This window comes from Streptomyces sp. LUP47B (assembly GCF_001746295.1).
Classification (GTDB): domain Bacteria; phylum Actinomycetota; class Actinomycetes; order Streptomycetales; family Streptomycetaceae; genus Streptomyces.
In genome coordinates, this window is sequence record NZ_MJAH01000013.1 from 112,672 (window position 1) to 168,900 (window position 56,229).

The following is a 56,229-nucleotide window of genomic DNA, read 5'->3' on the forward strand; positions in this document are numbered from 1 at the left end:
CTGCCGAAGTGGCTGGACCGCGCGCTGCCCAACGTCGACGTCGAGGGCGAGGGACTGCGCACCCGGGCGGAGAAGGACACGGATCCGGACGAGGACCGGGAGTTGGTACGCGTCTGACGCACGCCGCGTGAGAGAGGAAGGCCGGTGAGGGAGGTGCCCTCACCGGCCTTCCTCTGCCGTGGGCCGGCCGAGATAGGTGACGGGCCCCGGATCCGGTACCGCGATCTCGTGAAAGCCGAGACGGTCGTAGAAGGCACGCGCGGGCGTGTTGGCGGACACCATCGACAGGTGTACGGCGGCCACGCCCCGCTCGTGCAGCGCGCGCAGGAAGCTCTCCATGAGCGCGCGCCCGTATCCGCGCCCCTGCCACCCGGGGAGCAGATCGATGTGCAAGTGGGCGGGATAGGCGGCGACTTCGGGCACGAGCATCCGCTCGGGGCGGTGCAGGAGCGCGACGATCTCCTCGTCGGCGGTCTGCGGCTCGTGGCGGGGCTCCGGGTAGCGGTCGGCCACGAGAGGCAGCCACGTCGTGCGGTAGTCCGCCACGAACCGGGGCGTGTCGGCGGTCCCGACGATGTACCCGACCGCCTGTCCCTCCCCGTCGTCCAGCACGAAGGCCAGCTCCGGTTCGAGATGGACGTACGGCGCCGCGAAGGCCGCCGGGAAGACGCCGGGGTCCTTGTAGTGCGGGCGGCTGTCCCGGCCCGCGTGGGCGGTACGGACGCAGATGTCCTCGACGGCGTCGCGGTCCTGGGGGCGGTAGGGGCGTACGGCGGGAGACGGGGTCATCGCAGCATCCTGCCGCTTCTGCACGGCAGGACGCCACAACAAGCCCGGTCCCCGCTGTCCGACGGGGAATTCGGTCGTGACCTTTGTATCCGGCAGCTAACCTGCCGGGCATGACGCCTTCGGACTCTGGAGCCCACCGTTCCTCTGGACCGAGCAGGAGTAAGTCCGCTCAGCCGCACGCCCCGAACGGTCTTGGGCGCACTGGTCCCCGGCGTACTCAACCCCGGGGCAGCGACACGCATCCTGTACGTGGTCCGATCCCGGGAGGCCAGCTCCCTGTGCGATCTGGCCGGATGAGCACGGCCAGAGGCGACGGGGAGGCCCTGAACCATCACTCCGGTGGAGCAGGGGCCCCGCACGCTGGCACCGCACCAAGCGTCCCAGATCGCAGGATCACCGTAGCCCGAACGGCCCACGGCGCCGCAAGCCAGGGCGCCGATCATCACACGATCGAGCTAACTCGACCTCGCGCCGATCGTTCGCTGCTCGGACACGAGTTGGTCTGGGCCGCCGCCGGCAATCCGCACGCCGTGTTCCCGATCGCGCCCAAGGACCTGGTCGCCCGGGCCGGTGCCACTCTCGTGGACGTCCGCGAGCCCACCGCGTGACCCCGCTCGTCACCGCGGCCGTGCTCCTCGCCGCGGTCACGCACGCCAGCTGGAACGCCATCGCGCACCAGATCACCGACAAGCTGGTCGGGTTCACGCTGATCTCGGGCGGGGGGATGCTCATCGGGCTGGCGATCATCCCGCTCGCGGCGGTCCCGGCGGCGGGCGCGTGGCCGTATCTCCTCGCCTCGTCCTGTATCCACATCGCCTACTACGCGCTGCTGATGAAGTCCTTCCGACTCGGGGACTTCGGGCAGGCCTATCCGATCGCGCGCGGCACCGCGCCCCTGGTCGTGACCGTGCTGGCCGCCCTCTTCGCGCACGAGGTGCCGGACGGGTGGGCCGCCGCCGGAATCGCCCTCTCCTGCGCCGGACTGACCGGCGTCGCGCTGTGGGGGCTGCGCGGCCGTCGGCCGAACTGGGCGGCGATCGGCGCCGCGTTGGCGACCGGGCTGACCATCGCCGCGTACACCGTCGTCGACGGGCTCGGCGTGCGCGCCTCCGGTTCCTCGCTCGGGTACATCGCCTGGCTGATGGCGGTGCAGGGGGTCGTGATCCCGGCGTACGCCCTCACGCGGTGGCGTGGCCGATCCGTCGCCGTACTGCGGCCGTTCGCAGGCGTCGGGCTCGTCGGTGCCGCCCTCTCCGTGGCCGCCTACGGGTTCGTCCTGTGGGCCCAGACCAAGGCCGAACTCGCCCCCGTCGCCGCTCTGCGCGAATCCTCGATCATCGTCGGCGCGGCCATCGGCGCCGTGTTCTTCAAGGAGCGGTTCGGGGCGCCGAGGATCGTCGCGGCGGGGCTGCTGGTCGCGGGCATCGGGCTGATGCTGCACGCCGGTTAGCCGTCCGTCCCGGGGGCTTTGTCCCAAGCGCTGTCCAATTCCGGCCCAACGTCGGCTATTCGTTTGCCGACTTGCCTATGCCTTGACGGTCCGTTCCCTGTGCGTTCAGGCAGAGGTCCGTGGCTGGGTCGTGTGGCGTCCCTAAGGTCCCAGCGGACCGCGAAAGAAGGGACGCAAGGGACTCATGGACGCACTCCACGCAGTCCGGGCCCGAGGGGTCACCAAGTGCTTCGGTGACGTCGTGGCGCTCGACGGTGTCGACCTGGATGTGACGCGGGGACAGATCCACGGTCTGGTCGGGCCGAACGGCGCCGGCAAGACCACCCTGCTCGGGCTCCTGCTGGGCCTCGCCGTCGCCGACGGCGGGCAACTGGAGATCCTTGGTGTGCCGGTCGGGCGGGCCTTCGCCGCTCCCGACGGAGTCGCCGGATTCGTGGACGGGCCCGGTCTCTACCCCTCGCTCACCGCCCGGCAGAACCTCACCGCGCTCGCCGAACTCCGGGGCCGGCAGGCCCGTACGGCAGGCATCGACGACGTGCTCGACCAGGTCGGGCTCACCGATGTCGCCGACGACAAGGCCCGCGGCTTCTCCCTCGGCATGCGCCAGCGGCTCGGGCTCGCCGCCGCACTGCTGACCCGGCCACGGCTGCTGGTGCTCGACGAGCCGTCCAACGGCCTGGACCCGGCCGGTAAACGGCATGTGCACGGAGTCCTGAACCGGCTCGCCGCGGACGGCACGAGCGTCGTGCTCTCCAGCCACCGTATGGACGACCTGGAGGCCCTGTGCTCCGAGGTCACCATCCTCGCGTCCGGGCGGGTCGTGTTCTCGGGGCCGCTCGGCAAACTGGCCGCCGAGAGCCGTGAACTCGACTACCGGGTAAGGACGTCCGACCCGGAAGCGGCGCGACGGCTGGCCGACGGCACGGACGGCGTCCGGATCGCCGATGACACCGGACGGCAGACGCGGGACGTCGACGTGCTCGTCGTACGCGCGCTGGTGCCCGCTCTCGACGAACTGGTGGCGCGGCTCGTGACGTCGGGCGTCGCGGTGCGCGAACTCGCGCCCGTCGTCTCGCCCTTGGAGGCCGCGTTCCTGGCCCTGACCGAGGACCAGGAGGCCGGCAGATGACCACCACCCTCACCGCGTCCCCCACCCCCGTGCGGCCCGTCTCAGTGCCGCGGAGCTACCGCTTCGAACTCGTCAAGCTCGTCTCGCAGTGGCGGATCCGCCTCCTCGTGCTCGCCTGCTGGATCGCGCCGGGGCTCTTCGTCGCCGGGGTGAGCGAGCAGAGCACGCTGCCCACCGACACCCTCTTCGGCCGCTGGATGCACGCCACCGGGTGGGCCGGACCGTTGGTGATGCTCGGATTCGCGGGCACCTGGGCGCTTCCACTGCTGACGTCGGTGGTCGCCGGTGACGTGTTCGCCGCCGAGGACCGGCTCGGCACCTGGCGGCACCTGCTGGTGGCGGTCCGCTCACCGCGGCGGATCTTCGTGGCGAAAGTGCTGGCCAGTGGCACCGTCATCCTGCTGCTCGTGACCGGGCTGGCCTGCTCCAGCGCCGTGGGCGGGCTCGCCTCCGTCGGCAACCAGCCGCTCGTCGGCCTCGACGGCCATCTGTTGAGCCCCTCCGATGCCGCCGGCAGGGTCCTGCTCGCCTGGCTCGCCGCCCTCGCTCCGACCCTGGCACTCGCCGCGATCGGCCTGCTCGGGTCGGTCGCCCTCGGACGGTCCCCTATGGGGCTGCTGCTGCCCCCGCTGGTCGCGCTCGGCATGCAGGTCGCCCAGATGCTGCCGCTGCCCGTCGCCGTACGCCTGGCCCTGCCCGGCTACGCCTTCCTCTCCTGGAACGGCCTGTTCACCGCCCCGGCCCAGCTCGCCCCGCTGCTGATCGGCGTCGCCGTCAGCCTGGCGTGGGCCGTGCTCGCGACCGTACTGGCCCATCTGCTGTTCCTCCGGCGGGACTTCACCAACCTCGCCTACGACGGTGCCGGGCGCCGGGCGTTCACCGTGGGCGTGCTGCCCCTGGCCGCGCTGACCGCTCTCACCGTCGCGGTGATCGCCACCGCGACCGACTCCTCGGGCATCACCCAGGCCAAGGTCCAGCGCTCCCTCGCCACGGCCTTCGCCCACCTCTACCGCCTGCAGACCGAACAACTCCACCGCCCCGCCGTCACCGAGGCGCAGCTCAAAGCCTCGGCGGCGTGCACCAAGAGCGACGGCCAGGCCGCTCAGCAGGGGGCGGGCAATGACTGGCGGTGTGTCGTGACCTGGCACCTGCCCGGCGTACCGGTGGCGGGGACGGCTGTCTATCAGCTGGACGTCGGATCGGACGGGCGGTTCGTCGCTGACGGCGACGGACCGAAGGAAGTGAACGGCTACTTCCTGGTGCGGACCTCCACCGGGGACGCACCGAACCCGTTGTGGCAGTTCGACGGCAACGTCGAGCTGCTGGACACCACCTCGAAGGGATAGTCCCATGCAGGTAACTCGGCAGCGCCGGAGCAGCGAGAAGGTCAGACGTCTCAGCCGTCGGACCACGCTGGTGACGGCCGGTATCGCCGTCGCCCTCGGTGTCACCGGCACCGCGGTCGCCTCCACCTATCAGTTCGGCACCCAGCAGGTCGCACAGAACACCGCCAAGGGGCAGGTGATCTCCAGCGACCAGTACCTCAAGCCGTACGGCAGCCGGACCGTCATCAACGACGGCAAGATCATGTCGTCCACGGTCAGCCCGGACGGCACCCACCTCGCGGCCGCGGTCGCCGACGGTGACGCGGCACTGGTGATCATGGACCTCGCGACCGGGCAGGTGAAGCAGAAGATCGGCGCCAACGCCGCGGACGACCTGCGCATCAGCAGCGGCGCGGTCGGCCAGGAGGGCCCCGCCTACTCGCCCGACGGCAAGCAGCTGTGGCTCGGACAGGCGAACGGCTACACGAAGTTCACCGTGAACGCGGACGGCACCCTCTCCACCCCGACGGCCGTCCCCATCCCGGCCGTCGGCACCCAGCAGGCCCTGGTGGGCGCCGCGGTGTTCTCGGCGGACGGCTCCACCGTGTACTCCGCGGTCAACGGCCAGAACCGGGTCGTGGCCCTCGACGCCGCCACCGGGACGATCCAGCAGAGCTGGGCCGTCGGCAACGCCCCGCGCGGCCTCGCCCTGGTCGGCGGCAAGCTGTACGTCAGCAACGAGGGCGGACGTCCGGCCAGGCCCGGCGAGACCACCATGAACTCCTACGGCACCCAGGTGCCCGCCGACCCCGACACCGGCGCCGCGACCACCGGCACGGTCAGCGTCATCGACACCGGCGCGGGCAAGGTCGTCCGGACCATCGACGTGGGTCTGCACCCGACCGCCGTGTACGCGAAGAACGGCACGGTGTTCGTCACCAACACCGCCGACAACAACGTGTCGGTCATCGACACCCGCAAGGACAAGGTCGTCCAGACCATCGCCACCCAGCCGTGGCCCGAGGCGAAGGTCGGCTACGAGCCCGACGCGGTCACCCTCACCGACGACGGCCACCTGCTGGTGACGCTGGGCCGCGCGAACGCGGTCGCCGTCTACCGGTACAAGTCCGCGCAGGAGCCCGCCAGTTACGTCGGCATGCTGCCCACCGACTACTTCCCCGCCGAGATCACCACGGTCGGCAAGACGGTCGTCGTCTCCAACACCCGTGGCATAGACGCCCGCCGCCCCACCACCGCCACCGGCCACGGCACCCACGACACCACGTCCAGCCTCACCCAGTTCACGCTGCCGAGCGACCTCGTCATCAGGTCCCAGACGGCCAAGGTCTTCCAGCAGAACGGCTGGACGCCCGGCTCGGTCACGACGGCCAAGGGGACGAGCCACGCCAAGCCGGTCCCGGTCCCGGCACGACTCGGCGACCCCTCGACGATCAAGCACGTCTTCCTGCTCGTCAAGGAGAACCGCACCTACGACCAGGTCTACGGCGACCTCCCGCAGGGCGACGGCGACCCGGCGCTCACCACCTTCGGCGCGAACGTGACGCCCAACCAGCACGCGCTGGCCCAGCAGTTCGGCCTCTACGACAACTTCTACGACATCGGCACCAACTCCGCCGAGGGCCACAACTGGCTGATGCAGTCGGACAACCCGGAGTACACCGAGTCCTCCGCCGGTGAGTACACGCGCAGTTACGACACCGAGAACGACGTCCTCGGCCACCAGAAGTCCGGCTTCATCTGGACCGGCGCGCAGGCGGCCGGCAAGTCGGTCAAGGACTTCGGCGAGTTCCAGTCGACCGAGTCCAAGCCGGCCGGGGCCAACTGGCAGAACCTGTACTGCGACAGCAAGAACATGGCCGCGACCGGGGCGCAGACCCAGTACCCCATCCAGACCGGCTCGGCGATCCCCTCGCTCAACAAGGTGTCCGTGCAGGGCTTCCCGATGTTCGACCTCGACGTCCCGGACATCTACAAGGAACAGATCTGGCAGCAGGACTTCGAGAAGAACGGCCCGGCGAACCTGAACATGTTCTGGTTCTCCAACGACCACACCGGAGGGCCGGCGAACGCGTCCGCCGAGGTCGCCGACAACGACCTCGCGGTCGGCCGGATGGTCGACAAGATCTCCCACAGCAAGTACTGGAAGGACTCGGCGATCTTCGTCGTCGAGGACGACTCCCAGAACGGCCTCGACCACGTCGACGGCCACCGCGCCCCCGTCCAGGTCATCAGCCCGTACGCCCAGCACGGCACCGTGGACAGCCGCTACTACACGCAGATCACGATGATCCGCACCGTCGAGCAGATCCTCGGGATCCACCCGATGAACCAGAAGGACAGCGCGGCCACACCGATGTACGGGGCCTTCACGGGCAAGCCGGACACCACCCCGTTCACGGCGGTCCCCAACCGCACTTCGCTGACCCTCGGAGTGAGCCCCACGCCCTCCTGCGGCGCGGACACCCCGGCCGCCCAGGACGCCGACGCGGCCCCCGCTCCGACGTCCGCCGCGGTGCCGCAGGCCAAGCAGGAGCTCGCGGCGCAATGGAAGACCTGGGCCTCGCACCAGCGGCTGACCGGCGCGCACGCCGTGCCGGACTACGCGAACGCCGAGCAGATGAACCGTTACACCTGGTACCAGACGCACGCCTGGACCAAGCCGTACCCGGGCGACAGCAAGGTCTTCGCGCCGAACGACGTACCCGGCGCCTACCTGCCGTCGGCGGAGTCCGACGGCTGACACCCTCTTCCGGCCGGGGCGCACCGCCCCGGCCGGAAGCCGGAACACGACCGGGGGACCGGGTCTCGTGCGTCGGGGCCCGGGGAGGAGCACTCTGGAAGCAGAGGTTTTCCGGAGGTGACCCCATGACGCACACCGCAGTCGGATGGCACGTCGAGCTGGAGTTCCGGGAGGACGAACGGCACACGGAGGCCGCCGCGCTGGTCCGCCTGCCCGACGGGACCGAGATACGGGCGCACGGACACGCCAGCCGGCACCGCAGCGACTCCAATCAGCCGCGGATCGGCGAGGAGGTCGCGGGGGCGCGGGCGCTGAACGAACTCGCGATGCAGTTGCTGACCAAGGCGCACGACGAGATCGACGAGGCGTCCGGCCGGACGTCCCACTCGATCAACGTGTAGCCGTCACAGGGCCGCCCGCACCGCCCTGACCAGAGCCTGGGCCCGGGGATCCGCCGTGACCGTCTTGCGGAACCCGTTGGTGACATAGCCGAAGGCGATGCCCGCCTCCGGGTCGGCGAACCCGAGTGAGCCACCGCGGCCGGGGTGCCCGAAGGAGCCGGCGCCGAGGAACGGCGACGCGCTGCCGTGCAGCATGTAGCCCAGTCCGAAACGGGTGTTCACGACGAGCACCCGGTCCGGACCCGCCGACTCCTCGGTGCGGGCGAGGTCGACCGTGGCCGGGTCGAGGAGCCGCACCCCGTCGACCTCGCCGATCAGCGCCGCGTAGATCCTCGCCAGCCCGTCGGCCGTCGCGATCCCGTTGGTCGCGGGCAGGGCGCTCGCCCGGTACTCCGGTGCGTTCTGGTCGGGGAAGGGGGTGATCGCGGCGAAGGCGCGGCGGGTGAGGGAGCCGGGATCCTCGTAGGCCTCGGTGACGGACCGCTTGGGACGCGCGCGCAGGCCGCCGGTCGGCTCGGGACCTTCGACCCGTCCGACCCGTCCCGTCCGCCCGGCCGCCTCCTCCTGCTTCGGCAGCCCGAGCCAGAACTCGGCCCCCAGCGGCCCGGCGATCTCCCGCGCGATCCACTCACCGGCCCCGAACCCGGTCACCCTGCGCACCAGTTCGTCCAGCAGCCAGCCGTACGTCAGCGCGTGATACCCGTGGTCCGTGCCCGGCTCCCAGGCGGGTGCCTGCGCGGCGACCGCCTCGGGGCCCTTCAGCGGGTCCAGGGCCTCCTCCGGGGTGAGCGGCCGGTCGATCACCGGCAGCCCGGCCCGGTGGTTCAGCACGTGCCGGACCAGCACCCGCTCCTTGCCGCGCGCCTTGAACCCGGGCCAGTACTCGGCCACCGGCGCGTCCAGGTCCAGCTCCCCGCGCTGGTGCAGCATCAGGGGTACGGCGGCGGCGACGCCCTTGGTCGCCGAGCGCACGAGCTGCGCGGTGCCGTGCCGCCACGGCTCGGTGCCGTCGATGTCCCTGGTGCCGGCCCACAGGTCGACCACCTTGCGCCCGTCCCGGTACACGGCGACCGCCGCGCCCCGGTCCCCGAGCGCCTCGAAGTTCCGCGCGAACACATCCCTGACCGGCTCGAAGCCCTCGGCGACTGTGCCGTTCACGTCCACGCCCGTACTCCCTCTACTGCCGCCCGGTGCCTGCCTCAGCCAAGCAGAATCGTCACGTCGATGTTCCCGCGGGTCGCGTTCGAGTACGGGCACACCTCGTGGGCCGCGTCCACCAGCTTCGCCGCGAGACCCGCGTCCAGGATCGGCAACGAGACGCTCAGGGCGACCGCGAGGCCGTAGCCGCGGTGCTTGTTGGGGCCGATGCCGACCTTCGCGGCGACCGTGGAGCCGGTCAGGTCGTAGCCCTCGCGGTTGCCGACGAGGATCAGCGCGTTGTGGAAGCAGGCGCTGTACCCGGCGGCGAACAACTGCTCCGGGTTGGTGCCGTTGCCGTCCCCGCCGAGCGCCGGCGGCATCGCCACCTTCAGCTCGATCTGCCCGTCCTGGCTGGTGACATAGCCGTCCCGGCCGCCGTGTGCCGTGGCCTCGGCGACATACATGATCTTCGTCGGCCGGGTGTCGACGGCGGTTTCCTCAGGCATGGCTGGTCTCCCCCCCGGAGAAGTGCGCGCAAGTACATCGTGCACAAGGTACCGGCCGGTAGGTCGGCCCAGGGCTACCAGGGGGTGGCAACCTCGGGTAACAGGAGGTCAGCGGGGGCGCTCGGTAGCTCCGTGCGCTCTTTCCGCGAGCCCCCACAACTCCTCGCGCAGTCTCGCGGCCCCCGTGGTGTCGAGCCCGGTCGCGGAGAGGAGGGCGCCGGGGACGGCTGCCGCACGCTCCCTGAGTTCCTCCGCGCGCCCCGTGCACGCCACCAGCACCGAGCGCTCGTCGCTCGCCGCGCGCTCCCGGCGTACGAACCCCGCGCTCTCCAGCCGCTTGAGCAACGGCGAGACCGTGCCGTAGTCGAGGCGCAACGCGGTCGCCAGCTCCTTCATGCTCGTCTCCCCGCGCTCCCACAGCACCAGCAGCACGAGGTACTGCGGGTAGGTGAGCCCGAGCTCGTCGAGGAGCGGCCGGTACGCGGCCGTCACCGCGCGCTGAGCGGCGTACAGCGCGAAGCACAACTGGTCGTCGAGCAGCAGCGATCCGGCGTCCTCTTCGTTCGTCACGCGCCCATTGTCACGGACCGCGGATCGAATCCGAAGGGCAACTCCAGCCGGTGGGCCCGCATCAGCTCGTCGTCGGCGAGGAGTTCGGCCGTCTTCCCGTCCGCGGCGATGGTGCCCTCGCTCAGGATCAGCGAGCGCGGGCACAGCTCCAGCGCGTACGGCAGGTCGTGCGTCACCATCAGGACCGTCACGTCCAGCGAGCGCAGGATGTCGGCGAGTTCGCGGCGGGAGGCCGGGTCGAGGTTGGAGGACGGCTCGTCCAGGACGAGGATCTCCGGCTCCATCGCCAGCACGGTGGCCACCGCCACCCGGCGCCGCTGGCCGAAGGAGAGGTGGTGCGGGGGCCGGTCCTTGAACTCCGCCATGCCGACTTGCGTCAGCGCCCGGTCGACGCGCTCCTCCAGCTCGGGCCCCCTGAGCCCGGCCGCCGCCGGTCCGAACGCCACGTCCTCGCGCACGGTCGGCATGAAGAGCTGGTCGTCGGGGTCCTGGAAGACGATGCCGACCTTGCGCCGGATCTCGGCCATGTGCTTCTTGTCCACGGGCAGTCCGGCGACCGTCACCGTGCCCACGCCGCCGCTCAGGATGCCGTTGAGGTGCAGCACCAGCGTCGTCTTGCCGGCGCCGTTCGGACCGAGCAGCGCGACCCGCTCACCGCGTGCGATCGAGAAGTCCACGCCGAACAGGGCCTGGTGGCCGTCCGGGTAGGCGAAGGCGAGGCCGGAGACCTCCAGGGAAGCAGTGCTCACAGGGCCCATCCCAACACACAGACGACAAGGGCGGCGACGGGGAGCGCGAGGGCGTACGACCACTGCCCCCGGGACGCGGTCACCTCGTCGATGACCGGCATCGAACCGGCGTACCCCCGGCTGACCATGGCCAGGTGCACGCGCTCGCCGCGTTCGTAGGAGCGGATGAACAGCGCGCCGGCCGACTTCGCGAGGACTCCCCAGTGCTTGACGCCGCTCGCCTCGAACCCCCGCGACTCCCGCGCGATCCGCATCCGCCGCATCTCGTCGGTGATGACGTCGCCGTAGCGGATCATGAAGGACGCGATCTGGACCAGCAGCGGCGGGAGTCTGAGCCGTTGCAGTCCGAGCAGCACCGAGCGCAGTTCGGTGGTGGACGCGAGCAGCACCGAGGCGGCGACCCCCAGCGTGCCCTTGGCGAGCACGTTCCAGGCGCCCCACAGGCCGCTCACGCTCAGGGAGACCCCGAGCACCTCGACCCGCTCGCCCTCCGCGACGAACGGCATCAGCACCGCGAACGCCACGAACGGCACCTCGATCAGCAGCCGCTTCAGCAGGAAGCCGGCCGGCACGCGCGCGGCGTACGCGACGACACCCAGGAGGACGGCGTACAGGCCGAACGCCCACATCGCCTCGCGCGGGGTCGAGACGACGACCACCACGAAGCCGAAGGCCGCCGCGAGCTTCGTGTGCGGCGGCAGGGCGTGCACCGGCGAGTGGCCGTGCCGGTAGAGCCGGTGCGCGTGTCCGGCGCCCATCTCAGACGCCCGTCCCGACGGGACCGGTGTCGGCCGTGCGGCGCCTGCGCACCACCCAGAACACCGTGCTGCCCGCGACGACGGTGACGCCGACGCCGATCACGCCCGCCAGCCCCCCGGACAGGCGGGCGTCCTCGACGTCCTTCACGCCGTAGTCGGCGAGCGGCGAGTCCGCCGTGGCGTGCTTCTCGGTCCTGGCGTCGATGCCCTTGTCGGCGGCGACCTTCTCCAGCCCGTCCGGGTCGGCGGACGCGTAGAAGCTGACGAATCCGGCGAGCACCAGGGAGGTGACCAGGCCGGTGATCCACACCTTGCGGTGCGAGCGGGCGGCGGCCGGGGCGGGCTCGGCGGGCACGTCGACGAGTTGACCGTCCACCCGCAGCTTCAGCTTCTGCCGGAGGCCGCGGGCGCCGTACACCAGGTCGGGGCGTACGGCGACGACGGCGCCGACCGTCAGCGCGGTGATGGCCGCCTCGCCGATGCCGATGAGGACATGGACGCCGATCATCGCGGTGGCGACCTTGCCGATGGAGACGTCGGTGGTGCCGCCGACGGCGTAGATCAGGGTGAAGGCGACGGCCGCGGCGGGGACGGAGAGCACGGCGGCCACGAAGGAGGCGGCGGTGATGGACCCGCGCCGGCGCGGGAGCACCTTCACCAGCCCGCGGAACACGGCGTACGCCACGATCGTCGTGACGACGGCCATGTCGGTGATGTTCACGCCGAGCGCGGTCAGGCCGCCGTCCGCGAAGAGGATGCCCTGCATCAGCAGGACGACCGAGACGCACAGGACCCCGGTGTACGGGCCGACGAGGATCGCGGCCAGTGCCCCGCCGAGCAGATGTCCGCTGGTCCCCGCGGCGACGGGGAAGTTCAGCATCTGCACGGCGAAGATGAACGCCGCGACCAGGCCGGCCAGCGGCGCGGTGCGTTCGTCCAGCTCGCGGCGGGCGCCGCGCAGGCTCACCGCGACGGCGGCCGCGGCGACGACTCCGGTAGCTGCCGAGATGGGGGCGTCTATGAATCCGTCAGGCACATGCACCGTTCGATGATAGTGGCTTGTTGCGAACTCTTTGCAAGAGGGCCTCGCCGCGAACAGCAACTCGCAGGCTTTCGGTCCAGGGCGCGGAACACGGGAAATGTGCGACGCTGGGAGGAGAGTGGACGCACAGCTTCCGCACAGGTTACGCAGCGTGAGAGGCCCGTCACGATGTCTGTAGTCGAACAGTACGCACGAGCCCACATCGTTTCGGACGTGGACATCGCCGAGGACGAGGCGATCCCGGTGGTCCTGCGCTACGACCCGGAGACCGACCCGCGCTCGGTACGGATCCGCTTGCCGGGCACCCCCGAATGGACCTTCTCGCGGGCGCTGCTGGAACAGGGACTCAGAGCGCCGGTCGGCAGCGGCGACGTGCGGGTGTGGCCGTGCGGGCGGGTGCAGGCCGTGGTGGAGTTCCACTCCCCGCACGGGGTGTCGGTGGTGCAGTTCGAGCAGAAGGCCCTGCTCAGGTTCCTGCGGCGAACGTACACGGCCACGGCACCCGTGCGGGGCTGAGCGCCATAGGGCTCAGCCGCCCATCTTCAGCAGGGTCGCCACGATCGGCCCCGCCGTGTCGCCGCCGTGGCCGCCCGCCTGGACGACGCCCGCGGCCGCGAGGTCGCCCCGGTACGCGGTGAACCAGCCGTTCGGCTTCTTCTGGCCGTCGACCTCCGCGGAGCCGGTCTTCGCGCCGACGTTGCCGTAGACCCCGGACATCGCCTCGGCCGCCGTCCCGTAGCCCGCCGTGTACGCCATCAGCTCACGCAGCTGCGACAGCGTGCCCGAGGACATCGTGCGCGAGGCGGTGGCCAGCGTGCGGTTGTCGACCGAGGGGGAGACCAGGTAGGGCTGCTTGAAGGTGCCCGACTCGACGGTGGCGGAGACGGACGCCATGTTCAGCGGGTTCATCCGGACGGCGCCCTGGCCGATGAGCGAGGCCGCCTTCTGGGCCGCGCTCTGCACCGGCACCGAGCCGTCGAAGGACGGGACGCCGATCGCCCAGTTGTCCATGGACAGGCCGAAGACCTGCTGGGCCTGCTTGGTGAGGCTGTCGTTGTCCAGCTTGCCCGCCTGGCTGATGAAGGCGGTGTTGCAGGAGCGGGCGAAGCTCGCCTTGAAGGTGCCGCCCTTGATCTCGAACTTGTCGTCGTTCTGGAACTTCCAGCCGCCGTACGTGAAGTACTTCGGGCAGGGGTGCGCCTTGTCCGCCGACGCGAGGTCCTTGTCGATCAGCAGCGACGAGGTGATGACCTTCATCGTGGAGCCCGGGGCGAGGGAACCCTGGAAGGCGGTGTTGAAGCCGTGGCTCGCGTTCGCCACCGCGAGGATCTCGCCGGTCGACGGACGGAGTACGACGACGGAGGACCGCGCCTGCTTGGCGACCTGCGCCTCGGCCGCCGCCTGGAGCGTCGGGTTCAGGGTCGTCCTCACGGTGCCGGGGGTGCCCTTGCTGAGCTCCACCAGCGTCTTGTCGGAGGACTTGGAGCCCTTCCCGCGGACCACCCGCAGCTCGATGCCCGCCTTGCCGCCGGCCTTCTTGCCGTACTTCTCGCGCAGGCCGTCCAGCACCGTGCCGAGCGACGGGTACTCGGCCTCGGTGATCTCGCCGCCGTTCCGGTCGACCGCCTTGATCGGCGGGGTCCCGGACTCGCCGGTGACCAGGGTGTCGCCGTCCTTCAGATCGGGGTGGACGACCGAGGCGGTCCAGCCGACCTGGGGCTTGCCGGTGGCGGTGTCGCGGACAACGGTCAGCGAGCTGCCGTACGTCAGCGGCTTGCTGATGCCCTTGTACGTCACCGTGGCCTTCACGGAGAAGGGCACCTTGTCACCGGTGCGGGTGCCCGGGGTGAGGGCGACGCCGGTGAGGTGGGCGTCCTTGGTGTAGCCGGTGAGGAGGGCGGTGGCGGCCGCGCTGTCGCTCGTCGCGGCGGCGGCCGCGCTCACCCTGCCCTGCTGCCAGGAGGTCAGGAAGGTGGTCGCGGTGGTGGTCACCTCGGTCGCCGACAGCGGCCCGGTCTTGACCTTCGGCTTGTGGTCCGCGGCGGACACGGACGTGTTCTGCGTCCGGTCGTCGGCCGCGGCCCCGGCACCGTAGAGCGCGTAGACGCCGAAAGCGGCGCCGCCGACGACCACGGCGATCATCCCGCCGACCACGGCGGGCTTCGTCTTCCGTCGCTCGGCGACGCGCCTTCTGCTACCCACGGCTTCCGTTTCCTCCGCCAGTTCCCAGGGTCCCCGTTGCCCTCATCCATCCCAACGACGGCCACAGCCTAGAGTCCCTGTCCCGCACGGGTGACGTCAGCCTGCGGCTCGTAGCACAGCTGCGACAATCGGGCCCGCCGCGTCGCCGCCGTGGCCGCCCTCCTCGGTCATGGCCGCGGCGGCCATGTCGTTGCGGAAACCGGTGAACCAGCTGTTGGACACCTGCTGCCCGTCGACCTCCGCGGAACCGGTCTTCGCGCCGATGTCACCGCCGAGTCCCGCCATCGCCTTGGTCGCCGTGCCCTGGGTCGCGGTGAGCCGCATCATCTGCTTGAGCTGGGAGGCGGTGTTGTACGGCAGCCCCTTCGCGGTGGCCAGTTCGCGGTCGTCGAGCTTCGGCGAGACCAGATAGGGCTGGCGGAAGGCGCCGGTGATCGCGGTGGCCGTCACCGAGGCCATGTTCAGCGGGTTCATCTGGACCTGGCCCTGGCCTATCGCGTTCGCCGCGCGGTCGGGACCGCTGACGGCGGGCACCTTCCCGTCGAAGGAGACGACGCCGGTCTTCCAGTCCTCGCCGATCCCGAACCGGTTCTGGGCCTCCTGCGTCAGCGACTCGTCGGTGAGCGGCTTCTCGTCGATCAGCTTGATGAAGGCGGTGTTGCAGGACCGCATGAAGCTGTTGGCCAGCGAGGCGCCCTCGTTGGGCTGCATGCCGGTGAGGTTCTTGAAGGTCTGCCCCTGCCACACGGCGTCGGGCGGACAGGGCGCCGGGCCGTTCATCGAGGTCACGCCGTTGTCGATGAGCATCGCGGCGGTGATGATCTTCATGGTGGAGCCGGGGGCCTTGGTGCCCTCGAAAGCCGCGTTGAAGGCGTCCGTGCGGTTGTTGGCCACGGCCAGCACCTCACCGGTGCTGGGTTTCACGGCGACGACCGACGACTGGCCGTACAGCTTCACGGCCTTCTCTGCGGCCGACTGCGCGCTCGCGCTGATGGTGGTCTCCAGCTTGCCCGCCTTGCCCTCGGCCAGGGTCAGCAGCGAGGTGTCGGGACTCTCGTCCGGGTGCTTGATGACCAGCTCGATGCCGGGGGTGCCGCCGGCCTCGGTTCCGTACTTCTCGCGCAGGGCGTCCAGGACCGGGCCCAGCGACGGGTACTTCTCCTTGGTCAGCACGCTGCCGTCACGGGCCACCGCCTCGATGGCCGGGTTCTCGGACTCCCCGGTGACCAGCCGGTCGTCCTTCTGGAGCTTCGGGTACACCACGGAGGGCTGCCAGTCGACGAGCGCCCTCCCGGTGGTCACCCCGCGCACGACGGTCAGCTTGCTCTGGTACGCCAGCGGCTTCGACTTCCCGTCGTAGGAGACGGTCGCCTTCACGCTGTACGGCACGGTGGCGCCGGTCGCCTTGCCGGGGGTGATCCGCACATGACCGATGTGCGCGTCCGCCCCGTAGGCGGTCAGCAGCGCCTCGGCCGCCGTGTTGTTGTTCGTGAACGCGGACGCGTTCGCCGCGTCGCCCTTCTCCCAGGCGGCGAAGAAGTCCTTCGACGTCTTCGCGATCTCGTCGGCGGTGGGCGGCCCGCTCCGCTTGGCGTCCCCGACACCGCCGCTCCCGTCGTCGCGCATCGCCGAAACGAAGTTGTACGCCCCGTATCCGGCCCCGCCGACCATCACGGCGAACACCGTGCTGACGACAGCGACCTTCACCCCCTTGGCCATGGTTGGCCCCCTCCCCGATTCCCCGTTGTTGTGGGAACTCTAAGCGGGAGGTGTGACACGAGGGGTAAGAGTTTCCCGATTCGTCGAAGCAGGTGCTCAATCACATACGTGAACCCTGGACCTCTAGACCCACGTATCCAGCCACATCCGCGACCGCCAGTCGTCGATCGGGATGCTCGTGCCCGTGTACAGGGGCCAGAAGTAGATGAAGTTCCAGGTGATCAGGAGGACCAGGACTCCGGCCGCCGTGGCGCCCGCGACGCGGCGGGAGTCCTTGGAGCCCGGGGGGCCGACGAGGGCGCCGATGAGCATGGCGACGGCCAGACAGAGGAAGGGGAGGAAGACGATCGTGTAGAAGAAGAAGATCGTGCGTTCCTGGTAGTGGAACCAGGGGAGATAACCGGCCGCGATACCGCAGGCGATGGCGCCGGCGCGCCAGTCGCGGCGGAAGAACCAGCGCCACAGGACGTAGAGGATCGCGAAGCAGGCGGCCCACCACAGCAGCGGTGTGCCGATCGCCAGGACCTCGCGGGCGCACTTCTCGCCCGCGTCGGCCGGGCAGCCGTCGGTGCCGGGCGCGGGGGACTCGTAGAAGTACGAGACCGGGCGGCCGTCGACGATCCAGCTCCACGGGTTGGACATGTACGTGTGCGGCGAGGACAGGCCGACGTTGAACTTGTAGACCTCGTGCTCGTAGTGGACCAGGCTGCGCCACCAGTCCGGCAGGAAGGTCCAGCTGCCGCCCTGACCGTCGTTCGCGGCCCAGTTGCGGTAGTAGCCGCCGGTGCCGTCCGCGGGGGAGAGGATCCAGCCGATCCACGAGGTGAGGTAGGTGACGACCGCGACCGGCGCCATGGCGAAGAACGCGATGCCGAAGTCGTACTTGAGGACCGCCAGGTAGGGCTGGCGGGCGCCCGCGACCTTGCGCGAGCCGACGTCCCACAGGACCGTCATGATGCCGAAGGCGACGAGGAAGAACGCGCCGTTCCACTTGGTGCCGATGGCCAGACCGAGGAGCAGGCCCGCCAGCCAGCGGTAGGGGCGCAACCCCAGGAACAGGGTGTCCGCGATGTGCGCGTCGGGGCGCACGAGGCCGTGGGAGTCGACCGGCAGCGCGGCCGCGAGTTTCTCCCGTGCCCGGTCCCGGTCGATGACCAGGCAGGCGAACGCGGCCAGCACGAAGAACATCAGCACACCGTCGAGCAGCGCGGTCCGCGCCATCACGAAGGCCAGGCCGTCCACGGTCATCAGCGCGCCCGCCAGGCAGCCCAGGAACGTGGAGCGGAAGATACGGCGGCCCACCCGGCACACGATCAGCACCGACAGCGTCCCCAGCAGTGCCGTCATGAACCGCCAGCCGAACGGGTCGAACCCGAACATCAGCTCGCCGAGTCCGATGACGTACTTGCCGACCGGCGGGTGCACGACATAGGCGGCGCTCGTCGGCAGCGGAACGTTCCCGTTGGAGTTGAGGATCAGACTGTCGACGTTCTTGTCCCAGCTGAGCTCGAAGCCGCGGTGGACGAGCGCCCACGCGTCCTTGGCGTAGTACGTCTCGTCGAATATCACCTTCTTCGGGCTGCCCAGGTTCCAGAACCGCATCAGCCCCGCCACCAGCGTCACGAGCAGCGGCCCGAGCCAGCCCGACCAGCGCGCGATCCGCTCGGCGAGCGTCCGGGGCACGCCCAGGACCTGCCACATCCGCGCACTGGGCTCGACGAAGGGCGGCACCAGGCGCTCGCGCACATCGCTTCTGGCCTCGGCCGTGTAGCCGAAACGGCGCAGCCTCTGCTGCCACGACGGCCGCCGGTCCTGGGGGGCCTGGTCCTGCCGGGTGTCCGTGGAGGACGCGGTACTGGTCACCGCGCCATCGTAAGGAACGGCGCTGTGTGAGTCCCGTGCATGGGTGGATGCGTCCGGTTCGGGGCGCCCCTGGGAGGATGGGGGTGTGACTGGAACCCTTGTCTTGGCGGGCACCCCCATCGGCGACATCGCGGACGCTCCTCCCCGCCTGGCGGCGGAACTGGCCGGGGCCGACGTGGTCGCGGCCGAGGACACCCGGCGGCTGCGGCGGCTCACCCAGGGTCTTGGCGTGACCCCCAAGGGGCGGATCGTGTCGTACTTCGAGGGCAACGAGGCCGCCCGTACGCCCGAACTCGTCGACGAACTCCTCGGCGGCGCCCGCGTGTTGCTCGTCACCGACGCCGGGATGCCGTCGGTGTCCGACCCCGGGTACCGGCTGGTCGCCGCGGCGGTCGAGAAGGATGTCCGGGTCACGGCCGTACCGGGACCGTCCGCCGTCCTGACCGCGCTCGCGCTGTCCGGGCTGCCCGTCGACCGGTTCTGCTTCGAGGGGTTCCTGCCGCGCAAGGGCGGTGAGCGGCTCGCACGGCTGCGGGAGGTCGCCGACGAGCGGCGCACCCTGGTGTACTTCGAGGCTCCGCATCGGCTCGACGACACCCTCGCGGCGATGGCCGAGGTATTCGGGGCGGAGCGACGGGCGGCGGTGTGCCGGGAGCTGACGAAGACGTACGAGGAGGTCAAGCGGGGGGCGCTGGGCTTTCTCGCCGAGTGGGCCGCGGAAGGGGTCCGGGGGGAGATCACCGTCGTGGTCGAGGGGGCGCCCGAGAAGGGGGCCGAGGAGGTCGACGACGCGGAGCTGGTGCGCAGGGTGCGGGTGCGGGAGGAGGCGGGTGAGCGGCGCAAGGAGGCGATCGCCGCGGTGGCCGTCGAGGCGGGAGTCCCCAAGAGGGTTGTTTTCGATGCGGTCGTCGCGGCGAAGAACGCCCCTTCCTGACGCCCCGCATGAAGTGGGTCACACCCGCTCTGAGCAGGGCGCATGACTTCTGAGCGTGCGCCCCATGTGCCGGCAAAGCGGTGTCTCGGAATGCAAAGCTCCGCGCGGTCTGGCGGGGCGGTTTGGCAAGTAACGTCCAAATCGCCTCCAACAGTCGACAGGCCTGTCGCGTTCGGGTCCGGGGAGGCGTCCACTGGGGTCAGGGACGTATCCGTCCTACGAACCAGCGGACACACAGGAGCTGGCATGAGCGAGATCGCAGGGCACCCCGGTGCGACAGCTGTCGTCAACGAGTCCTATTCCTTCGCCTGCATGCGCTGCGGGCACGGGTGGGAGCAGTCGTACGAGATAGAGCACCACATCGACGGCGACGGCCGGGAGTTCGTGCAGTACGTGGTGAACGGACAGGTCGTGCCCTCTCCGCTCTCCAGGCCCGCGTGCGCGAACTGCGACCACCACGTCGTACGGATCATGCGGCCCGGCCGGGTCGCGTCCGCCCGTGACGCGGCGCACCAGCAGCACCGCACGCCCCCCGCGGGGCCCGTGGAGGCACCGAGGGCCGAGGGCGAGGCGTCGGGCGAGGAGCACCACTGGCACCTGGCCGATCTGCTGCACGTGTTCCAGCGCAAGGCGAGCTGACCGCTCCGGCATCCGGGTGGGCATGCCCCTTTCGTAGGATCGGGGCATGCCTTCGAACAGCCCCCGCGAGAAGAACGCGGCGCCGCCGCTCCCGGAGCCCCTCCGGGTGCCGGTCGCCGACTCCCACACCCATCTGGACATGCAGGACGGGACCGTGGAGGAAGGGCTCGCGAAAGCCGCGTCGGTCGGGGTGACCACGGTCGTCCAGGTCGGCTGCGACGTACGGGGCTCCCGCTGGGCGGCCGAGACGGCTGGTCGCTACGACGCCGTCCACGCCACCGTCGCCCTGCACCCCAACGAGGCGCCCCGGATCGTGCACGGCGACCCCGACGGATGGTCGCGGCAGGGTGCGCGCCGGCCAGGGGGCGCGTCGGCGCTTGACGAGGCGCTCGCGGAGATCGACCGCCTGGCCGGGCTCCCGCAGGTCAAGGGCGTCGGTGAGACGGGCCTCGACCACTTCCGCACCGGGCCCGAGGGCAAGGACGCGCAGGAGATGTCCTTCCGCGCCCACATCGAGATGGCCAAGCGGCACGGCAAGGCGCTCGTCATCCACGACCGCGACGCCCACGCGGACGTCCTGCGCGTGCTGAAGGAGGAGGGCGCCCCCGAGCGCACCGTCTTCCACTGCTACTCCGGTGACGCCGAGATGGCGGAGATCTGCGCCGCCGCGGGATACTTCATGTCCTTCGCCGGCAACGTCACCTTCAAGAACGCCCAGAACCTGCGGGACGCGGTGGCGGTGGCCCCGCTGGAGCTGTTGCTGGTGGAGACCGACGCGCCCTTCCTGACGCCGGTGCCGTACCGCGGACGGCCCAACGTCCCCTATCTCATTCCGGTCACGGTGCGCGCCATGGCCGCCGTGCGCGGTATCGACGAGGACGCGTTGGCCACGGCACTCGCCGCCAACACCGCACGCGCCTTCGGGTACTGAGCCCATCGAACGTAACTCCGGGTAGTCGTGTCACTTTGGAGAGTGACGACCGCTCCGCTAGGTTCTGTGGGCCCGATCCGGACCCCGCTGGACCCCTCGGCCCCTGGAGCGTGTCGGCGTGAGCAACTCGCAGTACGAGACGTACGAGACATACGGGCCCTACGAGCCGTACGGCCCGCCCCCCGCCGATCCGCAGACCGCGGAGACGCTCGCCTACGGGCTGTACGGGGCACCCGACCCGGGCCGGACGCTGGCGTACGAGGACACATACCGGCCCGCGTACGAGGAGTCGAACCCGGCGCCCACGCCGTCCCCGCGTGCCGAAACGGGTCGGGCCGCGCACCGGCGCAGGGCCCGGTACACGGAGCGCCCGGACAGCGCGATGCGCCGACTGCTTCCGCAGGCGCTGGTGGTCGCGTTCCTGGCGGGCGGTACCACGGCGTTCGTCGCCAAGGACAAGGCGATCGAGCTCAGCGTCGACGGCAAGCCGCGGACCCTGCACACCTTCTCGGACGACGTGACCGAACTCCTCGCGGAGGAGGGAGTCGCGGTGGGGGCGCACGACGTCGTCGCGCCCGCCCCCGGCGAACAGCTCGCCAGCGGGGACGAGGTCGCCGTGCGGTACGGGCGTCCCGTGCGGCTCACGCTCGACGGGCACCGGCGTGAGGTGTGGACCACGGCACGCACGGTGGACGGGGCACTCGAACAGCTGGGGGTGCGCGCGCAGGGCGCGTATGTGTCCACCTCGCGCTCCCGTCCGATCGGGCGGGAGGGGCTCGCGCTGGACGTGCGGACCGAGCGGTCCGTGACGATCATGGCGGACGGCCGGGCGCGCACGATCCGGACCAACGCGGCGACCGTGGGAGAGGCCGTCGAGGCGGCCGGGATCACACTGAGCGGCATGGACACCACCTCGGTGGCACCCGGGAGTTTCCCGCGCGACGGGCAGACCGTCACGGTGCTGCGGATCACCGGGACGAAGGAAGTGCGCGAGGAACAGATCCCGTTCCGGGAGGAGCGGAGCGAGGACGACTCCCTCTTCAAGGGCACGGAGGTCGTCGAGCAGGCGGGGGTGCCGGGGGTACGACGGATCACGTACTCCCTGCGGACCGTCAACGGGGTCCGGCAGAAGCCGCGGCGGACCAGGGTCGAGTTGGTGCGCGAGCCCCGGACGCAGCGGGTCAGGGTGGGCACGAAGCCGATGCCCACGTCCGTGCAGGGAGCGGACCACCTCAACTGGCAGGGGCTCGCGGCGTGCGAGTCCGGGGGGCGGTCGAACGCGGTGGACGCGTCGGGGACGTACGGAGGGCTGTATCAGTTCGACACGAGGACCTGGCAGGGCCTTGGCGGCTCGGGACGGCCGCAGGACGCGCCCGCGGCCGAACAGACGTTCCGCGCGAAGAAGCTGTACGTGCGGCGGGGGGCGAGCCCGTGGCCGCACTGCGGGGCTCGTCTGCACGGGTGAGTGCGGCGCTCACGGCCCCGTACCCTTGGGGCCGTGAGCAGCAGCCCCTCCCCAGACGCCCTCCTCGGCCCCGCCGACATCCGTGAACTCGCGGCCGTCCTTGGAGTCCGCCCCACCAAACAGCGCGGCCAGAACTTCGTGATCGACGCGAACACGGTCCGCCGTATCGTCAGGACCGCGGGCGTCCGCCCCGACGACGTGGTGGTGGAGGTAGGGCCCGGGCTCGGCTCGCTCACCCTGGCGCTGCTTGAGGCGGCGGACCGCGTCACCGCCGTGGAGATCGACGAGGTCCTCGCCTCCGCACTGCCCGCGACGATCGCCGCCCGCATGCCGGACCGGGCCGACCGCTTCGCCGTCGTGCACTCGGACGCGATGCACATCTCCGGCCTCCCCGGGCCCGCGCCGACGGCACTGGTCGCGAACCTGCCGTACAACGTCGCCGTACCCGTGCTGCTGCACATGCTCGAGACCTTCCCGAGCATCGAACGCACCCTCGTCATGGTCCAGGCGGAGGTCGCCGACCGGCTCGCCGCACCGCCCGGTTCGAAGGTGTACGGCGTCCCGTCCGTGAAGGCCAACTGGTACGCCGAGGTCAAGCGGGCCGGGTCGATCGGCCGCACCGTCTTCTGGCCCGCACCGAACGTGGACAGCGGGCTCGTCGCGCTGACCCGCAGGACCGAACCGATCAAGACCAGCGCGTCGAGGCGCGAGGTGTTCGCGGTCGTCGACGCGGCTTTCGCCCAGCGCCGCAAGACGCTGCGGGCCGCGCTCGCCGGGTGGGCGGGTTCGGCCGCGGCCGCCGAGACGGCCCTCGTGGCGGCGGGGGTCTCGCCCCAGGCCCGCGGCGAGTCGCTCACCGTCGAGGAGTTCGCCCGCATCGCTGAGAACAAGGAGCCCGGTCAGCAGTGAGCGTCACCGTCCGCGTCCCCGCCAAGGTCAACGTCCAGCTCGCGGTGGGCGCCGCCCGCCCCGACGGCTTCCACGACCTCGCCAACGTCTTCCTCGCGGTCGGCCTCTACGACGAGGTGACCGTGACGCCCGCCGACGAGCTCCGCGTCACGTGCACGGGCCCCGACGCCGCCGAGGTCCCCCTCGACCGTACGAATCTCGCGGCCCGCGCGGCGATCGCCCTCGCGGAGCGCCGCGGGCTCGATCCGGCCGTGCACCTCCACATCGCCAAGGACATCCCCGTCGCCGGTGGCATGGCGGGCGGCAGCGCGGACGGGGCCGGTGCGCTGCTGGCCTGCGACGCGCTGTGGGGGACGGGTGCCTCCCGTGCGGAACTGCTCGAGATCTGCGCCGAGTTGGGCAGTGACGTGCCGTTCAGCCTGGTGGGCGGGGCCGCGCTCGGGACGGGCCGCGGGGAGAAGCTGCGCACCCTCGAGGTCGGCGGCGGCTTCTCGTGGGTGTTCGCGATGGCGGAGCGCGGGCTGTCGACCCCGGCCGTCTTCCGGGAGTTCGACCGGCTCACCGAGGGCCTCGACGTCCCCGAGCCCGTCGCCTCCGAGGACCTGCTCGACGCGCTGGCCGGGGGCGATCCGGACGCGCTCGCCGCCGCCGTCTCCAACGACCTCCAGCCCGCCGCCCTCTCGCTCTTCCCGGAGCTCGCCGACACCCTCGCGGCCGGCAGCGCCGCGGGTGCCCTCGCCGGGCTCGTCTCGGGCTCGGGCCCGACCACGGCGTTCCTCGCCCGCGGCGCCGAGTCGGCGGCGAAGATCGCGGACGCGCTGCGTGTCTCCGGCACGTGCCGGACGGTGCGGGTCGCGTCGGGGCCGGCGCCGGGTGCGACGGTGCTCTGACCCGGCAGGAAAGCCTCGGGGCGAGGGGATGTCGCGCGCCGGACTACCCTGGAGGGTCGATCGATCCCCCTGGGCAGGAGAGAAATGGCCGTCAATCTGGTCAATGTCGAGAACGTCAGCAAGGTGTACGGCACCCGTGCCCTGCTGGACGGTGTCTCGCTCGGCGTCTCCGAGGGTGATCGCATCGGCGTCGTGGGCCGCAACGGCGACGGCAAGACCACCCTGATCCGCATGCTCGCCAAGCTGGAGGACGCCGACACCGGGCGCGTCACGCACTCAGGCGGGCTGCGGCTGGGCGTCCTCACGCAGCACGACTCCCTCGACCCGACCGCCACGGTGCGGCACGAGGTGATCCGGGACATGGCCGACCACGAGTGGGCCGGCAACGCCAAGGTCCGCGATGTGCTGACCGGACTGTTCGGCGGGCTCGACCTGCCCGGCTTCCCGCAGGGCCTCGACACCGTCATCGCGCCGCTCTCCGGTGGCGAGCGCCGCCGTATCGCCCTCGCCAAGCTGCTCATCGAGGAACAGGACCTGATCGTCCTCGACGAGCCCACCAACCACCTCGACGTCGAGGGCATCTCCTGGCTGGCGAAGCACCTGCGCGAGCGGCGCTCGGCGCTCGTGTGCGTCACCCACGACCGGTGGTTCCTCGACCAGGTCTGCACGCGCATGTGGGACGTGCAGAAGGGCGACGTCTTCGAGTACGAGGGCGGGTACTCCGACTACGTCTTCGCGCGGGCCGAGCGGGAGCGGATCGCCGCCACCGAGGAGACCAAGCGGCAGAACCTCGTCCGCAAGGAGCTGGCGTGGCTCAGGCGCGGCGCCCCCGCGCGGACGTCCAAGCCGCGGTTCCGGGTGGAGGCCGCCAACGAGCTCATCAAGGACGTGCCGCCGCCGCGGGACAACAGCGAGCTGATGAAGTTCGCGTCGTCTCGGCTGGGCAAGACCGTCTTCGAGCTGGAGGACGTGACCGTCCAGGCCGGGCCGAAGGTGCTGCTGAAGCATGTGACCTGGCAGCTCGGTCCGGGTGACCGGATCGGCCTGGTGGGGGTCAACGGCGCGGGCAAGACGTCCCTGCTGCGGGCCATGGCCGAGGCCGCGCGGACCGAGGGCGAGACACAGCCCGTGGGCGGACGGGTCGTGGTCGGCAGGACCGTCAAGCTCGCCTATCTCTCGCAGGAGGTGGCCGAACTCAAGCCCACGCTGCGGGTGCTGGAGGCCGTCCAGCAGGTGCGGGAGCGCGTCGACCTCGGCAAGGGGCGCGAGATGACCGCCGGCCAGCTGTGCGAGACGTTCGGCTTCAACAAGGAGAAGCAGTGGACGCCGGTCGGGGATCTCTCCGGCGGTGAGCGGCGGCGGCTGCAGCTGCTGCGGCTGCTGATGGACGAGCCCAACGTCCTCTTCCTCGACGAGCCCACCAACGACCTCGACATCGAGACCCTGACCCAGCTGGAGGACGTCCTCGACGGCTGGCCCGGCTCGATGGTCGTCATCTCCCACGACCGGTTCTTCGTCGAGCGCACGACCGACCGGGTCTTCGCGCTGCTCGGGGACGCCACCCTGCGGATGCTGCCGCGCGGTATCGACGAGTACCTGGAGCGGCGCCGGCGGATGGAGGAGGCGGCCGCGGCTTCGGCGCCGGTGGTGGTGAAGCCGGTGGCCGAGAAGAGCTCCGCGGATCAGCGGACCGCGAAGAAGGAGCTCCAGAAGATCGAGCGGCAGCTCGACAAGATCTCCGCGAGGGAGACGAAGCTGCACGCGCAGATCGCCGACAACGCCACGGACTTCGCGAAGGTGGCCTCCCTCGATGCCGAGCTGCGGGATCTCGCCGGGGAACGGGAGGAACTGGAGATGCGCTGGCTCGAGCTGGCCGAGGACGCGTGAAGGTGCGGCACATCATCCTCGAATGACAGGAAAGCCAGGAATTAAGCTCTTCCGGGACACTTCTCACCGGTAGGGGAAGCGCAACGTCGAACTAGCGTGTAGCTTCCGGGGGCATGAAGGGCGGGGGTCCTGGGAGAGTGCCTCTGTCCGTGCGGATCAGTGGGCATCCATAGTGGGGCCTTCACGCGGATCCATGGGGGGACTGGGGGGTTGCTCGATGGGAGTTCGGCTCATGGTGGTCGACGACCACCGATTGCTCGCCGAGGCGCTGGCCTCGGCGCTGAAACTGCGCGGGCACCGGGTGCTCGCGGCGGCGGCGCCTGCCGCGGGGGCGGCGGAGCTGGTGATCAGCCGGGCGCCCGAGGTGTGCCTGCTGGGGACGGCCACGCCGGCCGAGCCGGGGATGTTCGACCCGGTCGTGCGGATCAAGCGGGAGCGGCCGCAGGTGGCGGTGCTGGTGCTGGGCCCGGTGCCCAGCCCTCGGGGGATCGCGGCCGCCTTCGCCGCGGGGGCCTCCGGTTATGTGCGGCACGACGAGCGCATCGAGGGGGTCGAGCGGGCGATCATGAAGGCTCGGGCGGGGGAGGCGGCGGTTGCCCCGCAGTTGCTTCAGGGGGCGTTCAGTGAGCTGCTGAACCCAGCCGCCCAGCCGGACGACGAGGGGCAGCGGCTGCTGCAGATGCTGACGCCCAGGGAGGTGGAGGTGCTGGTGCGGGTGGCCGACGGCGAGGACACGCGGCTGATCGCGGCAGGGATGGGGATAGCGCCGTCCACCGCTCGTACCCATGTGCAGCGGGTGCTGATGAAGCTGGGGGTGGGGTCGCGGCTGGAGGCGGCGGCGTTGGCGGCTCGGACGGGGTTGCTGGATCGGGCGGGGCCGGTGGGGGGGCCTCCGGCGGTTTGACGGGTTTGCCTGCGGCGGCCCGTTTCGGTTCGGTGGGGGCGGGCGTTTTTGCGCAGTTCCCCGCGCCCCTGGATGCCTGCGGCGGCCCGTTTCGGCTTCGGTGGGGGCGGGTGTAGCGCGTGGGGTTCGGTGGGTGGGTCGGGGCCGGGGTGGGGGGTGTCCGTCCTCGGTCCGGCGGCTCGGTTCCCTGAGTGGTGCTCGGTGACGGACGCCGGACGCTGCGGGCGGACACCCCCCACCCCGGCCCCTTCGCGCCGTACGCGGCCAACGGCCCGTCCTGGCGTGCGGTGCGGCCAACGGTCCGTCGTGGCGCGGGTGACTGCAGTTTTTTAGGGGCGCGGGGAACTGCGCGACCAGCCCCCACCGGGCCGCAGCCGCCCGACAACCGAACCCGGCACCCCCCTGGGCGCTACTCGGTCGGCTCCTCTTCCGGTGTCGCCTTCGGTACCGGCGGCGGAGTCGGGCGCAGTTTCAGCCAGACCAGGAAGAAGATGCCGAGGAGCAGCATCCCGAGGCCGGTCCAGAGGTTGATGTTGACGCCCTCCGCCTTGTCGAGGTTGGCGTCGGACGGGTTGATGCCGGCGATCGTGACGATGATGCCGTAGAGGACGAACAGGCCGCCGATGATGCGGCGCAGGTCGAAGATGCGGGCCGCGGTGGCCGACTTGGACTGGAGTTCGGTGACTTCCCGCTGGACGTCGTGTTCGGACATGGTTCCTCAATTCTCCCGCGGTCAGAACGAGAACGGGATGTAGCAGGCGGCCGCGAGGACGATCGCGCCCCAGCCCAGCAGGGCCGGCCTGCGGTACCAGGCGTCGTCGCCGGCGGCGGGGGGCTCGGACATGCCGGGCGACGTCGTGCCGTAGACGAGGCCCTGGAGTTCCGCGGCGGGCTTGGGGGCCGTGAAGAGCGACACGAAGACCATGACCACCCCACCGGCCACGAAGCCCACGATCGCGGAGACGAAGTTGGCGCCCTGGTCGGAGGGGATGTCGATGATGCCCTGCTTGTAGATCCAGAAGTAGTTCACCATCGCCGCCACCGTGCCGGCGAGCAGGCCCCAGAAGCCCGACTTCACGGACGCGCGCTTCCAGAACATGCCGACGATGAAGACGACGAACATCGGCACGTTGAAGAAGGAGAACAGCGTCTGGAGGTAGCTCATGATGTTCGAGAACGAGGACGCCAGGAACGCCGTGCCGACCGACGCGCAGACGCCGATCACCGTGATCAGGCGGCCGAAGCGGACGTAGTACCCGTCCTCCCGGCCCCGCTGCACGTAGCGGCCCCAGATGTCGTTCGTGAACACCGTGTTGAAGGACGAGACGTTCGCCGCCATGCCCGCCATGAAGGCGGCCAGGAGACCGGTGACCGCGATGCCCAGGACTCCGTTCGGCAGGAGTTGTTCCATCAGATAGGGGATGGCGTCGTTGTACTGGTAGCCGGAGTCGGAGGTGCCGAAGCCGGGGATCAGGGCCGCTGCCGTCAGGCCCGGGATCATCACCAGGAACACGATGAAGATCTTCGGGAAGGCCGCGATCAGCGGGGTGCGCTGGGCCGCGCTCAGGTTCTTCGCCGACAGTGCTCGCTGGACCTCCGCGAAGTTCGTCGTCCAGTAGCCGAAGGACAGGACGAAGCCGAGGCCCAGGACGATCGTCAGCCAGTTCGCGCCCAGCGGGTTCGCGCTGCCGATGCCCGTGCCGCCCCATGCCGTCGTGAAGTTCGCCCCGTGCTCCGCCGTCAGCTTGTCGGTCAGGCCGTCCCAGCCGCCCACCTTCTTCAGGCCCAGCACGGAGAGCGGAATGAGGGCCGCCAGGATCACGAAGAACTGGAGGACCTCGTTGTAGATCGCGGAGGAGAGGCCGCCGAGGGTGATGTAGGCGAGGACGAAGGCGCCCGCCACCACGATCGCCACCCACTGCGGCCAGCCCAGCAGGGCCTCGACCACGATCGCCAGGGCGTAGAGGTTCACTCCCGCGATCAGGATGGCCGCGAAGGCGAACAGGGCCGAACTGAGCAGGTGTGCCCACTTGTCGAAGCGCAGGAGCAGCATCTCGGGGACCGAGCGCACCTTGCTGCCGTAGTAGAAGGGCATCATCACCAGGCCCAGGAAGACCATGGCCGGGATGGCGCCGATCCAGTACCAGTGGACCGTGTAGGCGCCGTACTGCGCGCTGTTGGCGGCCATTCCGAGGATCTCCGTGGCGGCCAGGTTGGCCGAGATGAAGGCGAGACCCGTGATCCAGGCCGGCAGTGAGCGACCGGAGAGGAAGAAGTCCAGGCTCGTCTTCACCGATCGCCGGGCCGCGAAACCGATGCCGAGGACGACGACGAAGTAGATACCGAGGATCGTGTAGTCGAGCCAGTTGGTGGGGAGCCTGAGCTCGGCTGCCAGGTATGCGCCTTTTGTGGGGGTTTGCATAGTCAACAAGTGAACACCTCGACTGATGCGCTTTGTTTGATTCTGATGTTGACGTGAGTGGGGGGTTATGGTTACTTGTGTTTAGTTATGTTTGAGTGAAGGAGTCCAGCGGTGAAGAAGACCTCGACCCGGCTGGCCGACGGTCGCGAGCTCATCTACTACGACCTGCGCGACGACACCGTCCGCGACGCCGTGGACCGGCGTCCGCTGGAGCGGACTGTCACCACGTCCGAGGTTCGTCGGGATCCGCTGCTCGGCGACTCCGTGGCCATCGCCTCGCATCGGCAGGGGCGCATCTACCACCCGCCCGCGGACCAGTGCCCGTTGTGTCCCACGCAGGGTGAGCGGCTGAGTGAGATCCCGGACTCGTCGTACGACGTCGTGGTCTTCGAGAACCGTTTCCCCTCGCTGGCAGGCGACTCGGGGCGCTGTGAGGTCGTCTGCTTCACCTCGGACCACAACGCCTCCTTCGCCGACCTCACGGAGGAGCAGGCGCGGCTCGTCCTGGACGCATGGACCGACAGGACGTCGGAGCTGTCGCATCTGCCCTCCGTTGAGCAGGTCTTCTGTTTCGAGAACCGGGGTGCGGAGATCGGTGTGACCCTGGGTCACCCGCATGGCCAGATCTACGCCTACCCCTTCACCACGCCGCGCACCGCCCTGATGTTGCGTTCTCTCGCGGCGCACAAGGAGGCGACCGGAGGCGAGAACCTCTTCGACGCCGTCCTCGAGCGCGAACTCGCCGACGAGCGGGTCGTCCTGGAGGCCGAGCACTGGGTCGCCTTCGTGCCCTACGCGGCGCACTGGCCGTACGAGGTGCACCTCTACCCGAAGCGCCGGGTTCCGGATCTGCTCGGCCTCGACGAGGACGCGCGCACAGAGTTTCCCCAGGTGTATCTGGAACTCTTGAGGCGCTTCGACCGGATATTCGGGGAGAGCGAGTCCGCGACGCCGTACATCGCCGCCTGGCATCAGGCGCCGTTCGGGCAGTTGGAGGAGTTCGAGGGCGTCCACCGCGACGACTTCGCGCTGCACCTCGAGCTTTTCACCATTCGCCGTACGTCCGGCAAGCTGAAGTTCCTCGCGGGTTCCGAGTCGGGCATGGACGTCTTCATCAACGACATCCGACCGGAGGCCGCGGCACAGCGACTGCGAGAGGTAGCGAGTTCATGAAGTACCTGGTGACAGGTGGCGCGGGGTATGTCGGCAGTGTCGTGGCCCAGCATCTGCTGGAGGCGGGGCACGAGGTCGTCGTCCTCGACAACCTCTCCACCGGCTTCCGTGAGGGCGTCCCGGCCGGAGCCGCCTTCGTCGAGGGCGACATCCGCGACGCCGCCAAGTGGCTGGACTCCTCCTTCGACGGCGTCCTGCACTTCGCCGCCTTCTCGCAGGTCGGCGAGTCGGTCGTGAAGCCCGAGAAGTACTGGGAGAACAACGTCGGCGGGACCATGGCGCTGCTCGGCGCCATGCGCGAGGCCGGCGTGCGCCGACTCGTCTTCTCCTCCACGGCCGCCACCTACGGGGAGCCCGAGGAGGTGCCGATCGTCGAGTCGGCGCCGACCCGGCCCACCAACCCGTACGGCGCCTCCAAGCTCGCCGTCGACTTCATGATCACCAGCGAGGCGAACGCGCACGGCCTTGGCGCCGTGTCCCTGCGGTACTTCAACGTGGCCGGCGCGTACGGCAAGCAGGGCGAGCGGCACGACCCCGAGTCGCACCTCATCCCGCTGGTCCTCCAGGTCGCGCAGGGCAGGCGCGAGGCGATCAGCGTCTTCGGCGACGACTACCCGACCCCGGACGGCACCTGCATCCGCGACTACATCCACGTCGCCGACCTGGCCGAGGCCCACCTCCTCGCCATCGAGGCCGCCACCGCGGGCGAGCACCTCATCTGCAACCTCGGCAACGGCGAGGGATTCTCCGTCCGCCAGGTCATCGAGACGGTCCGCAAGGTCACCGGCCACCCGATCCCCGACGTCGTGGCCCCGCGCCGGGGCGGCGACCCGGCCACCCTGGTCGCCTCCGCCGCCACCGCCCGCGAGAAGCTGGGCTGGAACCCGTCCCGCGCGGATCTCGCGGGGATCGTCGCGGACGCGTGGGAGTTCGCTCAGACCATCGCAGGGGAGCAGTAGTGGCGGCACAGCAGGTCCGGGACGGTTTCGTCGAGCTCTACGGAACCGAGCCCGAGGGTGTCTGGTCGGCGCCGGGCCGCGTCAACCTCATCGGTGAGCACACCGACTACAACGACGGCTTCGTGATGCCCTTCGCGCTGCCGCACACCGCGGTCGCCGCCGTCTCCCGGCGCACGGACGGCGTTCTGCGCCTGCACTCCGCGGACGTCGAGGGCGGGGTCGTGGAGCTGCGCCTCGACGACCTCGCGCCGGAGAGCGACAGGAACTGGACCGCCTACCCGGCCGGAGTCGTCTGGGCGCTGCGCGAGGCCGGACATCCGGTCACCGGCGCGGACGTCCACCTCGCCTCGACGGTCCCGGCGGGCGCGGGCCTGTCCTCCTCGGCGGCCCTGGAGGTCGTCGTCGCACTCGCCCTGAACGACCTGTACGACCTCGGTCTCCAGCGCTGGCAGCTGGCCCGCCTGTGCCAGCGCGCCGAGAACGTCTACGTCGGCGCCCCCACCGGGATCATGGACCAGACCGCGTCCGCCTGCTGCGAGGCCGGCCACGCCCTGTTCCTCGACACCCGGGACCTCTCCCAGAAGCAGATCCCCTTCGACCTCGCCGCCGAGGGCATGGTGCTGCTCGTCGTCGACACCCGCGTCAAGCACTCGCACAGCGAGGGCGAGTACGGCAAGCGCCGCGCGGGCTGTGAGCGGGGTGCGGCGCTGCTGGGCGTGGACGCGCTGCGGGACATCCCCTACGCCGAGCTCGACGCGGCCCTCGACAGGCTCGGCGACGACGAGGAAGCCGTACGCCTGGTCCGCCACGTGGTCACCGAGGACGAGCGGGTCGAGAAGACCATCGCCCTGCTGGAGTCGGGCGAGACCCGCGCGATCGGCCCCGTGCTGGTCGCCGGCCACGCCTCGCTGCGCGACGACTTCCGTATCTCCTGCCCGGAGCTTGACCTGGTCGTCGACACCGCCCTCGCCTCGGGTGCCCTGGGCGCCCGGATGACCGGCGGCGGCTTCGGCGGCTCGGCGATCGTGCTGGCGGAGGCGGCCGACGTGGAACCCCTCACCAAGGCGGTCCAAGAGGCCTTCGCAGCAGCGGAGTTCACCGCTCCGCGGGTGTTCGAGGCGGTGCCCTCGGCGGGGGCGCGGCGCCTGGTCTGAGACCGGCTGACCGCTGTTTTGCCCGGCTTGATCCGAACTTGGGGAAAGCCGGGCCTCTCCCTGACATACGCCCCAGTAGCGTCGGAGCGTGAGTCGAGGGCGCCATCGCATCCTGTCGGCGATCGGCATCGGCTGCTACGCGCTGGCCGCGATCGTCGGCTTCTTCCTCCTGGCGGGCCACCACGGCTCCGGTCTCCTGGTGCCCCTGTGGATCGCGCACGGTGTGCTCCTGGCCGTGCTGCTGACGAAGCTCGCCGCGGACGAGACGGGCCTCTCCGCGGCGCTGGTCGTGGTCGGTGCCTCCCTGCTGGCGGTGTACTTCGCCGACCTGGCCCGTGACGACCTCACCCTGGAAAGGCGGGGCGAGCGGATCACCGCCACCGTCGTACGCGAGTGGCTCGCCCCGAACCAGGGGCGGGAGGTCAACACCTACGACTACGCACTCGCGCGCCGCGACGGCACCAGGGTCCGGGGCCCCGCCCTCCAGGCCCCGTCCGGCACCTTCGCCGTCGGCCAGACCATCACGGTGCTCGCGGACCCCGAGGGCTTGCTCCGCCCCCGCGCCCCCGGTGACGAGGACGCGACCGGCACCGTCCTGGGCGTGGGCGCGTTCGCGTTGCTCGTGCTCGGCATCGTCGCGGCCACGGCCCGCCGGGGCGCGATCGTCGCACGGCAGCGGGAGGAGCGGGCCCGGCTCGCGGAGCAGGAACACATACTGCGCGAGGCCCTTCGCACGGCGTCGGCCGATGTGCACGGCTTCGTCGAGGTCCACCCCGGTCACTACCCCGACGTCTCCCATCGCCGCGCGGCCGGCATCGCCGGGGAGCTGGGTCTGCAGCCGGCGGACGAGCCGGGCTCCTGGCGCTTCAGGCGCTGAGCCGCTTGGTCAGCGTGTACTCCGTGATCCCCGGCGGATAGTCCGGGATCACGCACACCACCTCGTATCCCTGCTTCCGGTAGAACTCCGGTGCCTGGAAGTCCCAGGTCTCCAGGCGTACGGAGGTGCAGCCCCGGCCGCGACGGGCCAGGTGTTCCGCCCGTGCGAGCAACTGCGAACCCAGGCCCGCGCCGCGGTGCCGTTCGTCGACCCACAGGTGGACCACGTGCAGCCAGCTCGTCCAGGTGTGGCCGACCAGTCCGCCCGCGAGGGCACCGGAGTCGTCCAACGCCCAGACGTGGAGCGGAAGTTCGCGTTCACCTGGGGTTCCGCGCAGCGCGCGCAGGATCGGGGAGGCCGCCGTGTTGGTGTCCCGCAGCCGTTTGCGGAGCAGATCTTGCCGGGCTTTGTCGACTTCTGTCTCCAGACGAAACATGCGGCTCACCATAAACGCAGCGGACAGCCAGTTCTGCAAATAACCTTCCGCTCCTGCTCCCCGGCCGTACCCTGATGAACAGCACCGGTGGGGGCCGGTGCTGATCAGGGGGCGAGACGGTCGGGTACGGCGCCCGAAGTGGGGGTAGCAGTTCCTGCACGGCGACGGCCGTGCGGTCATCGTGCTTCGGGAGTCGTACCCGCGGCGGTGTCGTCACCCGAGTCGTCCTCAGACGATGACGATGGGTATCCCCTGCTCTTCGAGAGCTTGGGGAAGGGGGTTTCGTGGTTCGTATCCGAGTCCTGGTCGTCGACGACCATCGCATCTTCGCCGAGTCGCTCGCCGCCGCACTGGCGGCCGAGCCCGACGTGGAGGTCTCCGCGGCCGGCAGCGGTCCCGCCGCGCTGCGCAGTCTGGAGCGCGCGGCCGCCGAGGGCCGCCGTTTCGACGTGCTGCTCGTCGACGCAGATCTGGGCGGCAACGTCCAGGGCATCAGGCCCGCAGTGTCCGTGCAGGACGGCAACGAAGAGGGGCTGGTCGACGGCATATCGCTGGTCGCCGGGGTCCGTACGGGACAGCCGGCGGTCCGTATCGTCGTGCTCGCGGAGAAGGACGATCCGCGGCGGGCCGCGCTCGCGCTGCAGGCCGGCGCCTCGGGCTGGGTCGCCAAGGACTGCTCGCTGTCCCGGCTGCTCACCGTCATCCGGGGGGTGCTGCGGGAGGAGACCCATCTGCCGCCCGCCCTGCTCACCGGCGTGCTCAGGGAGCTCACCGCCGCCCGCAAGCACCGCACCGAGAGCGAGCAGCTGGTGGAGTCCCTCACCCCGCGCGAGCGGGAGGTGCTGCGCTGCATGGTGGCCGGGCTCGGCCGCAAGGCGGTCGCGGAGAGACTGTTCCTCTCCCCGCACACCGTGCGCACCCACATGCAGAACGTCCTCGGCAAACTGGGAGTCCACTCCACCCTGGCCGCCGTCGCCCTGGCGCGGCGCGCGGGCGTGGGACCGGTCGACCTAGCCGGGGATGTTGTCGAACGGGGCGGTCAGCTGGCGTAGCAACCCGGCCAGTTCCCCGCGCTGGGCGCGGGAGAGCTCGGCGAGGATCGCGCGTTCCTGTTCCAGCAGACCGGCGAGGGCCTGGTCCGCGCGGTCCTTGCCGTCGTCCGTGAGCCTGACCAGCACCCCTCGCCGGTCGCTCGGGTCGGGCAACCGCTCCACCAGGCCTTTCTTGGCCAGGCGGTCGATGCGGTTGGTCATCGTGCCCGAGGTGACCAGAGTCTGTGTCAGCAGCTGTCCGGGGGAGAGCTGATACGGCGTTCCCGCGCGCCTGAGCGCGGTCAGCACGTCGAACTCCCAGGGCTCCAGGCTGTGCTCGGCGAAGGCCAGCCGGCGTGCCCGGTCCAGGTGCCGGGCCAGTCTGCTCACCCGGCTGAGCACCTCGAGCGGTTCCACGTCGAGGTCAGGGCGCTCCCGGCGCCACGCAGCGACCAGCCGATCGACCTCGTCCTCCATGACGATCAGTGTAGTGGTTGTGTCGACATGAAGTCTCTTGATGTCGAGTCTCTTGACATCAAGATAACTGGACGGGGAAGGTAAGGGACATGACGACCCCCACCTGGGACCCCACCCAGTACCTTCGCCACGCGGACCACCGCGCCCGCCCCTTCACCGACCTCCTCACCCGCGTCCCGGATCTGCCGGGGGACCCGCCCCTGATCGCCGACCTGGGCTGCGGCCCCGGCAATGTGACGGCGGTGCTCGCCGCACGCTGGCCCACGGCCCGGATCACCGGCTACGACAACTCGGCCGAGATGCTCGACAAGGCGCACGTCGAGTACGCGGGCCCCACGTCCGGCGGCGGGCACCTCGACTTCGCCCACGCGGACGTGCGCACCTGGGCGCCCTCACAGCTTTACGACCTCATCGTCAGCAATGCGACGCTGCAGTGGGTGCCGGGGCATGTGGAGCGTTTCGCCGACTGGATCGCCGCTCTCGCACCGGGCGGCACCTTCGCCTTCCAGGTGCCCGGCAACTTCGACTCCCCGAGCCACCGGCTGATGCGCGAACTCGCCGGGCCCATGGGCCTCGCGGAGACCCTGCGCCACGACGACGCCGTCCTTACGCCCCAGGCCTATCTGGCGGCGCTGGCCGACCTGGGCTGCGAGGTGGACGCGTGGGAGACGACGTACGTGCACCTGTTGCAGGGCCGGGACCCGGTCCTGGACTGGGTCAAGGGGACCGGTCTGCGGCCGGTCCTGACCGCCCTCGCCGACGACCCGCGGGCCAGGGAGGAGTTCATGGGCGCCTATCGGGCGGCCCTGCGCGAGGCGTATCCGGCGGGTCCGCACGGCACGCCGTTCCCGTTCCGCCGTATCTTCGCGGTGGCCCGGAAGGCGGACTGATGCTCGCGGCCGTCGACCATGTGCAGCTCGCCGCGCCGCCCGGCTCCGAGGACCTGCTGCGCGCCTACTACGTCGACGTCCTGGGCATGACCGAGATTCCCAAGCCGCCGGTGCTCGCGGCCCGGGGCGGGTGCTGGTTCCGGGCGGGGGCCGTGGAGCTGCACCTGGGGATCGAGGACGACTTCCGGCCCGCGCGGAAGGCGCACCCCGGGCTACGCGTCACGGACATCTCGGCGTACGCCGCCCGGCTGGAGACGCGCGGCGCGATGGTCCGCTGGGACTCCGGCCTGCCGGGGCGCCGGCGCTTCTACTCGTACGACCCCGTCGGAAACCGGCTGGAGTTCGTTGTTTGACCGGGGCGAGCCGGGTCACCCGCTGTGATGTCAGCGGAGTCGACCAGCGCTGGGAGTGAGACCGGTGGCAGGAGACCAGAAGGCCAAGGGCAAGAAGGAACAGGCCAAGGGGAAGGCCAAGGAAGCCGTGGGCCGTGCGGTCGGCAACGAGCGCATGGAGGCCGAGGGCCGCATGGAGCAGTCCAAGGGCGACGCGCGCCAGGCCAAGGAGAAGACGAAGGACACCTTCAAGCACTGACGGTCACGCCAACGCGACGGCCCGTGCACCCCTGGGTGCGCGGGCCGTCGTCGTACGCACCGGCGACGGGTCAGCGCCACTCCGCCGGGATGCGCTTCACCTGCTCCAGGATGTCCCAGTCTTTCGGGCGGGAGCTCGGCGAATCCCAGCAGGCCCCCTGGCCGAGCCAGTAGCCACGCAGGTTGCGCAGGCCCATCACACTGACGTCGCTCATGCTGGGCTCATTGCCGCAGCACGGACAGATGGCGCCCTCATTGGGCCGGCCCGTTTCCCAGAAGGGCTCCACGCCGTCGTCGTATCCGCAGACGCGGCAGACGGTCTCCCACTCGGGGCCGGGCGGCTGCGACAGTCCCCGTTCAGACGGCACGGAGCCGGTCTCCTTCGCGTCGGGAGTGCTCAGCGCCACTCGGCCGGGACGGCGGACAGTTGCGCCAGGACGTCCCAGCCCGCGGGGCGGTTCTTCGGTACGTCCCAGGGGGCGCCCCGGGCCACCCAGTGGCCCCGGGTCTCACGGACCTTGGACAGCTGGTCGTCGCCGAGACCCGACTCGATGCCGCAGCTGTCGCAGATCACGTACTTCGGCACGCCGTGGCGGTCCCGGTCCCACAGGAGCGAGCCGTCGTCGCGGCCGCAGACCCGGCAGACCGTCTCCGACTGGTCCTTCTCCGGCTGTCCGGTGTCCTTCACCTGCATCACTCGTACCTTGGGCTCAGCTCTTCCGGCGTCCTATCAGGCGCGGCTTCGCCTCCAGGCCGTCCAGACCGTGCCATGCCAGGTTCACCAGATGCGCCGCCACCTCCGCCTTCTTCGGGCGGCGCACGTCCAGCCACCACTGGCCGGTCAGGGCGACCATGCCGACCAGGGCCTGGGCGTACAGCGGGGCCAGCTTCGGATCGAAGCCGCGCCTCTTGAACTCGCGGCCCAGGATGTCCTCGACCTGCGTGGCGATGTCCGAGATCAGCGAGGCGAAGGAGCCCGTGGACTGGGGGATCGGGGAGTCACGGACCAGGATGCGGAAGCCGTCCGTGTACTCCTCGATGTAGTCGAGGAGAGCGAAGGCCGCCTGTTCGCACAGTTCGCGGGGATGGCCGGCGGTCAGGGAACTCGTCACCATGTCCAGCAGGCGCCGCATCTCACGGTCCACCACCACCGCGTACAGGCCCTCCTTGCCGCCGAAGTGCTCGTACACCACCGGCTTGGAGACGCCCGCCTTCGCCGCGATCTCCTCCACCGACGTGGCCTCGAAGCCCTTCGAGGCGAAGAGCGTGCGACCGATCTCCAGAAGCTGCGCGCGGCGCTCGGCCCCCGTCATCCGGGTGCGCCGGGCACGCCGCGGCTTCGCTTCGTTGCTCGGGGTACTGCTGGAGTCGGTCGCCACGGCGTCCATCATGCCGCCTCGGCGGTCTCCTCCTTGCGCCGGGAGCCGTCCCCGTCCGTGTTACGGCGGGAATCGATACGCGAGCGTGACGGCCAGCGCACGTCGTACGCCCAGCCGAGCATCTCGAACCAGCGGATGATCCGCGCCGAGGAGTCCAGTTGCCCCCGCATCACTCCGTGCCGCGCCGAGGTCGGGTCGGCGTGGTGCAGGTTGTGCCAGGACTCACCGCAGGACAGCACGGCCAGCCACCACACGTTGCCCGAGCGGTCCCGCGACTTGAAGGGCCGCTTGCCGACCGCGTGGCAGATCGAGTTGATCGACCAGGTCACGTGGTGCAGCAGGCAGACCCGGACCAGGGATCCCCAGAAGAAGCCGGTGAACGCGCCCCACCAGGACATCGTCACCAGTCCGCCGATCACGGCGGGCAGGGCCAGCGAGAGCATCGTCCAGAAGATGAACTGGCGCGAGATCGCCCGGATCGCCGGGTCCTTGACCAGATCCGGCGCGTACTTCTCCTGCGGGGTCTGCTCCTCGTCGAACATCCAGGCGATATGGGCCCACCACAGGCCCTTCATCAGGGCCGGGACCGTCTCCCCGAACCGCCACGGCGAGTGGGGATCGCCCTCGGCGTCGGAGAACTTGTGGTGCTTGCGGTGGTCGGCCACCCACCGCACCAGGGGCCCCTCGACCGCCAGCGACCCCATGATCGCCAGCGCGATTCTCAGGGGGCGCTTGGCCTTGAAGGAGCCGTGCGTGAAGTAGCGGTGGAAGCCGATCGTGATGCCGTGGCAGCCGAGGTAGTAGAAGAAGACCAGAAGGCCCAGATCGAGCCAGCTCACACCCCAGCCCCAGGCCAGCGGCACCGCCGCGAGCAGGGCGAGGAACGGGACGGTGATGAAGAGGACCAGCGTGATCTGTTCGAGTGAGCGCTTCTGCTCACCGCCCAGCGTCGCGGAGGGTGCTGTCGAGCCGTCGGTCGCCTTCGGGGCGTCTGCGATCACATCGGAGCGCGTGGTCATGGGCGTCCCCTGTGGGGTTTCGAGGATTTGAGACGGGGTGCCGGGCTGCCGGAATCCTTCCCGGGTTCCGTTACGACGGTCCCTACGGTTCCGTAACCTACGGCGTCGTAAGTATGGCAGCGCGGCGCCCGGCGGCAAGAGCCCGAGAGTCTGCGCGTCCGCATGGACACCTATCCTTGGAGTCGGTCGGACAGCGCGGTCCGCTCTGAATTCTTCCCGGATGTCCGGCTCGTATGCGGCGGCTGCCGCAGGCCGCATTCGGGTTCCCCTCCCGGACGAGCTTCAACACTGCAAGGAGCCGCACCTGTGAGCAGTGCCGACGACCTGACTACGAGCGCCACGTCGACCAGTAGTGAGTTGCGCGCCGACATCCGCCGGCTGGGCGACCTCCTGGGCGAGACCCTCGTCCGCCAGGAGGGCCCCGAGCTGCTGGAACTCGTCGAGAAGGTGCGCCGCCTCACCCGTGAGGACGGCGAGGCCGCCGCCGAGCTGCTGCGCGGCATCGAACTGGAGACCGCCGCCAAGCTGGTGCGCGCCTTCTCCACCTACTTCCACCTGGCCAATGTCACCGAGCAGGTCCACCGCGGACGTGAACTGCGGGCCAGGCGCGCCGCCGAGGGCGGTCTCCTCGCCCGTACGGCCGACCGCCTCAAGGACGCCGACCCCGAGCACCTGCGCCAGACCGTCGCCAACCTGAACGTGCGCCCGGTCTTCACCGCCCACCCGACCGAGGCCGCGCGCCGCTCGGTGCTGAACAAGCTCCGCCGGATCGCCGCGCTCCTGGAGACCCCGGTCATCGAGACGGACCGCCGCCGCTACGACACCCGGCTGGCCGAGAACATCGACCTCGTCTGGCAGACCGACGAACTGCGCGTCGTCCGCCCCGAGCCCGCCGACGAGGCCCGCAACGCCATCTACTACCTCGACGAACTGCACGCCGGCGCGGTCGGTGACGTCCTGGAGGACCTGACGGCCGAGCTGGAGCGCGTCGGCGTCCGGATCCCCGACGCCACCCGCCCCCTCACCTTCGGCACCTGGATCGGCGGCGACCGCGACGGCAACCCCAACGTCACCCCCCAGGTCACCTGGGACGTCCTGATCCTCCAGCACGAGCACGGCATCAACGACGCCCTCGAGCTCATCGACGAGCTGCGCGGCTTCCTGTCGAACTCCATCCGCTACACCGGCGCCACCGAGGAGCTCCTGGAGTCCCTGAAGGCCGACCTGGAGCGCCTGCCGGAGATCAGCCCCCGCTACAAGCGCCTCAACGCCGAGGAGCCGTACCGCCTCAAGGCCACCTGCATCCGGCAGAAGCTGGAGAACACCAAGACCCGCCTGGCCAAGGGCATCCCGCACGAGGACGGCCGCGACTACCTCGGCACCAGCGAGCTCCTGAGCGACCTGACCCTGATCCAGACCTCGCTCAGGGAGCACCGCGGCGGCCTGTTCGCCGACGGCCGGATGGACCGCACCATCCGCACCCTGTCCGCCTTCGGCCTCCAGCTCGCCACCATGGACGTCCGCGAGCACGCCGACGCCCACCACCACGCGCTCGGCCAGCTCTTCGACCGGCTGGGCGAGGAGTCCTGGCGGTATGCGGACATGCCCCGCGAGTACCGCGCCAAGCTGCTCGCGAAGGAACTGCGCTCCCGCAGGCCCCTCGGGCCCACTCCGGCCCCGGTCGACGCGGCCGGCGAGAAGACCCTCGGGGTGTTCCAGACCGTGAAGCGGGCCCTGGAGGTCTTCGGACCCGAGGTCATCGAGTCGTACATCATCTCGATGTGCCAGGGCGCCGACGACGTCTTCGCCGCCGCCGTCCTCGCCCGTGAGGCCGGCCTGCTCGATCTGCACGCCGGCTGGGCGAAGATCGGCATCGTGCCGCTCCTGGAGACCACCGACGAGCTCAAGGCCGCCGACACCATCCTGGAGGACATGCTCTCCGACCCGTCGTACCGCAGGCTCGTGGCCCTGCGCGGGGACGTCCAGGAGGTCATGCTCGGCTACTCCGACTCCTCGAAGTTCGGCGGCATCACCACCTCGCAGTGGGAGATCCACCGGGCGCAGCGCCGGCTGCGTGACGTGGCGCACCGGTACGGCGTACGACTGCGGCTCTTCCACGGCCGCGGCGGCACCGTCGGCCGTGGTGGCGGTCCCTCCCACGACGCCATCCTCGCCCAGCCCTGGGGCACCCTGGAGGGCGAGATCAAGGTCACCGAGCAGGGCGAGGTCATCTCCGACAAGTACCTCGTGCCGTCGCTGGCCCGCGAGAACCTGGAACTCACGGTCGCGGCCACGCTCCAGGCGTCCGCCCTGCACACCGCGCCCCGCCAGTCCGACGAGGCGCTGGCCCGCTGGGACGCCGCGATGGACGTCGTCTCCGACGCCGCGCACGCCGCGTACCGCAGGCTCGTCGAGGACCCGGACCTGCCGACGTACTTCCTCGCGTCGACGCCGGTGGACCAGCTCGCCGACCTGCACCTCGGCTCACGGCCCTCCCGCCGCCCCGGCTCCGGCGTCTCCCTCGACGGACTGCGCGCCATCCCGTGGGTGTTCGGCTGGACCCAGTCCCGGCAGATCGTCCCCGGCTGGTTCGGCGTCGGCTCCGGCCTGAAGGCGCTGCGCGAGGCGGGCCTCGACACGGTGCTCGACGAGATGCACGAGCAGTGGCACTTCTTCCGGAACTTCATCTCCAACGTCGAGATGACGCTGGCGAAGACCGACCTGCGCATCGCGCGCCACTACGTCGAGACCCTCGTCCCCGCCGAGCTCCAGCACGTCTTCGCCGACATCGAGGCCGAGCACGAGCTGACCGTCCGCGAGGTCCTGAAGATCACGGGTGAGGCCGAACTCCTCGACGCCACCCCGGTCCTCAAGCAGACGTTCGCCATCCGTGACGCCTACCTGGACCCGATCTCGTATCTCCAGGTGACGCTGCTCAAGCGCCAGCGCGACGCGGCGGCCGCGGGCGAGCAGCCCGACCCGCTGCTCGCCCGCGCCCTGCTCCTCACGGTCAACGGCGTGGCCGCGGGCCTGCGCAACACCGGCTGAGCCCGTGCACAAAGGCGGTGCCCCCGAGCCGGCCGGCTCGGGGGCACCGCCTTTTTCCGTGCTGCGTCAGGCCCGGCGCCGCCTGACGACGAGGTACGCTCCGGCCGCCAGCAGCGCCGCCGAGACACCCGAGAGCAGGCTGACGGGAGCGCCGTTCCCGGTCTCCGCGAGGTCACCGGTGGCGCCCTGCGCGGAAGCGGAGGCGGACGGGGAGGAGGAGGCCGACGCGGAGGCCCCGGCCGCAGCGGATTCGCTGGGGTCGGTGCTGGGCTCGGCGCTGGGAGAGGCGGATTCGTCCGACCCGGGAGTGCCGGAGGCCGACGCGGTCGGCGTGGCCGAACCGCCACCGCCCTCCTCGTCCGCGCAGTCCGTCCAGAACACCTTGTGCTTGGCGGCGCCGTTCTCGCCCTCGAAGTTCCAGAACAGCTTGTAGTGACCGTCGGGCAGCGACAGGTCGTCCGTGCGGCCGTGACCGTCGGTGCCCAGCGTGATCTCGCCGGACTTCACGGTCTCGCCCTTGACGTCGGCCGTCGGGGCCCAGGCCTCGATGTGCCAGTCGACCTCCTGGACGGCGTCGAAGCCGAAGGCGTCCAGGTAGAAGGTGCAGACGTGCGGCTCGTTCTTACGGAGCTCTTCGCCCGTGGTGGCGTCGTGGATCTTCACGGTTCCGTTGTCACCGGGAGCGGTGGCGTGGGCGACCGGCGCGACCAGAAAGGCCGCTGAAGCGACGGCGCACACGGCGCCGACGCGGGAGAGGATACGCATGGGGCAGTAATCCATCTTCGAGAGTGAAACGGGAAGATGTGGAGGGGGCGGCTCAGCTTCCAGCCCCGACTGACCTCTGGTCAATCACGAACAGACAACACTCACGTTCTTCACAGCAGCGGAGAACGACGAAAGCCGTCAGATGGCCACGAAAGCCGCCGTGAGCAGCGCGATCCCCGACCCCGCCAGCACCCACGCGGCCCGCGTCCTGCGCAGCCCGCCCGCCACGACCACCGACGCGAGCAGCAGCGCCCCGCCCATCGGCACCCAGGAATGGAGCACGCCGGCCGGTCCGGACCGTACGACGTCATCGGAACCGGGCTTGACCACGACCCCGTAGGTCTGCCCCTTGCGCACGGCCACGGTGTTCTCGATGACGGCCCGGGCCCGTGCCCGGGACCCGTGCGACAGCGGGGTGTACGGGCCCGTGCAGGCGTCCTCGGAACACCGCGTCACTTCGATCGTGCCCCGCTCACGCCCCTTGGTGAGCATCACGTACTGGGCGCTGCCCCAGGACGCCCACACCCCCGCGATCAGGATCAGCACCGTGACCACCCCCATCGACGCGAGCCGTCCGAACCGCAGTGCGGTGACCGAGGTCTGGCGGGCGGAGGCGGCGAGGGCAGGCATGGCGGGGATCATTGGCCATGGGATTGCCCCAAGTCAATCCGGGGCTAGGTGTTGTAGGTGCTCTGCGCCCGCTCGAGACCCTCGATCACCAGGGCCTCCACCGCGTCGGCCGCCCGGTCCACGAAGTAGTCGAGCTCCTTGCGCTCGCTCGACGAGAAGTCCTTCAGGACGAAGTCCGCGACCTGCATACGGCCCGGAGGACGCCCGATCCCGAACCGCACCCGGTGATACTCCGGCCCGAACGCCTTCGTCATCGACTTCAGCCCGTTGTGACCGTTGTCCCCGCCGCCCAGCTTCAGCCGCAGGACGCCGTAGTCGATGTCCAGCTCGTCATGGATGGCCACGATGTTGGCGACCGGCACCTTGTAGAAGTCCTTGAGCGCGTTCACCGGACCGCCGGACAGGTTCATGAACGACATCGGCTTCGCCAGGACCACCCGCCGGCTCGCCGGCCCCGGCGGCCCGATCCGCCCCTCCACGACCTGCGCCTGCGCCTTCCCGGCCCGCTTGAACCGGCCCCCGACCCGCTCGGCCAGCAGATCGGCCACCATGAAGCCGACGTTGTGCCGGTTGCCCGCGTACTCGGGCCCCGGATTGCCGAGGCCGACGATCAGCCAGGGGCCGTTGGCGGGGGTAGTCACGTCCATCTCTCCTCTGCACATGCCGCAGCCGCCGCCCCCTGGACGGGGGCGACGGCTGGAGCGTATATCGCTACCGCGGTGCCGGGCGCCGGGGAATCGGCGGCACGACAGCTACGGACGAACCGCCGGTCAGGCCTCCGCGGCCTCGTCGCCCTCGCCGGCCTCGCCCTCGGACTCCTCGGCCTGCGCGGCCAGGACCTGCAGGACGACGGTGTCGCCGTCGACGGCCAGCGTGGTGCCCTTCGGGAGGGTGATGTCCTTGGCGAGGACGGAGTCGCCGGCGGCCAGGCCCGCGATGGAGACGGTGACCGACTCGGGGATGTGCGTGGCCTCGGCCACGACCGGAAGCGCGTTCAGGACGTGCTCCAGCAGGTAGGCGCCCGGGGCCAGCTCGCCCTCGGTGTGGACGTAGATCTCGACGTTGACCTGCTCGCCGCGCTTGACCAGCTGGAGGTCGACGTGCTCGAGGTAGCCCTTGATCGGGTCACGCTGCACGGACTTCGGGATCGCCAGCTCGTTGCTCTTGCCGTCGATGTCCAGGGCGATCAGGACGTTCGACGTACGCAGCGCGAGCAGCAGCTCGTGGCCCGGGAGGGTCAGGTGGATCGGGTCGGAACCGCGACCGTACAGAACACCGGGAACCTTGTTGTCACGGCGGATACGGCGGGCGGCACCCTTGCCGAACTCCGAACGGGTCTCGGCGACGATCTTGACCTCGGACATGTGGATCACTCCTCGTAGATACAGCGGCGGACGTGGTCACCCGGCCACGAACGGCCTGCTACGAAGAGCGCGTCGATAACGGACCGCCGACACCTGCGCGAACAGGTACGGCCTCCCTCGCCGAGCAACTGGAGCAGTCTACTCGGAGAGGGAGGCCGTACCCAAAAGGATCTTCCGCAGAACCCTTACTGCTCGTCGAACAGGCTCGTCACCGAACCGTCCTCGAACACCTCACGCACCGCGCTCGCGATCGTCGGCGCGATCGACAGGACGGTCATCTTGTCCAGGTCCCGGCCCAGTTCACCCGGCGTCGGCAGGGTGTTGGTGAACACGAACTCGCTCACCCGGGAGTTCTTCAGCCGGTCCGCGGCCGGCCCGGACAGCACACCGTGGGTGGCCGTCACGATGACGTCCTCCGCGCCGTGCGCGAACAGCGCGTCCGCGGCGGCGCAGATCGTGCCGCCCGTGTCGATCATGTCGTCTACCAGGACACACACCCGGCCCTTGACCTCACCCACGACCTCGTGGACGGTCACCTGGTTCGCCACGTCCTTGTCGCGCCGCTTGTGCACGATCGCCAGCGGCGCACCCAGCCGGTCGCACCAGCGGTCCGCGACCCGCACCCGGCCCGCGTCCGGGGACACGACCGTCAGCTTGTCCCGGTCGACCTTGCGGCCCACGTAGTCCGCGAGCAGCGGGAGGGCGAAGAGGTGGTCGACAGGGCCGTCGAAGAAGCCCTGGATCTGGTCCGTGTGCAGATCGACGGTGAGCAGGCGGTCCGCGCCCGCCGTCTTCATCAGGTCCGCGATCAGCCGCGCCGAGATCGGTTCACGGCCACGGTGCTTCTTGTCCTGCCGCGCGTAACCGTAGAACGGCACGATGACCGTGATGGAGCGGGCCGACGCACGCTTCAGCGCGTCGATCATGATCAGCTGCTCCATGATCCACTGGTTGATCGGAGCCGTGTGGCTCTGGATCACGAAGCAGTCCGCACCGCGTGCCGACTCCTGGTAGCGGACGTAGATCTCGCCGTTCGCGAAGTCGAAAGCCTTCGTCGGGACGACCCCGACACCCAGCTGCTCGGCAACCTCCTTGGCAAGCTCGGGGTGGGCGCGGCCGGAGAAGAACATCATCTTCTTCTCGCCGGTCGTCTTGATCCCGGTCACAGCTGTCTCCTCAGAGGTGTTTCAACTGGGTGTGCAGTTATCACGGTACGACGACTTCGGCGCACCTGTTTCCGGTCAGTCCTCGCTCGTGCCCTCACGGGAAGCCGCCTCGGCGGCCTTCGCCGCCGCGCTCCCCGGACGCTTGCGGGCCACCCAGCCCTCGATATTCCGTTGCTGGCCACGGGCCACGGCCAGCGAACCGGGCGGCACATCCTTCGTGATCACCGACCCTGCGGCGGTGTACGCGCCGTCCCCGACCGTGACAGGCGCCACAAACATGTTGTCCGAACCCGTGCGGCAGTGCGACCCGACCGTCGTGTGGTGCTTGTCCTGACCGTCGTAGTTCACGAACACGCTCGCGGCGCCGATGTTCGTGTACTCACCGATCGTCGCGTCACCGACATAGGAGAGATGCGGGACCTTCGCCCCCTCCCCGATGCTCGCGTTCTTCGTCTCGACGTACGTGCCGATCTTGCCCTTCGCACCCAGCCGGCTGCCGGGGCGCAGATAGGCGAACGGACCCACGCTCGCGTGGTCGCCGATGTGGGAGCTGTAAGCGACGGTGTTGTCGACGCGCGCCCCCGCTCCGACGTGCGTGTCCGTGAGCCGGGTGTTGGGGCCCACCTCGGCGCCCTCGCCGAGGTGGGTGGAGCCGTGCAGCTGCGTGCCCGGGTGGACGACGGAGTCCTGGCCGAAGGTGACGTTCACGTCGACCCAGGTGGTGGCCGGGTCGAGGACGGTGACGCCGGAGAGCATGGCGCGGGTCAGCAGCCGGTCGTTGAGGATCCGCCGCGCCTCGGAGAGCTGTACGCGGTTGTTGATCCCGGCGATCTCACGGTGATCGACCGCGACGGAGGCGCCGACGCGGTGCCCGGCCTCACGGAGGATCCCGAGAACGTCGGTGAGGTACTCCTCACCCTGGGAGTTGTCGGTCCGCACCTTGCCCAGCGCATCGGCGAGGAGCTGCCCGTCGAAGGCGAAGACGCCCGAGTTGATCTCGCGGATGGCCCGCTGCGCCTCGGAGGCGTCCTTGTGCTCGACGATCGCGGTCACGGCGCCGGACACCGTGTCCCGCACGATCCGCCCGTACCCGGTCGCGTCCGGCACCTCGGCGGTCAGCACGGTGACCGCGTTCCCGTCCGTGGAGTGCGTGGCGGCAAGGGTGTTGAGGGTCTCGCCGGTCAGCAGCGGGGTGTCTCCGCACACGACGACGACGGTCCCGTCGATGCGGCCGCCGACCTCCTCCAGCGCCATCCGTACGGCGTGCCCGGTGCCGTTCTGCTGCGCCTGCACGGCGGTTCGTACGTCGGCGTCGGTGTCGGCGAGGTGGGCGGTGACCTGCTCCCGGGCGTGCCCCACGACCACGACGAGGTTCTCGGGGTCCAACTCGCGGGCGGCGGCGAGCACATGCCCGACGAGGCTGCGGCCACAGATCTCGTGCAGGACCTTGGGTGTGGCCGACTTCATACGGGTGCCCTCACCCGCTGCGAGAACGACGACGGCTGCCGGGCGAATGGCGCTCACGGGATGCCCTTCGGCTGTGGAGGGGGTGGGGTGACATCCGCAGGATACCGGGGCGTTTCCCGGGGGACATGAGAGTGGGCCCTGACAGTGCTGTCAGGGCCCGAACAGGGTGCGAACGGTGAGCGGCTCCCCCGCCAGGACTCGAACCCGGACAGATGGCACCAAAAGCCACAGTGCTGCCAATTACACCACGGGGGAATAACTTCGACTAAACCGGACATTCAGTCAGGTCGCCGAGTGGCGGCTCCTACTATGCCGTACCGGGCGCCTTCGACGCGACGGTACTGATCGGTGCCCCTGTGGACCCCGATGCCGGGGATATCGGGCGGTTTCGTGGTCGATCGGTCACTCAAGGTGGTGTAGGCCAGTCGGCGAAATGCACCGGAAAACCTCGCACGGCCGAACGTAGGCTGGAGGCATGACCACGACGGGGGAAGACACCACCGCGGCTCAGACGGGGCCGTGGTGGTGGGCACGGTGGCGCAGTGCGGTACTGGACGTGGGCCTGGCGTCGGCGTCCGCGGTGGAGTGCGCGTTCGAGGGGATCCGGTTCGCGGGAGACGCCGGGATCCCGATGGCCGCGGGGATCGTGTTCGGTGTGCTGGCGGGATCGGTGCTGGTCGTCCGGCGCAAGTGGCCGATCGCGGTCGTGCTCGTCTCGATCGCCATCACGCCCGCCCAGATGGGCTACCTCATGGGCATCGTCGGCCTGTACACGCTCGCCGCGTCCGAGCTGCCGCGCCGGATCATCGGCTCGCTGGCGGGGATGTCACTGGTCGGGATGCTGATCGTGATGTTCGTGCGGGTACGCCAGGACATGGCGCACGGCGAACTGGACCTGGGGGACTGGTTCGTCCCCTTCGCGTCGATCACGACGGCCATCGGGATGACGGCGCCGCCGCTGCTGCTCGGGCTGTACGTGGGCGCTCGGCGCCGGCTCATGGAGAGCCTGCGGGAGCGGGCCGACGATCTGGAGCGGGAGCTTCAGCTGCTCGCGGAGCGGGCCGAGGAGCGGGCCGAGTGGGCGCGCAACGAGGAGCGGACCCGGATCGCCCGCGAGATGCATGACGTGGTGGCGCATCGGGTGAGCCTGATGGTGGTGCACGCGGCCGCGCTTCAGGCCGTCGCCCGGAAGGACCCCGAGAAGGCCGTCAAGAACGCCGCCCTGGTGGGGGACATGGGGCGGCAGGCGCTGACCGAGCTGCGGGAGATGCTCGGGGTGCTGCGCAGTGGGGACGGTTTCGGGCGGCAGGAGCGGGCCGCGGTGCCACTCGTCGCGGTGGGGATGGCGGCGGCCGTGGCGGCCTCGCGGGCCGTGGACGAGGCCGACGGGCCCTGTCTGGACGATCTGGAGACGCTGATCGGGCAGTCGGCCGCGGCGGGGATGGCCGTGGATCTGTCGGTGGAGGGTGACGTGCGGTCGTATGCCGCGCGGATCGAGCAGACGGCGTTCCGGGTGGTGCAGGAGGCGCTGACGAACGTCCACAAGCACGCGGCGGGCGCGAAGACGCACGTACGGCTGGCGCACCGGGCCTCGGAGATCGCGATGCAGGTGGAGAACGAACCGCCGCCGGAGGTGCCCTCGCTCGCGTCGGCGCGGTTGCCCTCGGGCGGTAACGGCCTGGTGGGGATGAAGGAGCGGGTCTCCGCGCTGGGCGGGGTGTTCGTGTCGGGGCCGACGGACGCGGGGGGTTTCCGGGTGTCGGCGGTGATTCCGGCGGCGTGACGGGTGCCTCAGGGGCCCCTGGGCTCAGTCCGCGGTGAGCCGGGTCGGTTCGATGCCGGAGACGAGGCCGGCGAGGGCCTGGTCGATGTCGGGGCCGAGGTACCAGTCGCCGGTGTGGTCGAGGACGTAGACGCGGCCCTCGGTGTCGATGCACAGGACGGCCTGGGAGCCGGTCTCGGCGCCGAGCGGGCAGACCTCGGTGTCGAGGGCGCGGCCGAGGTCGGCGAGGGTGCGGGCCATGTGCAGACCGTGCAGCGGGTCGAGGTGGAGGTGGGCGGGGGCGACCTGGCGGCCGGGGCCGGTGGGGGTCAGGTGCAGTCCGCCGAACTCGGCCCAAGCCTCGACCGCGGCCGGGAACACGGCGTGCCGGTGTCCGGCCGGTGAGGTGTGTTCGCGCAGGGCGTCGGCCCAGATCTCGGCCTGCTTTATGTCCCAGCGTCCGGGCTGCCAGCCGGCGGCGCGCAGCACGGCGTCGACGGGGACGGGGAATCGGGTGGTGCCGGTGCGGTCGGGGTGCATGTGCCGTTCGCGTTCGTCGAGGTCATGGGGCGGGCGCCGTGGGTTGCGGCGGCGCCGTCGTACGGGTGGTACGGGTCATGCGGGTGGGGGGGGGTGTCAGCCGCCGTTCGCCGTCGGGTCGACGATGCGTACGCCGAAGTGGGCGCTCAGGGCGGCGCAGGCGCGGCAGGGGGCGGCGAAGCTGCCGTGCAGCGGGTCGCCGTCCTCGCGGATGCGGCGGGCGGTGAGCTTGGCCTGCTTCAGGGCGCGGCGGGCCTCGCCGTTGGTCATCGGTTTGCGACCGGCGCGCTTGCTGCGGGCGGCGTCGGCGGCGGCGATGTGCCGCGATATGAGCATGGTCTCGGCGCAGCGGCCGGTGAAGCGGTCGCGCCGGTCGCTGCCGAGGGTGTCGAGGAAGTCCTGGACGAGCGGGTGCAGCGGCGGGGCCTGGTCGCCGCGGGCCGCGGTGGAGGTGAGGGTGGCGCCGCGGACGGAGAGGGCGGCGGCGACCGTGGGCAGTATGCCGTCGCGGCGGTGGCGCAGCGCGGGCGCGTGGGGTCTCTCGGCGCTGCTCCAGCCGATGCGGGGATCGCCGTTGAGGCCGGCGTGCGGGCTGCCGTTCGCGCCGGTGGTCGTGCCCGTGTGCGGTCCTGTGTGCGGTCCCGTCTGCGTCGTGTTCATGATCGTCATCCCCTCCCGAGCATCCCCCGGAGGTCACAGACTGCCAAACGGCGAGGCTGGTGCGGAAGCTGGGGCGGTGCGACACGCCCGGTTCGGGCGGGCTGTCACGGCGGGGTGACGGCTGGTCACCGAAGCGGAGGGGGGCTGACCGGTGCCCGGTGACCGGTGTCGTCCTACCGCATAGGCTGTCCGCACCGCGATCCAAGTGGTCGCCGCGATGCGCGCGGTTGACGCGTGGAGACGGACGAGACAGTCGATACGGCGCGTGGCGGCCCTGCTTTGCCCAAGGGGTCGCCGCGAGTCGTACCAGAGTGCCGCAGGGGGCTTTCGCCATGACGACAGGTCGGCTCGGGCAACAAGCCGCGCCGCCGAACGCGGCCTACGCCGGGCAGGTCGTGCATTTCCCGGACCCGGTCCGGGCCACGCGTCATCCCAGAGGGGTACGGGTGGACGAGCGTGGCTACCCCGACTTCTCGCCGTACGCGCGGGCCGCCGCCGAGATCGCCGATCCGCCGGAGGGTTTCGGGGTCGACGAACTGCGGCTGACGGACTACGTGTCGGCGAACGCGGCGCTGTCGGCGACCGGTCACGATCTGTGGGACACGGTGCCGGCGGTGGCGACGCCGCACGGCTGGACGTGGCATCACGTGGTGGGGTCGCGGCGGCTCGAACTGGTCCCGGTCGAGGTGAAGGCACTGCTGCGGCATCACGGCGGGATCGCGACGACACGTGTCGACCAGAACAAGCGGGGGACGCGGCCGTTGCAGGAGACGCGTCCGGCGCATTTCGGGCTGCCGAAGTCGTCGGTGGCGGTGACCGAGTCGCAGGTGCAGGGGGTCGAGGAGGACCTGGGGTACCGGCTGCCGGGCGCGTACCGGTCGTTCCTGAAGGCGGCGGGCGGGTCGGCGCCGGTGGGGGCCGCGCTGGACGCGGAGCTGGGACTCCTGGTCGACCAGCCCTTCTTCACGGTGCGGGACGAGGCGGCCGTCAACGACCTCGTGTACGTCAACAAGTGCCTTCGCGACCATCTGACGAAGGACTACCTCGGTGTCGGCTTCGTCCAGGGCGGCCTGCTGGCCGTGAAGGTGAAGGGCGAGGGCACCGGATCCGTCTGGTTCTGTGCCTACGACGACGCGCGTGACGTCGATCCTTCGCTGCCGCCGGCGGAGCGCGTGCGGCGGCTGTTGCTGCCCTGTGGTGCGGACTTCGATGTGTTCCTGGCCCGACTGGCCGGCAATCCACCGGAGTTGGAGACGGTGGCGAACCTGATGGTGGACGGCGGTTTCGCGCGGTCCGTTCCGGTGTCCTCGGTGGGGGAGTGAACTGACCGATGGTGACGTTCGCGCAGGCGCAGGAGCGCGCGGAAGAGTGGATCAACGGGGATGTGCCGTCGTACCAGCACCGTGAGGTGCGGGTGCGCGAGTTCGACCTCGGGTTCGTGGTGTGGGCCGAGGACCGTGCGGAGGGACCGCGTTCGGACGGCGGTGCGCAGCGGCTGGTGATCGCCCGGGACAGCGGGGACGCCACGCTGTGGCCCTCGCTGCCGGTGGGTGAGGTGATCCGCCGGTACGAGGAGGCGTACGGCCGGGAGGACGGGGTCGAGGACGCGGCGGGCGCGCCCGCCGCGTCCCGGCTCGATCTGAACCAGACGTCGTTCCTTCTGACGCCACCGGAGTGGTTGCAGGACGCGGCGGACAAGCTGGGGATCGCGGGCGACGGTGCGGGGGCCGGGGTGAGGGCCGATTCCGGTGCCGATCCGGGTGCCGCGCCGGGGGCGCCCGCCGGGGCGAGGCCGTGGACCGGGACCGACACCAACGGGGGCGAGGACCTCTCCGTGGCATTGCCGGAGACGGTGTTCTCGGCGCCGGTGAACGGTGGCGGTAGCGGTAGCGCTACGGAGGAAGGGGCTTCGTCGGCCTTGGAGGGCTCGGAGATCGCGGAAGTCTCGGAGGGCGTGGACGTCCAGGAGGTCTCGGACGTCTCGGAGGACTCGGGGCTCTCGGAAGTCTCGGACTCCAGGACGGCGCGGATTTCGGGGGGTGGACGGGGGGCTACGCCGCCGGGTCCGTCTTCGTACGGTTATCCGCAGGGTGCGGGTGGGTCGGGCGCCGCTGGTTCTCCGCCTCCGGCGGGGGCGTCCTCGTACGGTTATCCGCAGGCGCCCGGTGGTGGTGTTGGGGCGCCGCAGCCGCCGGGTGTGCCTGGCGCTCCCGGTGCTCCGGGGCCCGCGCCGAGTGCCGGGGACATCGCCGATGTCGCCACCAGCAAGTTGGCGCCACCCTCGCGCGGGGCGCAGGCCGGGGGACCGACCCCGCCGCCTCCGCCGGGTCCTCCCGGGGTGCCCGGTGCGCGGCCCGGGGGCTCGGCTCCGCCGCCCGCTCCTGGTGCGCCGGGGGGCGGGTACGTGCCCACCCAGTTCGTGTCGGCGCCGGGTGCCGAGGGGCCTTCGGGATCGGGGGCACCGCAGCCTCCGGGGGCGCCGTCTGCTCCTGGTGGTGCCGGGACTCCGCCTCCACCTGGGGCTACGGGTATGCCGAACTCGTCCGGCGGCCCGGGGTTTCCGGGGGCGCCGGGTTCTGGCGGTTCGGGCGTGCCGCAGGGTTCTGGTGGCCAGGGTTCATCGCGGTTCCCGGGTGCGTCGGGTGGGTCTGGTGTTGCGCATGCGCCTGGTGGTCCGGGTGCGCCGCAGGGTGCTGGTGGCCAGGGTTCATCACGGGTCCCGGGTGCGTCGGGTGGGTCTGGTGTTGCGCATGCGCCTGGTGGTCCGGGTGCGCCGCAGGGTGCTGGTGGCCAGGGTCCATCGCAGTTTCCGGATGTGCCGGGTGGGTCTGGTGTTCCGCAGCCGCCCGGTGCTCTGGGCGTACAGCAAGTGCCGGGTGCTCCCGGCGCGCCGCAGCCTCCTGGTGCGCCCGGTTTTCCACGGACCTCGTCTGGGGCCGTGCATCACGCGGAGACCGTGTTGTCCTCGCCCCCGGCGGGCGGCCCCGGCATGCCTCCGCCGCCGCAAGCCCCCGGCCGTCCTGGTGCCCCCGGAACCCCGGGCTCTCCCAGCGCCCCCGGGGTCCCTGGAACCCTCGGCGCCCCTGGGGCGGCCCCGGCCGCTCCGCAGCCGATGCCGCCCGGCACGATGCCGCCCCCGCCTCCGGGTGCCGTACCGTCCCCGGGCCCGATGCCTCCGCCCGGCCAGCCCGGGCCAGCGCAGTCCCCGTCCGGGCAGCCGATGCCGGGACCGTCCGCGCCAGAGCAGTCTCCGTCCGGGCAGCCGATGTCGGGACAGCCGGCGCCGGGTCAGTCTCTGTCTGGGCAGCCCGCGCCGGGGCAGCCCGCGCCGGGACAGCCTCCGTCCGGACACCCGATGCCAGGACAGCCCGCCCCAGGTCAGACCGCGACCGGTCGGCCCGGGCCCGGTCAGCCCCCGGCCTACGGCTACCCCCAGCAAACGCAGCCCACTGTCGGGCCCGGGTATCAGGCCGTCCTTCGGTACCGGGCGCAGGACGGGTCGGAGCAGCAGTTGATCCGGCGGTCGGCGCCGGGCACCCCGCACCCCGAGTGGCAGATCTTCCACGAGCTGCGGGGCATGAACGTCCCCCCGGACCAAGTGCTGGAACTGCACACCGAGTTGGAGTCGTGCGAGCTGCCGGGGGCGTACTGCGCGCGCATGATCCGCGAACAGTGGCCGCAGGCGCGGATCGCGAGCATCGCGCCGTACGGCACGGATCACGCCAGCCGGCAGCAGGGCATGCAGCAACTGCTGGCGCACCAGGGCGAGTTGCACCAGGTGGCGGATGGGCCGGCCCGCCCCGCGCCGGTGCGCGCGCCGCTGCCGCCCGTCCAGGCCGCGCCGCCGATCCCCCCGGAGGGCGTGGCGCAGGAGCTGGCGGGGGCTTTCGGCCCCGGCATCTTCCGGTTCGAGCAGGCCGCGGTGTCCCGTCAGGGCGTACCGCCGGTCGTCGCGCACTCGCTGGTCGTGGCGGGGTTGCCGTTGGACATGGGCCCGTTCTTCTGGGCGCAGGCCCAGCCGGGGCGTCCGGTGCCGACGCTGGCGGAGCTGGCGGCCGAGCGCGGGGTGCAGCCGGCCTCCGACGCGGGCTCGTACCTCGTCATGGGCAGCGACTTCGGCAAGGCGGTCTGCGTGCAGTACGGGACGGCGAACATCGTCGCCGTACCCGTCGAGGCGGGCCCCGGCGGAGCCCCCGTACCGCCGCAGTTCGTGAACACGGGCCTGCCCGAGTTCCAGCGCTGTCTGGCACTGCTCGGCCGGATGTGGCGGCTTCGCTTCGGCCTGAACCAGGAGCAGGCGGGTCGTTGGACCGTCGACTTCCAGGCCCAGCTGGCCTCGCTCGATCCGGCGGCGCTGGGTTCGCCGGAGAGCTGGTGGTCGGTGTTGCTGGAGCAGATGTGGGACGGGCTGCTGTGACGCCCCGCCGCCGCTGATCCGTACGTGTGCATGAAGGGCCGGGCCGGTCGTGTGACCGGGCCCGGCCCTTTCGCGTGCGTGCGATGACGACCGTCATGACCGGGACCTGTACGCGGAGTGTCGCGTTATGAACATTTCCGTCCGATACATCAAGATGTGCGCGAAATCATCATTTCGTGTCCGTTCGTGTTGTTTCTGCGGAGAGGGGTTCCAGGATGAGCAGCGCACCGGTGTCGCCGCAGGGGTTCGTGGCCGTGCGAGGGCGCGGCTACCGCCCCGAAGAGGTCGACGAGTACGCCGCCGCCCTGTCCCAGGACCGTGACGCCGCCTGGGAACGGGCCGCCCGTCTCACCGTGCTCGCCCGGGAGATGGAGGCGGAGGTGGTGCTCCTGCGGGAGGTCGTGGCGGGGCTGGCACCGCAGGCGTACGAGGCGCTCGGCGAGGGTGCGCGGCGGCTTTTCGAAATGGTGCAGGAGGAGGCCGCGGACATCCGGGAGAGGGCGCGACAGGAGGCGCAGCGCCTCGCGGACGAGGCACAGGCGCACGCCGACGGCGTACGGGATGCCGCACAGGCGTACGCCGACACCGTGCTCGGCGAGGCCGACGAACGCGCCCGTCAGCGGCTGCTCGCCGCGCGCGCGGAGGCCGACGACATCCGGGTCGCCGCCCGGCGTGAGGTGAAAGCGGGGCGCGGAGAGGCGCTCGCCGCGCTGCGTGACGTACGCCAGCGCACTATCGGGATGCTCGCAGAGCAGGCCGAGGAGCATGCGGAGCGATGGGCCGAGGTGGAGCGGGCGGAGGAGAGGCGGGCGGCCGAGGCGGACGCGCGGGGCGCCGAACGGGTGGCGCGGGCGGAGGCGGCACTGTCGGACGCGCAGCGGGAGTTCGCGGAGGCGGAGGCGTTGGCGGGACCGCTCGAGGAGGACGCACGCGCGCGTGCGGCGGAGATCCTCGCGGAAGCGCGGGCCCAGGAGGAGCGGATCGCCGGGGAGACGGAACGGGTGCTGCGAAAGCACGCGGAACACCGGGACGAGGTACAG

54 protein-coding genes, 1 tRNA gene and 1 pseudogene (2 of these 56 cut by a window edge) are annotated in these 56,229 nt (G+C 70.8%); 29 read left to right on the forward strand and 27 right to left on the reverse strand.

Annotated elements, in window-relative coordinates; translation table 11 throughout:
• A protein-coding gene (locus BFN33_RS33520) for an MMPL family transporter (RefSeq protein WP_069763940.1) crosses the window boundary here: on the forward strand, positions 1-117 show its final stretch. The gene continues 2,091 nt to the left of window position 1, outside the view; the window shows 117 of its 2,208 coding nt (coding positions 2,092-2,208); its start codon lies beyond the left edge, outside the window; it ends in the stop codon at positions 115-117.
• Positions 118-159: 42 nt separating this feature from the next.
• Here the strand turns inward: BFN33_RS33520 and BFN33_RS33525 are convergent, their stop codons facing one another.
• Complete coding sequence (locus tag BFN33_RS33525) at positions 160-789, reverse strand: GNAT family N-acetyltransferase (protein ID WP_069763941.1); 630 nt, start codon at positions 787-789, stop codon at positions 160-162.
• Positions 790-1,247: 458 nt separating this feature from the next.
• Between BFN33_RS33525 and BFN33_RS50400 the strand changes: the two are divergent.
• The 6 genes and pseudogenes from BFN33_RS50400 to BFN33_RS33550 form a co-directional block, all read left to right on the forward strand.
• Positions 1,248-1,397 (forward strand): annotated as a pseudogene (locus BFN33_RS50400) (YbaK/EbsC family protein); the annotation flags it as partial.
• Complete coding sequence (locus tag BFN33_RS33530; RefSeq protein WP_069763942.1) at positions 1,394-2,239, forward strand: DMT family transporter; 846 nt, start codon at positions 1,394-1,396, stop codon at positions 2,237-2,239. The pseudogene BFN33_RS50400 and the gene BFN33_RS33530, both read left to right, overlap by 4 nt.
• Before the next feature lie 184 nt (positions 2,240-2,423).
• Positions 2,424-3,368 (forward strand): ABC transporter ATP-binding protein, encoded by a 945-nt coding sequence (locus BFN33_RS33535; RefSeq protein ID WP_069763943.1) that lies wholly within the window; start codon positions 2,424-2,426, stop codon positions 3,366-3,368.
• Positions 3,365-4,714 (forward strand): ABC transporter permease, encoded by a 1,350-nt coding sequence (locus tag BFN33_RS33540; RefSeq protein WP_069763944.1) that lies wholly within the window; start codon positions 3,365-3,367, stop codon positions 4,712-4,714. The genes BFN33_RS33535 and BFN33_RS33540 overlap by 4 nt, the downstream gene beginning before the upstream one ends.
• A gap of 4 nt (positions 4,715-4,718) precedes the next feature.
• Complete coding sequence (locus tag BFN33_RS33545; protein ID WP_069763945.1) at positions 4,719-7,454, forward strand: bifunctional YncE family protein/alkaline phosphatase family protein; 2,736 nt, start codon at positions 4,719-4,721, stop codon at positions 7,452-7,454.
• Positions 7,455-7,579: 125 nt separating this feature from the next.
• The gene (locus tag BFN33_RS33550) at positions 7,580-7,855 is read left to right on the forward strand and encodes a DUF1876 domain-containing protein (protein ID WP_069763946.1); all 276 of its coding nucleotides are present in this window, start codon (positions 7,580-7,582) and stop codon (positions 7,853-7,855) included.
• 3 nt (positions 7,856-7,858) lie between these two features.
• Here the strand turns inward: BFN33_RS33550 and BFN33_RS33555 are convergent, their stop codons facing one another.
• The 6 genes from BFN33_RS33555 to BFN33_RS33580 form a co-directional block, all read right to left on the reverse strand.
• Positions 7,859-9,019, reverse strand: coding sequence for a serine hydrolase domain-containing protein (locus BFN33_RS33555; protein ID WP_069763947.1), 1,161 nt, complete (start codon positions 9,017-9,019; stop codon positions 7,859-7,861).
• 35 nt (positions 9,020-9,054) lie between these two features.
• Positions 9,055-9,501: an organic hydroperoxide resistance protein gene (locus BFN33_RS33560; RefSeq protein WP_069763948.1), complete on the reverse strand. Its 447-nt coding sequence runs from the start codon at positions 9,499-9,501 to the stop codon at positions 9,055-9,057.
• Between the two features lie 108 nt (positions 9,502-9,609).
• Entirely contained in the window at positions 9,610-10,071 is a 462-nt protein-coding gene (locus tag BFN33_RS33565; protein WP_069763949.1) for a MarR family winged helix-turn-helix transcriptional regulator, read from the reverse strand.
• Positions 10,068-10,829 (reverse strand): energy-coupling factor ABC transporter ATP-binding protein, encoded by a 762-nt coding sequence (locus BFN33_RS33570; RefSeq protein ID WP_069763950.1) that lies wholly within the window; start codon positions 10,827-10,829, stop codon positions 10,068-10,070. The genes BFN33_RS33565 and BFN33_RS33570 overlap by 4 nt, the downstream gene beginning before the upstream one ends.
• Positions 10,817-11,578, reverse strand: a complete 762-nt coding sequence (gene cbiQ, locus BFN33_RS33575; protein WP_069763951.1) for a cobalt ECF transporter T component CbiQ — start codon at positions 11,576-11,578, stop codon at positions 10,817-10,819. The genes BFN33_RS33570 and cbiQ overlap by 13 nt, the downstream gene beginning before the upstream one ends.
• Position 11,579: 1 nt before the next feature.
• The gene (locus BFN33_RS33580) at positions 11,580-12,620 is read right to left on the reverse strand and encodes an energy-coupling factor ABC transporter permease (protein ID WP_079141133.1); all 1,041 of its coding nucleotides are present in this window, start codon (positions 12,618-12,620) and stop codon (positions 11,580-11,582) included.
• Between the two features lie 168 nt (positions 12,621-12,788).
• On the opposite strand from BFN33_RS33580, the gene BFN33_RS33585 reads away from it, so the two are divergent.
• Complete coding sequence (locus BFN33_RS33585) at positions 12,789-13,136, forward strand: SsgA family sporulation/cell division regulator (protein ID WP_069763953.1); 348 nt, start codon at positions 12,789-12,791, stop codon at positions 13,134-13,136.
• A gap of 12 nt (positions 13,137-13,148) precedes the next feature.
• On the opposite strand, the gene BFN33_RS33590 is transcribed toward BFN33_RS33585, so the two are convergent.
• From BFN33_RS33590 to BFN33_RS33600, 3 genes are all read right to left on the reverse strand, one after another.
• Entirely contained in the window at positions 13,149-14,822 is a 1,674-nt protein-coding gene (locus BFN33_RS33590; RefSeq protein ID WP_069763954.1) for a penicillin-binding transpeptidase domain-containing protein, read from the reverse strand.
• Positions 14,823-14,918: 96 nt separating this feature from the next.
• Positions 14,919-16,541 (reverse strand): penicillin-binding transpeptidase domain-containing protein, encoded by a 1,623-nt coding sequence (locus tag BFN33_RS33595; protein WP_069763955.1) that lies wholly within the window; start codon positions 16,539-16,541, stop codon positions 14,919-14,921.
• A gap of 123 nt (positions 16,542-16,664) precedes the next feature.
• Positions 16,665-18,404: a dolichyl-phosphate-mannose--protein mannosyltransferase gene (locus tag BFN33_RS33600; protein ID WP_069763956.1), complete on the reverse strand. Its 1,740-nt coding sequence runs from the start codon at positions 18,402-18,404 to the stop codon at positions 16,665-16,667.
• An 85-nt stretch (positions 18,405-18,489) separates the two neighbouring features.
• Between BFN33_RS33600 and rsmI the strand changes: the two genes are divergently transcribed.
• The 8 genes from rsmI to BFN33_RS33640 all read left to right on the forward strand — a co-directional run bounded on the left by rsmI (position 18,490) and on the right by BFN33_RS33640 (position 26,963).
• A complete protein-coding gene (rsmI, locus tag BFN33_RS33605; protein WP_069763957.1) occupies positions 18,490-19,338 on the forward strand; it encodes a 16S rRNA (cytidine(1402)-2'-O)-methyltransferase in 849 nt (282 codons plus the stop codon).
• 246 nt (positions 19,339-19,584) lie between these two features.
• Positions 19,585-19,977, forward strand: a complete 393-nt coding sequence (locus tag BFN33_RS33610; RefSeq protein ID WP_069763958.1) for a hypothetical protein — start codon at positions 19,585-19,587, stop codon at positions 19,975-19,977.
• 46 nt (positions 19,978-20,023) lie between these two features.
• Positions 20,024-20,908, forward strand: a complete 885-nt coding sequence (locus tag BFN33_RS33615; RefSeq protein ID WP_069763959.1) for a TatD family hydrolase — start codon at positions 20,024-20,026, stop codon at positions 20,906-20,908.
• 118 nt (positions 20,909-21,026) lie between these two features.
• A complete protein-coding gene (locus tag BFN33_RS33620; protein ID WP_069763960.1) occupies positions 21,027-22,373 on the forward strand; it encodes a resuscitation-promoting factor in 1,347 nt (448 codons plus the stop codon).
• A gap of 33 nt (positions 22,374-22,406) precedes the next feature.
• Positions 22,407-23,282 carry a 16S rRNA (adenine(1518)-N(6)/adenine(1519)-N(6))-dimethyltransferase RsmA gene (rsmA, locus tag BFN33_RS33625; RefSeq protein WP_069763961.1) on the forward strand — a complete coding sequence of 292 codons (876 nt, stop codon included), beginning with the start codon at positions 22,407-22,409 and terminating at the stop codon, positions 23,280-23,282.
• Positions 23,279-24,172 carry a 4-(cytidine 5'-diphospho)-2-C-methyl-D-erythritol kinase gene (locus BFN33_RS33630; RefSeq protein WP_069763962.1) on the forward strand — a complete coding sequence of 298 codons (894 nt, stop codon included), beginning with the start codon at positions 23,279-23,281 and terminating at the stop codon, positions 24,170-24,172. The genes rsmA and BFN33_RS33630 overlap by 4 nt, the downstream gene beginning before the upstream one ends.
• A gap of 84 nt (positions 24,173-24,256) precedes the next feature.
• Positions 24,257-26,059 carry an ABC-F family ATP-binding cassette domain-containing protein gene (locus BFN33_RS33635; RefSeq protein WP_069763963.1) on the forward strand — a complete coding sequence of 601 codons (1,803 nt, stop codon included), beginning with the start codon at positions 24,257-24,259 and terminating at the stop codon, positions 26,057-26,059.
• A gap of 217 nt (positions 26,060-26,276) precedes the next feature.
• The gene (locus BFN33_RS33640; protein ID WP_079077117.1) at positions 26,277-26,963 is read left to right on the forward strand and encodes a response regulator transcription factor; all 687 of its coding nucleotides are present in this window, start codon (positions 26,277-26,279) and stop codon (positions 26,961-26,963) included.
• Between the two features lie 409 nt (positions 26,964-27,372).
• Here BFN33_RS33640 and BFN33_RS33645 read toward each other — a convergent pair whose 3' ends face one another.
• Both BFN33_RS33645 and BFN33_RS33650 read right to left on the reverse strand, forming a co-directional pair.
• A complete protein-coding gene (locus tag BFN33_RS33645) occupies positions 27,373-27,675 on the reverse strand; it encodes a hypothetical protein (protein WP_069763964.1) in 303 nt (100 codons plus the stop codon).
• Between the two features lie 21 nt (positions 27,676-27,696).
• The gene (locus BFN33_RS33650) at positions 27,697-29,385 is read right to left on the reverse strand and encodes a sodium:solute symporter family protein (RefSeq protein WP_069763965.1); all 1,689 of its coding nucleotides are present in this window, start codon (positions 29,383-29,385) and stop codon (positions 27,697-27,699) included.
• 111 nt (positions 29,386-29,496) lie between these two features.
• Between BFN33_RS33650 and galT the strand changes: the two genes are divergently transcribed.
• The 4 genes from galT (at position 29,497) to BFN33_RS33670 (ending at position 33,548) form a co-directional block, all read left to right on the forward strand.
• Entirely contained in the window at positions 29,497-30,558 is a 1,062-nt protein-coding gene (gene galT, locus BFN33_RS33655; protein ID WP_069763966.1) for a galactose-1-phosphate uridylyltransferase, read from the forward strand.
• Positions 30,555-31,517, forward strand: a complete 963-nt coding sequence (galE, locus tag BFN33_RS33660; RefSeq protein WP_069763967.1) for a UDP-glucose 4-epimerase GalE — start codon at positions 30,555-30,557, stop codon at positions 31,515-31,517. Before galT ends, galE begins: the two co-directional genes overlap by 4 nt.
• Positions 31,517-32,671, forward strand: a complete 1,155-nt coding sequence (galK, locus tag BFN33_RS33665; RefSeq protein WP_069763968.1) for a galactokinase — start codon at positions 31,517-31,519, stop codon at positions 32,669-32,671. Before galE ends, galK begins: the two co-directional genes overlap by 1 nt.
• Positions 32,672-32,759: 88 nt before the next feature.
• Positions 32,760-33,548 carry a hypothetical protein gene (locus tag BFN33_RS33670; protein WP_069763969.1) on the forward strand — a complete coding sequence of 263 codons (789 nt, stop codon included), beginning with the start codon at positions 32,760-32,762 and terminating at the stop codon, positions 33,546-33,548.
• On the opposite strand, the gene BFN33_RS33675 is transcribed toward BFN33_RS33670, so the two are convergent.
• The gene (locus BFN33_RS33675; RefSeq protein WP_069763970.1) at positions 33,538-33,996 is read right to left on the reverse strand and encodes an N-acetyltransferase; all 459 of its coding nucleotides are present in this window, start codon (positions 33,994-33,996) and stop codon (positions 33,538-33,540) included. The two genes, BFN33_RS33670 and BFN33_RS33675, sit on opposite strands and share 11 nt — an antisense overlap.
• A gap of 272 nt (positions 33,997-34,268) precedes the next feature.
• On the opposite strand from BFN33_RS33675, the gene BFN33_RS33680 reads away from it, so the two are divergent.
• Positions 34,269-35,036, forward strand: a complete 768-nt coding sequence (locus BFN33_RS33680) for a response regulator transcription factor (RefSeq protein WP_057610411.1) — start codon at positions 34,269-34,271, stop codon at positions 35,034-35,036.
• Here the strand turns inward: BFN33_RS33680 and tamR are convergent.
• Positions 34,995-35,492, reverse strand: coding sequence for a MarR family transcriptional regulator TamR (gene tamR / locus BFN33_RS33685; protein ID WP_069763971.1), 498 nt, complete (start codon positions 35,490-35,492; stop codon positions 34,995-34,997). The genes BFN33_RS33680 and tamR overlap by 42 nt on opposite strands.
• A gap of 89 nt (positions 35,493-35,581) precedes the next feature.
• Here tamR and BFN33_RS33690 point away from each other — a divergent pair, with 89 nt between their 5' ends.
• From BFN33_RS33690 to BFN33_RS33700, 3 genes are all read left to right on the forward strand, one after another.
• The gene (locus tag BFN33_RS33690; protein WP_069763972.1) at positions 35,582-36,382 is read left to right on the forward strand and encodes a trans-aconitate 2-methyltransferase; all 801 of its coding nucleotides are present in this window, start codon (positions 35,582-35,584) and stop codon (positions 36,380-36,382) included.
• Positions 36,382-36,735 carry a glyoxalase gene (locus tag BFN33_RS33695; RefSeq protein WP_069763973.1) on the forward strand — a complete coding sequence of 118 codons (354 nt, stop codon included), beginning with the start codon at positions 36,382-36,384 and terminating at the stop codon, positions 36,733-36,735. The genes BFN33_RS33690 and BFN33_RS33695 overlap by 1 nt, the downstream gene beginning before the upstream one ends.
• Before the next feature lie 64 nt (positions 36,736-36,799).
• A complete protein-coding gene (locus BFN33_RS33700) occupies positions 36,800-36,973 on the forward strand; it encodes a CsbD family protein (RefSeq protein ID WP_069763974.1) in 174 nt (57 codons plus the stop codon).
• A gap of 70 nt (positions 36,974-37,043) precedes the next feature.
• Here the strand turns inward: BFN33_RS33700 and BFN33_RS33705 are convergent, their stop codons facing one another.
• Genes BFN33_RS33705 through BFN33_RS33720 form a run of 4 tightly spaced genes read right to left on the reverse strand, consistent with a single transcriptional unit; the run spans position 37,044 to position 39,370 of the window.
• Positions 37,044-37,340, reverse strand: coding sequence for a hypothetical protein (locus BFN33_RS33705; protein ID WP_069764100.1), 297 nt, complete (start codon positions 37,338-37,340; stop codon positions 37,044-37,046).
• Between the two features lie 29 nt (positions 37,341-37,369).
• Entirely contained in the window at positions 37,370-37,666 is a 297-nt protein-coding gene (locus BFN33_RS33710) for a hypothetical protein (RefSeq protein ID WP_069763975.1), read from the reverse strand.
• 16 nt (positions 37,667-37,682) lie between these two features.
• Positions 37,683-38,363, reverse strand: a complete 681-nt coding sequence (locus BFN33_RS33715; RefSeq protein WP_057610408.1) for a TetR/AcrR family transcriptional regulator — start codon at positions 38,361-38,363, stop codon at positions 37,683-37,685.
• The gene (locus BFN33_RS33720; protein WP_062044123.1) at positions 38,360-39,370 is read right to left on the reverse strand and encodes a fatty acid desaturase; all 1,011 of its coding nucleotides are present in this window, start codon (positions 39,368-39,370) and stop codon (positions 38,360-38,362) included. The genes BFN33_RS33715 and BFN33_RS33720 overlap by 4 nt, the downstream gene beginning before the upstream one ends.
• Before the next feature lie 306 nt (positions 39,371-39,676).
• On the opposite strand from BFN33_RS33720, the gene ppc reads away from it, so the two are divergent.
• The gene (gene ppc / locus BFN33_RS33725; RefSeq protein ID WP_069763976.1) at positions 39,677-42,418 is read left to right on the forward strand and encodes a phosphoenolpyruvate carboxylase; all 2,742 of its coding nucleotides are present in this window, start codon (positions 39,677-39,679) and stop codon (positions 42,416-42,418) included.
• A 66-nt stretch (positions 42,419-42,484) separates the two neighbouring features.
• On the opposite strand, the gene BFN33_RS33730 is transcribed toward ppc, so the two are convergent.
• The 7 genes from BFN33_RS33730 to BFN33_RS33760 all read right to left on the reverse strand — a co-directional run bounded on the left by BFN33_RS33730 (position 42,485) and on the right by BFN33_RS33760 (position 48,065).
• Complete coding sequence (locus BFN33_RS33730) at positions 42,485-43,183, reverse strand: LPXTG cell wall anchor domain-containing protein (RefSeq protein WP_069763977.1); 699 nt, start codon at positions 43,181-43,183, stop codon at positions 42,485-42,487.
• Positions 43,184-43,321: 138 nt separating this feature from the next.
• Positions 43,322-43,825, reverse strand: coding sequence for a hypothetical protein (locus BFN33_RS33735; RefSeq protein WP_088245443.1), 504 nt, complete (start codon positions 43,823-43,825; stop codon positions 43,322-43,324).
• A 32-nt stretch (positions 43,826-43,857) separates the two neighbouring features.
• Positions 43,858-44,460, reverse strand: a complete 603-nt coding sequence (pth, locus tag BFN33_RS33740) for an aminoacyl-tRNA hydrolase (protein WP_069763979.1) — start codon at positions 44,458-44,460, stop codon at positions 43,858-43,860.
• Between the two features lie 123 nt (positions 44,461-44,583).
• Positions 44,584-45,177: a 50S ribosomal protein L25/general stress protein Ctc gene (locus BFN33_RS33745; protein ID WP_069763980.1), complete on the reverse strand. Its 594-nt coding sequence runs from the start codon at positions 45,175-45,177 to the stop codon at positions 44,584-44,586.
• A 185-nt stretch (positions 45,178-45,362) separates the two neighbouring features.
• Positions 45,363-46,343: a ribose-phosphate diphosphokinase gene (locus tag BFN33_RS33750; protein WP_057610401.1), complete on the reverse strand. Its 981-nt coding sequence runs from the start codon at positions 46,341-46,343 to the stop codon at positions 45,363-45,365.
• Positions 46,344-46,418: 75 nt separating this feature from the next.
• Positions 46,419-47,867, reverse strand: coding sequence for a bifunctional UDP-N-acetylglucosamine diphosphorylase/glucosamine-1-phosphate N-acetyltransferase GlmU (gene glmU / locus BFN33_RS33755; protein ID WP_079141134.1), 1,449 nt, complete (start codon positions 47,865-47,867; stop codon positions 46,419-46,421).
• A 126-nt stretch (positions 47,868-47,993) separates the two neighbouring features.
• Positions 47,994-48,065, reverse strand: a tRNA-Gln gene (locus tag BFN33_RS33760).
• A 220-nt stretch (positions 48,066-48,285) separates the two neighbouring features.
• On the opposite strand from BFN33_RS33760, the gene BFN33_RS33765 reads away from it, so the two are divergent.
• On the forward strand, positions 48,286-49,593 hold the full coding sequence (locus BFN33_RS33765) for a sensor histidine kinase (RefSeq protein ID WP_069763982.1): 1,308 nt from the start codon (positions 48,286-48,288) through the stop codon (positions 49,591-49,593).
• 24 nt (positions 49,594-49,617) lie between these two features.
• On the opposite strand, the gene BFN33_RS33770 is transcribed toward BFN33_RS33765, so the two are convergent.
• Positions 49,618-50,112: an SUKH-3 domain-containing protein gene (locus BFN33_RS33770; RefSeq protein WP_069763983.1), complete on the reverse strand. Its 495-nt coding sequence runs from the start codon at positions 50,110-50,112 to the stop codon at positions 49,618-49,620.
• A gap of 96 nt (positions 50,113-50,208) precedes the next feature.
• Positions 50,209-50,781 (reverse strand): YwqJ-related putative deaminase, encoded by a 573-nt coding sequence (locus BFN33_RS33775; protein WP_069763984.1) that lies wholly within the window; start codon positions 50,779-50,781, stop codon positions 50,209-50,211.
• Positions 50,782-51,104: 323 nt separating this feature from the next.
• Between BFN33_RS33775 and BFN33_RS33780 the strand changes: the two genes are divergently transcribed.
• The 3 genes from BFN33_RS33780 to BFN33_RS33790 form a co-directional block, all read left to right on the forward strand.
• The gene (locus BFN33_RS33780) at positions 51,105-52,094 is read left to right on the forward strand and encodes an SMI1/KNR4 family protein (protein WP_079141135.1); all 990 of its coding nucleotides are present in this window, start codon (positions 51,105-51,107) and stop codon (positions 52,092-52,094) included.
• An 8-nt stretch (positions 52,095-52,102) separates the two neighbouring features.
• Complete coding sequence (locus BFN33_RS50405) at positions 52,103-55,189, forward strand: SUKH-4 family immunity protein (RefSeq protein WP_079141136.1); 3,087 nt, start codon at positions 52,103-52,105, stop codon at positions 55,187-55,189.
• A gap of 215 nt (positions 55,190-55,404) precedes the next feature.
• Positions 55,405-56,229, forward strand: the 5' portion of a protein-coding gene (locus tag BFN33_RS33790; RefSeq protein ID WP_069763987.1) for a cellulose-binding protein. 63 nt of this gene lie beyond the right edge of the window; 825 of the gene's 888 nt are visible here — the first part of the coding sequence; the start codon lies at positions 55,405-55,407; its stop codon lies beyond the right edge, outside the window.

Excerpts from the sequence above, each read along its gene's own strand:
- BFN33_RS33525 (WP_069763941.1), bottom strand. The coding sequence starts at position 789 with ATGACCCCGTCTCCCGCCGTACGCCCCTACCGCCCCCAGGACCGCGAC.
- BFN33_RS33535 (WP_069763943.1), top strand. The coding sequence starts at position 2,424 with ATGGACGCACTCCACGCAGTCCGGGCCCGAGGGGTCACCAAGTGCTTC.
- BFN33_RS33540 (WP_069763944.1), top strand. The coding sequence starts at position 3,365 with ATGACCACCACCCTCACCGCGTCCCCCACCCCCGTGCGGCCCGTCTCA.
- BFN33_RS33545 (WP_069763945.1), top strand. The coding sequence starts at position 4,719 with ATGCAGGTAACTCGGCAGCGCCGGAGCAGCGAGAAGGTCAGACGTCTC.
- BFN33_RS33550 (WP_069763946.1), top strand. The coding sequence starts at position 7,580 with ATGACGCACACCGCAGTCGGATGGCACGTCGAGCTGGAGTTCCGGGAG.
- BFN33_RS33560 (WP_069763948.1), bottom strand. The coding sequence starts at position 9,501 with ATGCCTGAGGAAACCGCCGTCGACACCCGGCCGACGAAGATCATGTAT.
- BFN33_RS33570 (WP_069763950.1), bottom strand. The coding sequence starts at position 10,829 with ATGGGCCCTGTGAGCACTGCTTCCCTGGAGGTCTCCGGCCTCGCCTTC.
- cbiQ (WP_069763951.1), bottom strand. The coding sequence starts at position 11,578 with ATGGGCGCCGGACACGCGCACCGGCTCTACCGGCACGGCCACTCGCCG.
- BFN33_RS33585 (WP_069763953.1), top strand. The coding sequence starts at position 12,789 with ATGTCTGTAGTCGAACAGTACGCACGAGCCCACATCGTTTCGGACGTG.
- BFN33_RS33595 (WP_069763955.1), bottom strand. The coding sequence starts at position 16,541 with ATGGCCAAGGGGGTGAAGGTCGCTGTCGTCAGCACGGTGTTCGCCGTG.
- BFN33_RS33610 (WP_069763958.1), top strand. The coding sequence starts at position 19,585 with ATGAGCGAGATCGCAGGGCACCCCGGTGCGACAGCTGTCGTCAACGAG.
- BFN33_RS33615 (WP_069763959.1), top strand. The coding sequence starts at position 20,024 with ATGCCTTCGAACAGCCCCCGCGAGAAGAACGCGGCGCCGCCGCTCCCG.
- BFN33_RS33635 (WP_069763963.1), top strand. The coding sequence starts at position 24,257 with ATGGCCGTCAATCTGGTCAATGTCGAGAACGTCAGCAAGGTGTACGGC.
- BFN33_RS33640 (WP_079077117.1), top strand. The coding sequence starts at position 26,277 with ATGGGAGTTCGGCTCATGGTGGTCGACGACCACCGATTGCTCGCCGAG.
- BFN33_RS33645 (WP_069763964.1), bottom strand. The coding sequence starts at position 27,675 with ATGTCCGAACACGACGTCCAGCGGGAAGTCACCGAACTCCAGTCCAAG.
- BFN33_RS33650 (WP_069763965.1), bottom strand. The coding sequence starts at position 29,385 with ATGCAAACCCCCACAAAAGGCGCATACCTGGCAGCCGAGCTCAGGCTC.
- galE (WP_069763967.1), top strand. The coding sequence starts at position 30,555 with ATGAAGTACCTGGTGACAGGTGGCGCGGGGTATGTCGGCAGTGTCGTG.
- BFN33_RS33675 (WP_069763970.1), bottom strand. The coding sequence starts at position 33,996 with ATGGTGAGCCGCATGTTTCGTCTGGAGACAGAAGTCGACAAAGCCCGG.
- tamR (WP_069763971.1), bottom strand. The coding sequence starts at position 35,492 with ATGGAGGACGAGGTCGATCGGCTGGTCGCTGCGTGGCGCCGGGAGCGC.
- BFN33_RS33690 (WP_069763972.1), top strand. The coding sequence starts at position 35,582 with ATGACGACCCCCACCTGGGACCCCACCCAGTACCTTCGCCACGCGGAC.
- BFN33_RS33695 (WP_069763973.1), top strand. The coding sequence starts at position 36,382 with ATGCTCGCGGCCGTCGACCATGTGCAGCTCGCCGCGCCGCCCGGCTCC.
- BFN33_RS33710 (WP_069763975.1), bottom strand. The coding sequence starts at position 37,666 with ATGCAGGTGAAGGACACCGGACAGCCGGAGAAGGACCAGTCGGAGACG.
- BFN33_RS33715 (WP_057610408.1), bottom strand. The coding sequence starts at position 38,363 with ATGATGGACGCCGTGGCGACCGACTCCAGCAGTACCCCGAGCAACGAA.
- BFN33_RS33720 (WP_062044123.1), bottom strand. The coding sequence starts at position 39,370 with ATGACCACGCGCTCCGATGTGATCGCAGACGCCCCGAAGGCGACCGAC.
- BFN33_RS33730 (WP_069763977.1), bottom strand. The coding sequence starts at position 43,183 with ATGCGTATCCTCTCCCGCGTCGGCGCCGTGTGCGCCGTCGCTTCAGCG.
- BFN33_RS33735 (WP_088245443.1), bottom strand. The coding sequence starts at position 43,825 with ATGATCCCCGCCATGCCTGCCCTCGCCGCCTCCGCCCGCCAGACCTCG.
- pth (WP_069763979.1), bottom strand. The coding sequence starts at position 44,460 with ATGGACGTGACTACCCCCGCCAACGGCCCCTGGCTGATCGTCGGCCTC.
- BFN33_RS33745 (WP_069763980.1), bottom strand. The coding sequence starts at position 45,177 with ATGTCCGAGGTCAAGATCGTCGCCGAGACCCGTTCGGAGTTCGGCAAG.
- BFN33_RS33765 (WP_069763982.1), top strand. The coding sequence starts at position 48,286 with ATGACCACGACGGGGGAAGACACCACCGCGGCTCAGACGGGGCCGTGG.
- BFN33_RS33770 (WP_069763983.1), bottom strand. The coding sequence starts at position 50,112 with ATGCACCCCGACCGCACCGGCACCACCCGATTCCCCGTCCCCGTCGAC.
- BFN33_RS33775 (WP_069763984.1), bottom strand. The coding sequence starts at position 50,781 with ATGACGATCATGAACACGACGCAGACGGGACCGCACACAGGACCGCAC.
- BFN33_RS33780 (WP_079141135.1), top strand. The coding sequence starts at position 51,105 with ATGACGACAGGTCGGCTCGGGCAACAAGCCGCGCCGCCGAACGCGGCC.
- BFN33_RS50405 (WP_079141136.1), top strand. The coding sequence starts at position 52,103 with ATGGTGACGTTCGCGCAGGCGCAGGAGCGCGCGGAAGAGTGGATCAAC.